This window comes from Bacillus sp. Bvel1 (assembly GCF_014872755.1).
GTDB classification, from domain to species: Bacteria; Bacillota; Bacilli; order Bacillales; family Bacillaceae; genus Bacillus; species Bacillus velezensis.
Map to the genome: position 1 here is coordinate 57,672 of NZ_JAAOBZ010000005.1, position 57,671 is coordinate 115,342.

Below are 57,671 nucleotides of genomic sequence, written 5' to 3' on the forward strand. Positions count from 1 at the left end.
ACGCTTGACGTGACCGCATCAGGAAAGAAAGAAAAACAGCTGACTTCCGTACAGGGCGGTCTTTTGATTCAAGATTTAGACGTCCATGGATTTGATGACGCCGACATCAGCATCCCGACAAAAAGAGAGCCGAGCGAGCAGGAATGGGAAGATTTGAAGCTGGCCTGGAAAGTCGTCAAACACGTGAAATCCAACGCGATCGTCCTTGCAAAAGACCATATGACGGTCGGTGTGGGCGCAGGACAGATGAATCGCGTCGGTTCAGCCAAAATCGCCATTGAGCAGGCCGGAGAAAAAGCAAAAGGCAGCGCGCTCGGATCAGACGCGTTTTTCCCGATGCCGGATACAGTCGAAGAAGCCGCAAAAGCCGGTGTCACGGCGATTATCCAGCCCGGCGGATCGGTCCGCGATGAAGATTCGATTAAAAAAGCGGATGAATACGGGATCGCCATGGTATTCACCGGCATCAGACATTTCAAACATTAAGGGGGGAACGAAGCGTGAATGTATTGATTATCGGAAAAGGCGGCAGAGAGCATACATTGGCTTGGAAAGCGGCGCAAAGCCCGCTTGTTGACACGGTGTACGCCGCGCCCGGAAATGACGGTATGACAGACTGCGCGACGCTGGTCAACATTGGAGAAAGCGATCATGCCGCACTCATTGCGTTTGCGAAAGAACATCATGTCGGCCTGACGATTATCGGCCCCGAAGTTCCTCTGATTGAAGGGATAGCCGACGAGTTTGAAAAAGCCGGACTGCTTGTTTTCGGACCGTCTGAAAAAGCGGCTATTATTGAAGGAAGCAAACAGTTTGCCAAGGATTTAATGAAAAAATACGGCATTCCGACGGCGGAGTATGAGACGTTTACTTCATTTGAAGAGGCGAAAGCATATGTACAGCAAAAAGGCGCGCCGATTGTCATTAAAGCGGACGGGCTTGCCGCCGGAAAAGGTGTCACGGTCGCGATGACGGAAGAAGAAGCGATTGAATGTCTGCACGATTTTCTTGAGGATGAGAAATTCGGGGAGGCGAGCGCATCTGTTGTCATTGAAGAGTTTCTCGCCGGCGAAGAATTTTCTTTAATGGCGTTTGTAAAAGGGGAGACCGTCTATCCGATGGTCATCGCTCAAGATCATAAACGCGCCTTCGATGGAGACAAAGGGCCGAATACGGGCGGAATGGGAGCCTACTCACCGGTGCCGCACATTTCCGATGATATCGTCAGAAGCGCAGTCGAAACGATTGTGAAGCCGGCGGCAAAAGCAATGGTGAAAGAGGGGCGCTCCTTCACGGGCGTGCTGTACGCGGGGCTGATTCTGACGGAAAACGGATCAAAAGTCATTGAATTCAACGCGCGCTTCGGAGATCCGGAAACACAGGCCGTCGTGCCGAGAATGGAATCTGACCTCATTCAGGTGCTCTTAGATCTTCTGCATGAGAAAGATGTTGATCTAAGATGGAAGGATACGGCCGCGGTCAGCGTTGTCCTGGCTTCTGAAGGCTATCCGGAAGGCTATGCGAAAGGGACGCCGATCGGCAGTTTGACGTCCGCTGAAGACGGGATCGCCGTTTTTCATGCCGGAACGAAAAAAGACGGCGGACAATTTGTTACGAACGGCGGCCGGGTCGCCAATGTCACGGCATTTGCTGAGACATTTGAAGCGGCGAGGGATAAAGTGTACAGCGCCGTTTCGGGGCTGACAAAACCCGGACTGTTTTACAGAAGCGATATCGGCGCCCGTGCGCTGAAAGCATCGCAGCGATAAAGAGGAAACCCCCGCGTCTTAAAAGATGCGGGTTTTCTTCTGAATGACGACTAAGATTGTCATGCAGTCTTGAATTCTGTCCCGGCTTTTGTGATGCCGGGATCGCCGGCAGATTCTTCTCATACTCGCGGGACAGGAGAAAAAAATAACAAGCCGAAACGGCTTGTTATTTTTCTTGCTGATGGCTGTCATCCTGATTCATTCCGGCTTGGAACATATATGTCACCGGACAGAAGCGGAGGATGCCGGACGCCGCTTTCATCGCGCCCATCATCATACAGAAGAGATGCATCTTGCACCAAGGTTTTCTCGTGTATTTCGCTGAAGCGGCAGACAAAATGGTGAGGCCGCAAGTGATGCGCATAACGGCGTTTAATAAACTGATATTCGGTTTCATCATTTCAGCTCCCTTAGAAAAAGTTTTTCATTCATCTTCAATAATTTGTAACGTTTTAGCCGTGCGATAATTGTGCGGATGTGATACGATGGGTCTAATATAAGCGAAGGAGAGTATGTGAATGTCCGAACGTACCTTTAACTGGAAAAACAAAGACATCAGATCACAGGCGGATGTTGTAGACTCAAAGCTGCTTCCAACGCTACTTTTACGGGATGCTCTCGTATTAAATCCTTTTTTAAAACAATGGCTGAAAAAGAACGTCTGGATTTACGGAGACCGAATTGTATATGTTGGTCATGAGCTTCCTGATGCAGCAGAGCACATTCATACCATAAATTGTGAAGGAAAATACATTGTGCCAGGTTACATTGAACCGCATACACATCCTTTTCAAATATATAATCCCCAAACGCTCGCCGAATATGTGTCTCAATTCGGAACAACGACGTTTGTTAATGATAACTTGTTTTTTCTTTTGCACAGCGGTAAAAAGAAAGCGCTTACTATATTGGAAGAACTAAAAAAACAGCCGGTGCAATATTTCTGGTGGTCCAGATATGATCTGCAGACTGAAGTGCTGAATGAGGACCAGCTCCTTTCTTTTGATGTCCGCAAGCAATGGATTGAGCATCCGGATGTCATTCAAGGCGGAGAATTGACCGGATGGCCGCGCCTCATGGACGGCGATGACTTGATGCTTCATTGCATGCAGGCGACAAAGAAACTGCGCAAGCGGATAGAAGGGCATTTTCCCGGAGCTTCTGAAAAAACACTGACGAAGATGAAACTGTTCGGGGCTGATTCTGACCACGAGGCGATGAATGGCGACGAGGTGATGAGACGGCTTGAATTGGGTTACTATGTTTCGCTCAGACATTCATCCATCCGCCCTGATCTGAGAACGATTTTGCAGGATCTCCATCAAAAAGGCTTCCGGCATTATGATCATTTCTTTTACACGACGGATGGAGCGACGCCGCATTTTTATAAAGGCGGCATGACGAATGAATTAATCAAAATCGCTTTGGAGGAAGGGGTTCCGGCGATTGACGCCTACAATATGGCCTCCTTTAATATCGCGAAATATTATCAGATGGATGACTTTCTCGGTGTGATCGGTCCGGGCCGGCTTGCTTCATTAAACATTCTCGATGACCCGATGAATCCGGATCCGGTCACGGTGATCTCCAAAGGCATCCTGCTGAGGGAAGACGGCCGAAATATGAATGCGTTTACAGAAACGGATTGGAAAAAGGGCGGTCTTGTCCCTCTTGAGCTTTCATATGATATGACGATGGATGATTTACAGTTTTCAATGCCGATGGGTGTGATAATGCGCAACGCCGTCATTATGGAGCCGTATATGATTGCGATTGATAATTCTGTTGACCAGCTTTCTTTTGATCATGATGAATGCTATCTCACGCTTCTCGATAAGCATGGAAAATGGCGGGTCAATACAATGCTGAAAGGTTTTGCCGATCGGGTGCAGGGCTTTGTCAGTTCCTACACGACAACCGGAGATATTATCGCTGCCGGAAAAAATAAAGAAGATATCCTGCTCGCTTTCTCACGGATGAAAGAAATCGGCGGCGGAATCGTGCTTGCCGAAAACGGGAAGATTCTTCATGAGATTCCCCTCGCTTTAAACGGTTCTGCATCCGCGGAGAATTATGAAGAAGTGCTTGAGAAAGAGCAAAAACTGAGGACGCTGCTGGAGGAGCGGGGCTACCGATTCTGCGATCCGATCTATACGCTGCTCTTTTTGCAGAGCACACACCTGCCTTATATCCGCATTACGCCGAGAGGAATATTCGACGTGATGAAAAAAACTGTACTCTTTCCATCGATAATGCGTTAAAATATAAAAGCAGGGAGCCGACATATGAAAAGATGGAAAACCGTTTGTATGCTTTGTTTTGCGTTTTTGCTGCTTGCCGCCTGCCGGCAGAACAATGCCGATCAGGTGCAGCCGAAAGAAGCGGAAGCTCCTTTAACGGGGCTGAAAACTGAGCAGAAGCTTGCAGAACGCCGTCCGATTGCAGTCGCAGTGAACAATCATCCGAAGGCGAGGCCCCAATCCGGGCTGTCAAAGGCGGATGTTGTCATCGAAGCGCTCGCGGAGGGCCGGATTACGCGGTTTCTCGCGATTTTTCAAAGTGAGATGCCGGAAACGGTCGGGCCTGTGCGGAGCGCGAGGGAATATTTTGTCACGCTCAGCAGCGGGTTTAACAGCATATTTGTCCATCATGGCTGGAGTCCCGGCGCTAAAAAGCAGCTGGAGTCCGGAACTTACGATTATATAAACGGTTTGGATTTTGACGGCAGCCTGTTTTGGAGAGCCGATTTCAGCAAGCCGCCCCACAATTCCTACACGTCGTATGACAATATCAGGAAGGCGGCGGAACAAAAAGGATACAAGCTGAACGGAAAAACAGAACCGCTCCCATTTCAGACATCAGATGCAAAACCCGGAAACGAAACCTACAATATTCGGATAGATTATGGAACACAAAACGTTACAAATCTTGTCGAATACGATTATGATAAAAAAGCTGATGCTTATACAAGAAGCTCTGATGGTGTGAAAGCGACAGACCGGGAGACCGGAAAGCCTTTAGCCATGCACAACATTTTTATTGTTGAAGCCGGCCATCGCATGACAGACAAAGATGGAAGGCGGGCCATCGATATTCAGTCAGGGGGGAAGGGCCTCCTGCTTCAGCACGGCGATGTTATGGAGTCAGACTGGGAATATAAAGACGGCCGTATTCTGCCCGTAAAAGGCGGTGAGATTCTTCCGTTTGTGCCAGGAAAGACATGGATTAATATCGTGCCTGATCTCGATGCAGCTTCCATTAGTAAAGGAGAAGGTGTTTGACGATGCAAATCGATAAATTACGCGGAAAAGAACTGGACCAGTTATTTTTATCTATTTTATCGCTGAAAGATCTGGAGGAATGCTATCGTTTCTTTGACGATCTTTGTACGATTAATGAAATCCAATCGCTGGCGCAGCGTTTGGAAGTGGCGAGAATGCTCCGCGAAGGAAATACGTATCACAAAATTGAAAGCGAAACGGGTGCTTCCACAGCGACGATTTCCCGGGTGAAGCGCTGCTTAAATTACGGGAACGACGCCTATGAAATGGCGCTTGACCGCGTAAACAAAGGAGAATCCTCCTCAGCTACGTAAAAAACCGCTCTGCCGATGACGGCAGGCGGTTTTTTTATGCGTGCTGATTCAAAAGGCCGGGAAGTTCCCTCAGGCTTCCGTCTTCCTCCCGGTATACGATGTGTTCAGCTGAGAAATGAATCGGCGAGCTGATACCCGCCGCCGCGGCAAGATGAAACAGCCCTTCACGCAACGAGAGCACGTAGTTGCAGACGCGATGCTGTTTATCCTCGATACTGAGCGCGCGCTGAAGTTTTGGATCGGTTGTCGCCACTCCGACAGGACAATGATTGGTGTGGCATACTTGAGCGCGGATACAGCCGACTGAAAACATCATTCCCCGGGCAATATTGACAAAATCCGCGCCTAACGCGAGGGCAACGGCAATCTTATCGGGAGTGAGCAGCTTTCCGGATGCGAAAATTTTCAGCCTATCTCTTATACCGTATGTCTTCAAAAGGCCGTCAACAAGGGGGAGGCCGGTCAGAATCGGCAGGCCGACGGAATCCGCCAGCTCATGGAAAGAAGCTCCCGTTCCCCCTTCACTGCCGTCAATCGTAATAAAGTCGGGAAGTTTGCCTGATGAACTCATACAGGAAATAAGGTCTTCAAGGTCTTTGCGGCTGCCCGGGACAATTTTGATGCCGACCGGTTTTTCACCGACAGTTCTTAATTTCTCAATGAAATCAAGCATGTCCGGAACATTTGAGAACTCGTTGAAGCGGTTTGGACTGTCAATGGATTGTCCGGGCTGCACATTTCTGATGGCGGCAATTTCTTCGGTCACCTTTGAACCGTCAATATGACCGCCTCTAGCTTTCGCCCCTTGCGCAAGCTTTAATTCAAAGGCTTTAATCTGGTCGAGGCGGCTTTTTTTCTTAAATTCTTCCCATGAAAATTCTCCATCTTCAGTGCGCACGCCGAACAGCCCGGGGCCGATTTGGCAGATAATATCCGCGCCGCCTTTCAAGTGATACTCAGACAGGCCGCCTTCGCCTGTATTCATCCATGTGCCGCCGGCCTGGTGCAGCCCTTTTGACAGGGCGGTGATTGCCCGGTCGCCAAGTGAGCCGTAGCTCATCGCTGATTGTCCGATTAACCCTTTTACATAAAACGGTTTCTTGCATGTGTCGCGGCCGATCACTTGCACATCGTCCGGATGCAGGTAATAAGGGTCCGCTTTTGCTTTTTCGCGGTGTTCGCTGCGTTTCAGCAGGTTGTCTTTGTCAATCTTGTATACCATCGTGTCGATCTTCGGCGTCTGATCTGTGCGCAGCTCCTCCCTTTGTTTTGGGAAGAGGGCGTTACGGATATAATAGCCCGGCTGATCGAAATCCCGTTCTGAGCCGAAGCCCATCATTCTGCTTTTATACTTTCCCGACATGACCGTCTGTTCATATTCTCTCCGGGAAAACGGCTGTTCTTCGTTATCATTGCTGAATAAATACTGCCGCAGCTCAGGTCCGATTTTTTCAAATATATAGCGCAGTTTTCCCGCTGCGGGATAATTGCGCAGCACTGAATGTTCTTCCTGCTTTTCGTCTCTTATGTAAATCCAGAGAAACAATGCGGCGGGAACTAAAATAATAAAAATCAATATACAAATCAGTACGATAATGGCTTGTTCCATTGAGATCAGACTCCTTGCCTTTTTTCTCTTTGACATTCCACATTTTGTCTGTTTTCAAACATAGCCGTTTCCCGTCCGGCGGAGCGCAATCTTTTTTTGTGAATCAGGTGAATGACGTCTTTTTCCGTTTTTCCGGGCCAAACGAATTTGTTATAATGTTTAAATGGCAAGAAACGAATGGAGGAACGAAAACGCATGTACGATGTTAACGAGTGGAAGCATGTTTTTAAACTCGATCCGAATAAAGATTTACCGGATGAACAGCTGGAACGGCTTTGTGAATCAGGGACTGACGCCATTGTGATCGGAGGAAGCGACAATATCACCGAGGACAATGTGCTGAGACTGATGTCAAAGGTGCGGCGGTTTTTAGTGCCGTGCGTACTTGAGGTGTCGACGATTGATTCCATTGTGCCCGGGTTTGATCTTTATTTCATTCCGAGTGTGCTCAACAGCAAAAAGGCGGACTGGATTGTCGGCATGCATCATCAGGCGATGAAAGAATACGGAGAGCTCATGTCAATGGAGGAAATCGTGACGGAGGGCTACTGCATCGTCAACCCTGATTGTAAGGCGGCCGCTTTGACGGAGGCGGATACACATATAGAAACAGAAGATATTCTCGCCTATGCGCGGGTCGCGGAACATTTGCTTCATCTCCCGATTTTTTATCTGGAATACAGCGGGATGCTGGCGGACATAGAAACGGTGGAGAAAACGAAGGCTGTGCTGGACAAGTCCGTTCTGTTTTACGGAGGCGGCATTAAAGACGCGGAAACGGCGGAACGGTTCGGCCGTCATGCCGATGTCATCGTTGTTGGAAATGCCGTATATGAAGATTTTGATCAGGCGCTCAAAACGGTGGCGGCTGTAAAGACAAAGTAGCCAAGCGGACGAAATTGATTTATGATAGAACATATGTTTGATAGGCGGTGAACGGATATGAATTACATTAGCAATCAATTATTAAGCGGATTAAATCCCGTTCAGCAGGAAGCGGTCAAGACGACGGACGGTCCGCTGCTTCTGATGGCGGGCGCGGGAAGCGGAAAAACACGTGTGCTGACGCACAGAATCGCATACTTAATGGCGGAAAAACACGTGGCGCCATGGAACATTCTGGCGATTACATTTACAAATAAAGCCGCCAGAGAAATGAAGGAGCGGGTGGAGAGCATTCTCGGACCCGGCGCGGATGAAATCTGGATTTCCACCTTCCACAGCATGTGCGTGCGGATTCTGCGCAGGGATATTGACAGAATCGGCATCAACCGAAACTTCTCCATTCTTGATACGGCTGATCAGCTTTCCGTTATTAAAGGGATTTTGAAAGAGCGGAATATCGATCCGAAAAAGTTTGATCCGAGAAGTATTTTAGGCTCCATCAGCAGCGCAAAAAACGAGCTGATCGAACCTGAGGAATTCGCAAAAACGGCCGGCGGCTACTACGATCAGGTCACGAGTGACGTGTATACCGATTATCAGAAAAAACTGCTGAAAAACCAATCGCTCGATTTTGATGATTTAATCATGACGACGATTAAGCTTTTTGAGCGTGTGCCGGAAGTGCTTGAGTTTTATCAGCGCAAATTTCAGTACATTCACGTAGACGAGTATCAGGATACGAACAGGGCGCAATACCTCCTTGTGAAGCAGCTTGCGGCCCGTCTTGAAAATATCTGCGTCGTCGGTGACTCCGACCAGTCCATTTACAGATGGCGCGGGGCGGATATCGCGAATATCCTTTCCTTTGAAAAAGATTACCCGAGCGCAAACGTGATTCTGCTCGAGCAAAACTACCGCTCAACAAAGCGGATTCTGCAGGCGGCTAACGAAGTGATCAAAAACAACTCAAACCGCAAGCCGAAAAACCTGTGGACGGAAAATGACGAAGGCATCAAGCTTTCTTATTACAGCGGCGACAATGAATTCGGCGAAGGCCAATTCGTCGCGGGCAAAATTTATGAGCTGCACAGCTCGGGCCGGCGGAAGCTTTCCGATATCGCAATTTTATACCGGACAAACGCCCAGTCGCGCGTCATTGAGGAAACCCTTTTAAAATCCGGTCTGAACTACAATATCGTCGGCGGAACCAAGTTCTACGACAGGAAAGAAATTAAAGACATTCTTGCATACCTGCGCCTTGTGTCAAACCCGGACGATGACATCAGTTTTACGCGGATCGTCAATGTGCCGAAGCGTGGCGTCGGCGCCACTTCGCTAGAAAAAATCGCGTCATATGCGGCGATGAACGGAATGTCAATGTTCCAGGCGATCAAACAGGTTGATTTCATCGGCGTCAGCGCAAAAGCGGCAAACGCGCTTGACGGCTTTGGCGCGATGATTGAAAATCTGACGAACATGCAGGATTACCTGTCCATTACGGAACTCACGGAAGAAATTCTCGAGAAAACGGAATACAGAGAAATGCTGAAGGCCGAAAAATCAATCGAAGCCCAAAGCCGCCTTGAAAATATCGACGAGTTTCTTTCCGTGACGAAAAACTTCGAACAAAAAAGCGAAGACAAGTCTCTCGTCGCGTTTCTGACCGATCTGGCGCTGATCGCGGATATTGACCAGCTCGACCAGAAGGAAGAAGAAGCAGGCGGAAAGGATGCCGTCACTTTAATGACACTGCACGCCGCTAAGGGGCTTGAATTTCCAGTCGTGTTCTTAATGGGCATGGAAGAAGGCGTGTTCCCGCACAGCCGCTCCCTGATGGAAGAAGCCGAGATGGAAGAAGAACGCAGGCTCGCATATGTAGGCATTACGAGGGCGGAAGAAGAACTGTATTTAACGAATGCCAAAATGCGAACCTTATTCGGCCGCACCAATATGAATCCGGAATCCCGCTTTATCAGGGAAATACCTGGCGATTTATTGGAGAACCTAAATGAGAAGAAAACACCTCGCATGCAGCCGGGAAGAAAAGTGCAGCCGAAACGCGGGCCCGTATCCCGTCCCGTTTCCTATGCGAACAAAACAGGCGGCGACTCGCTCAGCTGGGCGGTCGGCGATAAAGCGGGCCATAAAAAATGGGGCACCGGAACGGTTGTCAGCGTAAAAGGAGAAGGCGAAAGCACCGAGCTTGATATCGCATTCCCGAGCCCAGTCGGCGTGAAGCGTCTGCTTGCCGCTTTTGCGCCGATTGAAAAGCAGTAACCTGAAGAGGAAAGGAAGAACATGATGGACAAAGAAACAGCGAAACACCGGGCAGAAGAATTGCGCCGCACCATCGATCAGTACAGTTATGAATATTACACCTTAGATGAACCGAGCGTGCCGGATTCCGAGTACGACAGACTGATGCAGGAGCTGATTGCCATAGAGGAAGAGCACCCGGAACTCAGAACGCCTGATTCGCCCACACAGCGGGTCGGGGGAGCGGTGCTTGAATCTTTTCAAAAGGTGCAGCACGGCACGCCGATGCTCAGTCTCGGCAACGCATTTAACGATGATGATCTCCGCGATTTTGACCGCCGCGTCCGTCAGGCTGTCGGTGACGGCGTCGCTTACAATGTGGAGCTGAAAATAGACGGTCTTGCTGTTTCTCTCCGTTATGAAGACGGCTATTTCGTCAGAGGCGCGACAAGAGGAGACGGAACGACGGGCGAAGATATCACCGAAAACTTAAAAACGATCCGCAACATTCCGCTGAAAATGAAACGTAATCTTTCCATAGAAGTGCGCGGAGAGGCGTACATGCCGAAACAGTCATTTGAAGCGCTCAATGAGGAAAGGCTGAAACATGAAGAGGAGCCGTTCGCCAATCCCCGGAACGCGGCTGCGGGCTCACTCAGACAGCTCGATCCGAAAATTGCAGCGAAACGAAATCTTGACATCTTCGTCTACAGTATAGCGGAGCTTGACGAGATGGGTGTGGAAACACAGAGTCAGGGCCTGGATTTTCTGGATGAGCTCGGTTTTAAAACAAACCAGGAACGGAAAAAATGCGACACGATAGATGAAGTCATTGAAATGATCGAAGAGCTGCAGGCGAAGCGGGCCGATCTCCCTTATGAAATTGACGGAATCGTCATCAAAGTCGATTCGCTCGACCAGCAGGAAGAACTCGGGTATACGGCAAAAAGCCCGCGCTGGGCGATTGCTTACAAATTCCCGGCTGAAGAGGTCGTGACAAAACTGCTCGATATCGAACTGAATGTTGGAAGAACGGGCGTTATTACGCCGACCGCCGTTCTGGAACCGGTAAAAGTCGCGGGAACGACGGTCTCAAGAGCATCCCTTCATAACGAAGATTTAATTAAAGAGAAGGATATCCGCATTCTCGATAAAGTGGTCGTCAAAAAAGCGGGCGACATCATCCCTGAGGTCGTCAATGTCTTAATTGAACAGCGGACCGGGGAAGAAAAAGAATTCAATATGCCGACCAGCTGCCCTGAGTGCGAAAGCGAACTTGTCCGCATTGAAGGGGAAGTCGCGCTGCGCTGCATCAATCCGGAATGTCCGGCGCAGATCAGAGAAGGCCTGATTCACTTTGTCTCACGCAACGCGATGAATATTGACGGACTCGGAGAACGTGTCATCACACAGCTTTTCCGTGAACATCTCGTCCGTAATGTCGCTGATTTGTATAAGCTGACGAAAGAACAGGTCATCCGGCTTGAGCGGATGGGGGAAAAATCAACTGACAATCTGATCAGCTCCATCCAAAAGTCGAAAGAGAATTCGCTGGAACGCCTGCTGTTCGGTCTCGGTATCCGTTTTATCGGCTCAAAAGCGGCCAAAACACTGGCCATGCATTTTGAAAGCCTGGAAAATCTGAAACAAGCCACGGAAGAAGAGCTGCTTGCGGTAGATGAAATCGGCGAAAAGATGGCCGATGCCGTTATCACCTATTTCCGCAAAGAGGAAATGCTTGAGCTTTTGAATGAACTTGAGGAACTCGGTGTGAACACACTCTACAAAGGCCCGAAAAAAGTAAAAGCGGAGGACAGCGACTCTTATTTTGCCGGTAAAACCATCGTGTTAACCGGAAAGCTTGAAGAGCTGTCCAGAAATGAAGCCAAGGCGCAGATTGAAGCGCTCGGCGGAAAGCTGACGGGATCTGTCAGCAAAAAAACAGACTTGCTGATTGCCGGAGAAGCGGCCGGAAGCAAGCTGACAAAAGCGCAGGAGTTAAACATTGAAGTATGGAATGAAGCACAGCTATTGGGAGAGCTAAAGAAATAAGAGGAGTGTTTTCTATTGAAAAAGATGTTGGCATTGGCGGCGACGGCAACGGCGGCAGTACTCATGCTGTCGGCCTGTTCGCCGAGTTTCGGGGGAAAAAAAGAGGAAGAGATCACGCAGAAAACGGCAAAGTCTTCTGAAAAAGCGATCATACCGAAATATAATATCTCTGATTCCTACTATAAAATGGTGCTCCCGTTTAAGGCCGGAAAAGCGCGCGGCCTGACTGCGGACCGGCTGAACACGAGGCTGGACATCGATGAATTCGAGACGGGGCTGATGCGGCTCGCTCAAGACACGTTCCCGACGGATGACTATTTGTATCAGGAAGGCCAGTATTTAGATGAGGACACGGTACTCAGCTGGCTTGACCGCAAAAAAGAGGGCAGTGATCTGAAAAAGGCGAAAAAGGCAGACGCCAATTTCCAGAATCTCGGCTTAAACCCGGTGCTGCCAAGCTCGGGATCAGCAAAAGAGAAAAACGAAAACAGCCCGATTTACTTAGCGTCCATGCTTGAGCAGGATTACTTAGTAAGAAAAGATAAAAATTCCATCCAGCTTGGCGGTGTCATGATCGGTCTCGCTCTCAACTCTGTATACTATTACCGCGAAAACACAGGTGATCCGCAGCAGGAAGTGGAGCTCAGCGACAAAACGATCCGCAGCCACGGTGAAGAAATCGCACAGGAAGTCGTTAACCGCCTTCGGAAAATGGATAACCTGAAAAATGTGCCGATTACCGTCGCCCTTTATAAACAAGCGCCGAAAACATCAATCGTACCGGGGAATTACATTGCGAAAACAGAAGTCAAGGCCGGCTCATCCACCATTTCAAACTGGGATGATGTCAAAGAAAAGTACGTCTTCTATCCGGCGGATACAGACACGGCAAAGAAATACCCTGATGATTCCGAAGTGTTTAAACGCTTCAAAAACGCCATCGACAGCTACTTCCCGAATTACACCGGAGTTGTCGGAACAGCAATGTACGAAAACGATGAAATGAGAAAAATGAAGATTGAAATCCCGATGCAATTTTACGGGAAAAGCGAAGTCATCGCCTTCACCCAATACTTAACAGGTGAGCTGATGGATTATTATTCAAAAGGCTCAGTTGATGTCGAAATTAACATTACCTCGTCTGACGGGCAGGAAGCGCTGATCGTCCGCAATGCGGGTGACAAAGAACCGACCGTCCATATTTACGATTAACCAAGATGCCCTTGTTCATTTCTGTATGAGCAAGGGTTTTTTAGTGTGAATATCGTTGGAGAGAGGAATGAGGTATGTTAAGATATTTGTATAATTAGGAATTAACAGGAAAACATATTTCATTTCTAAGCGGATGTTACGAATCTGCTGTGAAAAAAGAAGGGCAGGAATGTTGATGAATGACATTTGCTGAGTACACACACCGCCTACAAATGTTATGAAAAGGGTGAATCAGCATGCATAAAGATATTAAAGCGATTTTTGAGGAAGATAAGGTGCTGGCTGAAGCCGGTGAAATATACGGATTTACCAAGTTTCAATTTATTGCGGACGCAGAGAACTACGTATATGAAATTGTGAAAGATAACGAACCGTATATCTTAAAAATTACGCATACGATCAGAAGAACGCCGGAATATATTCTCGGAGAAATGGAATGGCTTCATCATCTGGCAAAGGGAGGGCTTTCAGTAGCAAAGCCGATTCCTTCATTAAATGGCAAAGATGTCGAAGAAGTGCCGGACGGAAAAGGCGGAGCGTTTTTATTAAGAGTCTATGAAAAAGCGCCCGGACGCAAAGTGGAGGAATCAGACTGGAACGGAACTCTGTTTTACCAGCTTGGAAAGTACACGGGGAACATGCACCGGCTGACGAAAAGCTACCGTCTGAGCGATCCGGCATATAAAAGGCAGGAATGGGATGAAGAGGAGCAGCTGAAGCTGAGAAAATACGTGCCCGCAGATCAGCATCTCGTATTTGAGCGGGCGGATGCTCTAATGGAAAAACTGCGCCGTTTGCCGAAGAATCCTGAAAACTACGGCCTTGTGCACGCCGATCTGCATCATGGCAATTTTAATTGGGACAACGGAAAAATCACTGCATTTGATTTTGATGATATCGGCTACAATTGGTTTGTGAATGATATCAGTATTCTGCTGTACAACATGTTGTGGTATCCGGTCATCCCGTATGAAGACAAGGCCGCGTTTACGGGTGAATTCATGACTCACTTTATGAAAGGCTACAGGGAAGAAAATGACCTTGATTCCGCATGGTTTGAACACATCCCGGATTTCCTCCGGCTGCGCCATATGCTGATCTACGGATTATTGCATCAGGCGTTTGACCTCAATTCACTCGGGGACGAGGAACTCGGGATGCTGAAAGCCTTCAGGCGCGATATCGAAAATGAAACACCGATTACGGAGTATCAATTTTCTGCATTCGTATAAATAGAAAAACGCCGGCTGAATCCAGCCCGGCGTTTTTTATAACGTATCACATTTCACTCCGACGACGCCCTGAATTTCTTTAATATCATAATAGACGTCAGTGGTGTAGCGGTTTTTATGAACACTGACTTTCACTTCCATAATCGGAAATTCTTTTTCACCCAGGTCATCAATCCGGACGGAGTGAATGCGGAGCTGTTTGCTTTTCATTTCCTTTAAAATCTCGGTCATTTTGTCTTTATCGGAAAGAGACATTCTCACGCGGATATCCTTTTCCTTCAAGCGGTTGGGACCGATTTTTCTGATCAGCCACGGAAGAAATTCGACACTGATCAGGATAAACAAGAGGCTTGCGAACGCCTCTTTATAAAAGCCGGCGCCTGTAGCCAGACCCAGCCCGGCCGCGCCCCAGATGATAGCCGATGTCGTCAGGCCGGATATGACGTCATTGCTTTTACGCAGGATCACGCCCGCGCCGATAAAACCGACGCCGGAAATGATTTGGGCGGGAAGGCGGAGCGGATCCATCATGATACGGTAATATTTCGGGAAATGATATGCCGCATTAATGCTGACGATCGTCAGCATACAGGAGCTGACGGCGATGACGATACAGGTTTTCAGTCCGAGCGGTTTGTTTTTCAGTTCGCGTTCAAGACCGATGATCATGCCGATCAGCGTGGCAATGCCCAGCTTTAATAAAATGTCTGGTTCGATAGGCCAGCTCAATTTGCACAGCACCTCCGCAATTTTTCTTATAATAAATTGATATGATTTTCTCACAGTATTTATAGCAGGACAAGTGCGGAAGAAAAAAGCCGTCAGGGATAAAATCTGACGGCTTTTTGTCTATTTCTTGTTTTTCAAAAGAGCTTCCATCCGGCTGAACAGCTGATAAGAAGCATCGGCCGGTTTTTTGGTCAGCAGGCTGACGGCAATACCGGCAATCAGACTGAGGAAGAACCCCGGAATGATTTCGTATACGCCGGTTGAAGCGGCAAGCCCTGTCGTAATCCAGATTAAAACGGCCGCGGCCCCGGTAATCATCGCCGCAAGCGCTCCCCATTCATTCATCCGTTTCCAGTACAGACTGAGCAAGAGCGCCGGGCCGATAGCCGAACCGAAGCCTGCCCACGCATACCCGACCAGATCAAGAATGGTGCTGTTCGGATTCATGGATAGCAGGATGGCAATAACGGCTACGATCAATACTGACAGGCGTCCGGTCATGACCAATTCTTTATCGCTCGCTTCCCGTCTGAAAAAGGCGCGGTATAAATCTTCCGTAATGGCGCTTGCCGTTACGAGAAGCTGTGAGGAAATGGAACTCATGATCGCCGCTAAAATCGCGGACAGCAAGAAGCCCGTAATCAGCGGATGGAACAAGATTTTAGAAAAAATAATGAAAATCGTTTCCGGATCTTTTACGGAGACCCCGAAGTGATGAGAATACGCAACCCCGATAATCCCGGTCAGCAATGAGCCGACAACTGAAATAAACATCCAGCTCATCCCGATTCTGCGGGCGGGTTTTAAATCTTTCACTTCTTTAATCGCCATAAATCGTACGATGATATGAGGCTGGCCGTAATAGCCGAGTCCCCATGCCAAATAAGAAATAATGCTAATGACGCTCGCGCCTTTAAAGATATCCAATAGTTTCGGGTTAACGGCGTTGATCGAATCAATCGTCGTTGAAACGCTCCCGAGCTGGGTAAAAGCAACGATCGGCACAAGCACTAATGCCGCAAACATGATCGCTCCCTGTACAAAGTCAGTCAGACTGACAGCGAGGAAACCGCCAAACAGCGTATAAAGCACAACTACACCCGCCGTTAAAAACAAACCGAATTTGTAGTCGGCGCCGAATGCCGATTCAAATAACCTGCCTCCGGATACCATCCCGGACGATGTGTACAGTGTGAAAAAGATCATAATAATCACGGCGGAAACAATTTTCAGCAATGATGACGAGTGGCGGAACCGTTTATCGAAAAAATCGGGAATCGTAATCGCATCATCCGCAACTTCCGTGTAAGCGCGCAGCCTCGGAGCAAGCAGCAGATAATTTGAATACGCGCCGATCGTCAAACCGAGCGCCAGCCATAAGGTCGATAACCCCGTTGCGAACATTGCGCCGGGAACTCCCATCAGCATCCATGCGCTCATATCCGCCGCACCTGCGGACAGCGCCGTTACGAACGGACCGAGTCCTCTTCCGCCCAGCATGTAATCATTAATATTCGTTGTCTTTCTGAATGCGTACCAGCCGATTAACAGCATGGCGGCAAAGTAAATGCCAAGAGATATAATTAATTCAATACTCACGTTTTTGGACCCTCTCTTCTAACATGTAAATGTTGCATCACCTCTGTAGATTAGTAGTGCCGGAATATGTGCCGGCGATCCAGCCTGCCTTTAGTCATCTTTCGATGGGGATCGCATGATTTAGTGCCGGCTATGGTTACTAAACCTAACAAAGTATCCCCGATCAATCAACTCTCGAAACCTGGCCCGCTCAAGGAAAAAATCCCCGCCAACCTAGAACAGCTTAAAGATGAAAACGCTACCAATAAATTATAAAAGTAAAAATTTTCTGACATATAATTCGTTTCTCTTTCTCCCCGATTTAGGATAAAATAGAGAGGGTTTCATCATGCCTCAGAAGGCGGCGTTTTGTTGCTTTAGAGGGCTCGTTTTTGATATGATCAGTATTATATGACGAAACGGAGAATTATGCGGAGGTGGATCTTATGTCACGAATTTCTATAGAAGAAGTAAAGCATGTCGCTCATTTGGCGAGACTCGCCATTACGGATGAAGAAGCTGAAATGTTCACAGAACAGCTTGACAGCATCATCTCGTTTGCCGAGGAGCTTAATGAAGTGGACACGGATAACGTGGAACCGACAACACACGTGCTGAAAATGAAAAACGTAATGAGAGAAGATGAAGCGGGTAAAGGCCTTCCGGTCGAGGATGTCATGAAAAATGCTCCCGATCATAAAGACGGCTATGTCCGTGTGCCATCTATTCTGGATTAAAGGAGGGAGACAGTATGTCATTATTTGATCACAAAATCACAGAACTGAAACAAATGATACATAAAAAAGAAATCAAGATTTCCGATCTTGTTGATGAATCTTACAAACGGATCGCATCCGTGGATGATAAGGTGCAGGCGTTTTTACAGCTTGATGAAGAAAGAGCCCGCGCTTACGCGAAAGAACTTGACGAAGCGGTTGACGGACGGTCTGAACACGGTCTTCTCTTCGGAATGCCGATCGGCGTCAAAGACAACATCGTGACCAAAGGGCTTCGCACAACATGCTCAAGCAAAATCCTCGAAAACTTCGATCCGATTTACGATGCGACGGTTGTGGAACGCCTTCAAGCCGCTGAAGCCGTCACAATCGGAAAGCTGAATATGGACGAGTTCGCGATGGGTTCTTCTACTGAAAACTCCGCGTACAAAGCGACGAAAAACCCTTGGAATCTCGATACGGTTCCCGGCGGATCAAGCGGCGGTTCCGCAGCTGCGGTTGCAGCCGGAGAAGTGCCGTTTTCACTCGGATCTGATACGGGCGGCTCCATCCGTCAGCCGGCTTCTTTCTGCGGCGTCGTCGGATTAAAGCCTACATACGGACGCGTGTCACGTTACGGTTTGGTCGCTTTTGCGTCTTCACTTGACCAGATCGGACCGATCACAAGAAACGTAGAAGATAACGCATTCCTGCTTCAGGCGATTTCAGGCCCGGACAAAATGGACTCTACGAGCGCCAATGTCGAAGTGCCGGACTTTCTTTCTTCATTAACTGGCGATATTAAAGGCTTAAAAATCGCCGTGCCGAAAGAATATCTCGGAGAAGGCGTCGGCAAAGAAGCGAAAGAATCGGTTTTAGCCGCTTTAAAAGTGCTTGAAGACCTCGGAGCGACATGGGAAGAAGTATCTCTGCCGCACAGCAAATACGCGCTTGCGACGTATTATCTGCTGTCTTCTTCCGAAGCGTCTGCAAACCTTGCGCGTTTTGACGGCATCCGCTACGGCTACCGCTCAGACAATGCGGACAACCTGATCGACCTTTATAAACAGACACGCTCAGAAGGCTTCGGCAACGAAGTGAAGCGCCGCATCATGCTCGGCACCTTCGCGCTCAGCTCCGGCTACTATGACGCGTATTACAAAAAAGCGCAAAAAGTGCGCACGCTTATTAAAAAAGATTTTGAAGACGTATTTGAGAAATACGATGTCATCGTCGGACCGACAACGCCGACACCGGCATTCAAAATCGGCGAAAAAACCAGCGATCCGCTCACAATGTACGCCAACGATATTTTAACGATCCCTGTCAACCTCGCGGGTGTGCCGGGAATCAGCGTGCCGTGCGGATTTGCGGACGGACTGCCGCTCGGACTGCAAATCATCGGAAAACACTTCGATGAAGGCACTGTATACCGCGTCGCTCATGCTTTTGAGCAGGCAACAGATCATCATAAAGCGAAACCTGAACTGTAAGGGGTGAAATGAAGTGAACTTTGAAACGGTAATCGGACTTGAAGTCCATGTGGAATTAAAAACAAAATCTAAAATTTTCTCAAGCTCACCGACGCCATTCGGCGCGGAAGCGAATACCCAAACAAGCGTCATCGACCTCGGCTATCCCGGCGTGCTGCCCGTTTTGAACAAAGAAGCGGTCGAATTCGCGATGAAAGCCGCAATGGCTTTGAACTGTGAAATCGCAACGGATACGAAGTTTGACCGGAAAAACTATTTCTACCCGGACAACCCGAAGGCATATCAAATTTCTCAATTTGACAAGCCGATCGGCGAAAACGGCTGGATTGAAATCGAAGTCGGCGGAAAAACGAAAAAAATCGGCATTACCCGTCTTCACCTTGAAGAAGATGCGGGAAAACTGACGCATACGGGCGACGGCTATTCCCTCGTTGACTTCAACCGCCAGGGCACGCCGCTTGTCGAGATTGTATCTGAGCCGGATATCCGCACACCTGAGGAAGCTTACGCATATCTCGAAAAGCTGAAATCAATTATCCAATACACAGGTGTTTCCGACTGTAAAATGGAAGAAGGTTCACTGCGCTGTGACGCCAACATTTCCCTCCGTCCGATCGGCCAGGAGAAATTCGGCACAAAAACGGAGCTGAAAAACCTGAACTCCTTCGCGTTCGTGCAAAAAGGACTTGAGCATGAAGAGAAACGCCAAGAGCAGGTGCTTCTGTCAGGCGGAGTCATTCAGCAGGAGACGCGCCGCTACGATGAAGCGACGAAAAAAACCATTTTGATGCGTGTCAAAGAAGGTTCGGACGACTATCGTTATTTCCCTGAGCCTGACCTTGTCGAGCTCTGCATTGATGACGAATGGAAAGAACGCGTAAGAGCAACCATTCCTGAGCTTCCGGACGAGCGCCGCAAGCGTTATATCGAAGAGCTCGGTCTGCCGGCTTATGACGCAATGGTTCTGACGCTGACGAAAGAAATGGCTGATTTCTTCGAAGAAACGGTCAATAAAGGCGCGGAAGCCAAGCAGGCATCAAACTGGCTGATGGGTGAAGTGTCAGCTTACCTGAATGCCGAACAAAAAGAGCTTGAGGATGTCGCACTGACTCCTGAAGGCCTTGCCGGCATGATTAAGCTGATTGAAAAAGGAACCATCTCGTCCAAAATCGCGAAGAAAGTCTTTAAAGAATTAATTGAAAAAGGCGGCGACGCAGAAAAAATCGTTAAAGAAAAAGGCCTCGTGCAGATTTCTGACGAAAGCGTGCTTCTGAAGCTGGTAACAGATGCGCTTGACAGCAACCCGCAGTCAATTGAAGACTTCAAAAACGGAAAAGACCGCGCGATCGGCTTCCTTGTCGGGCAGATTATGAAAGCCTCAAAAGGACAGGCCAACCCGCCGATGGTCAACAAGATCTTACTTGAAGAAATCAAAAAACGATAAAAAAAGCAGCCGCCTGAAAGGGCGCTGCTGATACGGAGACCGGTAAGCGCCGGTCTCTTTTTTTATAAGCTGAAATAGGTTTCAATGGAAGACCGCAGCGTTTCAATCTGCTCATTTCCGCTGCCTGCCAAGTTGGACAGCATTCCTTTAATAATCGGTTTTCGCGGCTCTTCCTTTGCGTATTCCTCTTCAATGACTTCAAGCGATACGAGGACGTCCTCAGGCAGCCCCTGCTGTGCTTTTATCTTTTGAATATCCGCAAGCAGCCTTTCTCTGTCCGCCGCCGGCTGAGTGAAGATATCCTCAGGCAGCAGCGGATCGGGATTGTCTCTTATCAGTCCCATAATCAGGTCATCGATTCTGGCAATCAGAAAGGCCGCCACGTTTTCCGTCCGGAATGCCGTATGTTCATTAAAAATCAAGAAATGAATATAGGAGCTCACTATTCCTTGCGCCATAACGGACGCATCCGCTATAAACGGTATGACGGCATCTCCGTAAACGGAGAGCAACGCATCCCGATACAGCATGTTAAATTGAATATTGGCCTCATGAAAATACTGTTTGACCTTTTGATTTTCAGGAATGACCTTTTCGCTCAGCAAGAGAATGATAAAATCCTTGTGCTCCATAAATTCCTGGAATTGATAAGCGATTTGTTTTCGGAATACGTCCTTAGGCGGTTTATGCTGATGTTCTGTTTTGATTTTCTTTATTTCTTCCATAGACATGCCGATGTAATACTCACATGCTGAGAGCAAAAGGTCTTCTTTTGATTTAAAATGAAGATAGAAGGCCCCTTTTGAAATTCCGCATTCACCGGCGATTTCCTGAATGGTTGTTGAAGAAAACCCTTTTTTGGCAAATAAATGGATGCCTGTTTTTATGATTTTCTCTTTTTTTTCGTTCATGACGTGCTTCCCCTTAATCCTGAAAAATTTAGAAAAATTTACTGCCTTATTAGTTGACGATGTTGAGTTATACCGTTTAGTATTATATAGAATGACCAGTCAGTCAATAAAAATTAACGGAGGACATGATGAACCACATTATTAACTTTGTACTGAAGAACAAATTCGCAGTTTGGCTGATGACGATTATCGTTACTGTAGCAGGGCTGTATGCCGGTATGAATATGAAGCAGGAATCCATACCGGACGTCAACATGCCTTACCTCTCAGTAAATACGACTTATCCCGGAGCTGCTCCGAGTCAAGTTGCGGATGACGTGACAAAACCGATCGAGCAGGCGGTGCAGAATTTAGAAGGAGTGAGCGTCGTAACGTCCACATCCTCTGAAAACGTCTCATCGGTTATGATTGAATATGATTACAACAAGGATATGGACAAGGCGAAAACCGAAGTCGCTGAAGCGCTGGACAGTGTCAGCCTTCCTGATGACGCGAAAAAACCTGACATTTCCCGTTACAGCCTCAACTCTTTCCCGATTTTGACGCTCAGTGTGACAAGCGGCAAAAGCTCGCTTGAAGATCTGACCAAAAATGTGGAAAACACTCTCGTTCCTAAGCTTGAAGGCATTCAGGGCGTTGCGTCCGTGCAAGTTTCCGGACAGCAGGAAGAGCAGGTGGAATTCTCTTTCAAAGACAAAAAAATGAAAGAGTACGGACTTGATGAAGATACCGTCAAGAAAGTGATCCAAGGCTCTGACGTCAATACGCCGCTTGGATTGTACACATTCGGCAACAAAGAAAAATCAGTTGTCGTTAACGGAAATATTACGTCAATTAAAGATCTGAAAGAGATGAGAATTCCGGTCACATCTTCTTCTGCCGCTCAAGGTCAAGCGGGCGGAACCGGTGCGGCATCTGCGGCGGACGCTCAGGCTATGCAGCAGGCACAGCAAAGCGCGTCAGCAGGGGTGCCGACAGTCAAGCTTTCTGACATTGCCGACATTAAAGATGTGAAAAAAGCTGAATCCATTTCCCGCACGAACGGAAAGGACAGTATCGGAATTAATATCGTAAAAGCCAATGACGCCAACACGGTAGAAGTGGCCGATGCGATTAAAGATGAACTGAATCAATACAAAAAAGACCACAAAGGGTTCAAGTACAGCTCGACTCTTGATATGGCAGAGCCGATTACAGAGTCAGTGGATACGATGTTAAGCAAAGCGATTTTCGGCGCGATTTTTGCGGTCGTGATCATTCTCTTATTCTTAAGAGATATTAAATCAACGATGATTTCTATCGTTTCCATCCCGCTGTCACTGCTGATTGCGCTTCTTGTGCTGAATCAGCTTGATGTCACATTGAACATAATGACGCTCGGTGCGATGACGGTCGCCATCGGACGGGTAGTCGACGACTCGATTGTCGTGATCGAAAACATTTACCGCCGCATGAGGCTGAAAGATGAACCTTTACGCGGGAAGCAATTGGTGCGTGAAGCGACGAAAGAAATGTTTAAACCGATCATGTCATCAACGATCGTAACCATTGCCGTATTCCTGCCGCTTGCCATGGTCGGCGGACAGATCGGCGAACTGTTTATGCCGTTTGCATTAACAATCGTCTTCGCGCTTGCCGCATCACTGTTGATTTCGATCACACTGGTGCCGATGCTAGCGCACAGCTTATTCAGAAAATCGCTCACAGGCGCACCTGTTAAAGCGAAAGAGCATAAGCCGGGCAGATTGGCCAATTTCTATAAAAAAGTGCTGAATTGGTCATTAAGACATAAATGGATTACATCTATCATCGCGGTTCTGATGCTTGTCGGCAGTTTGTTCCTCGTACCTCTGATCGGCGCGAGCTACCTGCCAGCGCAAGCGGACAAAACGATGCAGCTCACATACACGCCTGAACCGGGCGAAACGAAAAGCGAAGCTGAAAAAGCTGCGCAAAAAGCGGAAGACATGCTGCTTAAACGCAAACATGTCGATACCGTTCAGTATTCTTTAGGCTCGCAAAGTCCGCTCGGCGGAAGTTCAAACGGCGCATTGTTCTACGTGAAATACGAGGATGACACGCCTGATTTTGACAAAGAAAAAGACAATGTCTTAAAAGAAATCAAAAAAACATCCAGCCGCGGCGAATGGAAATCACAAAATTTCAGTTCGTCAGGCAACAACAACGAATTAACGTACTATGTGTACGGAGATTCAGAGTCTGATATTAAAGGCACGGTCAAAGACATCGAAGGCATTATGAAAAAGCAGAAGGATCTGAAAGACATCAACTCAGGCCTTTCCAGCACATATGATGAGTACACGTTCGTCGCGGACCAGGAGAAACTCAGCAAGCAGGGTCTGACGGCTTCGCAAATCTCCCAAGCCCTGATGTCCCAAACATCACAGTCTCCTTTGACAACGGTGAAAAAAGACGGCAAAGAGCTTGACGTCAACATCAAAACAGAAAAAGATCAGTATAAGAGTGTAAAAGAATTAGAGGATAAAACCATCACATCGCCTGCAGGTCAAGAAGTAAAAATCGGCGATGTGGCGAAAGTGAAAAACGGCACGACATCCGATACCATTTCCAAACGCGACGGCAAAGTGTATGCTGACGTAACGGCAACCGTCACTTCTGACAACGTCACGAAGGTGTCATCAGCCGTTCAAAAGAAAGTTGACAAACTGGATAAACCGGACAATGTCTCCATTGATACCGGCGGTGTATCAGCGGATATTGCTGATTCCTTTACGAAACTCGGCTTAGCGATGCTTGCCGCAATCGCTATCGTATACCTCGTTCTTGTGATCACGTTCGGCGGAGCATTAGCGCCGTTTGCGATTCTGTTCTCGCTTCCGTTTACAGTCATCGGCGCATTAGCCGGACTGTATGTATCCGGAGAGACGATCAGTCTGAACGCCATGATCGGTATGCTGATGTTGATCGGAATCGTCGTCACAAACGCGATTGTCTTAATTGACCGCGTCATCCATAAAGAAGCGGAAGGCCTATCGACGAGAGAAGCGCTCCTGGAAGCCGGCTCTACGAGATTGCGTCCGATTCTGATGACGGCGATCGCGACAATCGGCGCCCTGCTTCCATTGGCATTGGGCTTCGAAGGCGGCAGCCAGGTCATTTCTAAAGGACTCGGTGTCACCGTTATCGGCGGTTTAATCAGTTCGACTCTGCTGACTCTTCTGATTGTGCCGATCGTATATGAAGCATTAGCGAAATTCCGTAAGAAAAAACCTGGAACGGAAGAAGAGTAAGACAGCGGGCCTTGGCTCCTTAAACGGAGCCGGGGCCTTTTTTCTTCTGGCAATTCCTGTACATATTGTTGCGATTTTCTCAAGTCATAGTATAATTAAAGGTTGTTAGTGTTAATAATGGATCGGATACTCTTAAGTAGGATGATGAGATAATGAAACGTGCACGCATAATATACAATCCGACTTCAGGACGGGAGCTTTTTAAGAAAAATCTTGCCCAGGTCCTGCAAAAATTTGAACAAGCCGGTTATGAAACCTCCACCCATGCCACCACATGCGCGGGGGATGCCACCCACGCCGCAACAGAAGCCGCTTTGCGGGAGTTTGACCTGATTATCGCAGCCGGCGGAGACGGAACGATTAATGAAGTCGTCAACGGCCTCGCGCCGTTAGACAAACGCCCGACACTCGGCATCATTCCGGTCGGCACAACAAATGACTTCGCCAGAGCGCTGGGCATTCCGAGAGAGAATATACTGAATGCCGCTGATACCGTCATTAACGGCGTAGCCCGCCCGATCGACATCGGACAGGTGAACGGTCAGTACTTTATCAACATCGCCGGCGGAGGCCGTCTGACGGAGCTGACGTATGATGTGCCAAGCAAACTGAAAACGATGCTCGGCCAGCTTGCTTATTATTTAAAGGGAATGGAAATGCTGCCTTCACTTCGACCGACAGAAGTCGAGATTGAATATGACGGCAAGCTGTTTCAAGGGGAAATTATGCTGTTTTTAGTGACGCTGACCAACTCGGTCGGCGGATTCGAGAAGCTGGCCCCTGATTCCAGCCTGAATGACGGCATGTTTGATTTAATTATTTTGAAAAAAGCCAATCTCGCGGAATTTATCAGAGTCGCGAGCATGGCGCTCAGAGGCGATCATATTAACGATCAGCACATTATTTACACAAAAGCGAACCGCGTGAAAGTCAATGTATCGGAAAAGATGCAGCTGAACCTGGACGGCGAATACGGCGGCATGCTGCCCGGCGAATTCGTGAATCTGTACCGTCATATTCACGTCATCATGCCGAAGGAGAAAGCGGAACAGCTGGATGACTAATACGCGGACAAAATCCTAAAACAGTATTCGTTTTAGGATTTTGTCATCTTTTCAGCGTGATCGGAAACCTTTGAAGGCTGACATTGAATTTGAAGGTTTGCCAGCACGCTGAAACAAGGCTTTTGGTAAAACGAGAGGTGATTATAGATGAAAATGAAACCCCCGATAGAAAAAAATGAATACTATGACGTGACATTTGAGGATTTGACGCATGAAGGAGCAGGCGTCGCAAAGGTTCAGGGCTTCCCGATCTTCGTGCCGAACGCCCTGCCTGAGGAAAAAGCGCAAATCAAAGTGACACGCGTCAAAAAAGGCTTCGCTTTCGGCCGCTTGATTGAGCTGAAGGAAGAAAGCCCGCACAGAACGGATGCCCCGTGTCCGATCTACAAACAATGCGGCGGCTGCCAGCTTCAGCACATGACCTATGAAGGCCAGCTCTTGTTTAAACAGAAACAAGTCAAAGATGTCTTAGAACGGATCGGCAAGCTGGACCTCTCAAACGTCACCGTGCACCCGACGCTCGGCATGGAAGACCCGTGGAACTACAGAAACAAAGCGCAGGTGCCGGTAGGAGAAAGAGAAGGCGGACTCGTCGCCGGATTCTATCAGCAAAGAAGCCATGACATCATCGACATGAGCGCCTGCCTGATTCAGCAATCCAAAAACGACGAAGCCGTCCAAGCCGTCAAAGACATCTGCGCAGCATACGGTGTCAAAGCCTACAACGAAGAACGCCACAAAGGCTGGCTCCGTCACATCATGGTCAGATACGGCGTCGTCACGGGCGAAATGATGATCGTCTTCATCACAAGAACAGGCGATTTTCCGCACAAAGCGAAGATCATCGAAGACATCACAGCGCAATTCCCGCACGTCAAATCCATCGTGCAGAACATCAATCCAAACAAAACAAACGTGATCTTTGGGGACGAAACAAACGTCATCTGGGGCGAAGAATACATCTACGACCTCATCGGAGACGTCAAATTCGCCATCTCCGCCAGATCGTTCTATCAGGTCAACCCGGAACAGACAAAAGTGCTCTACGACAAAGCGCTTGAGTACGCGGAGCTGCAAGGAGAAGAAACCGTCATCGACGCCTACTGCGGCATCGGAACCATTTCTCTCTTCTTAGCGAAGCAGGCGAAAAAAGTGTACGGCGTCGAAATCGTGCCGGAAGCCATCGGGGATGCGAAACGCAACGCTGAGCTGAATGGCATCACAAACGCGGAATTCGCAGTCGGAGAAGCGGAAACCGTCATTCCGAAATGGTATGAAGAAGGCATCACGGCAGATACGCTAGTCGTCGACCCGCCAAGAAAAGGCTGCGACGAAGCCCTCCTGCGGACGATCATCGACATGAAACCGAAGCGGGTGGTGTACGTGTCCTGTAATCCAGGAACGCTTGCAAGAGACCTGAGGGTGCTTGAGGATGGCGGATATCAGACGCTCGAAGTGCAGCCTGTGGATATGTTCCCGCATACGAATCATGTGGAGTGTGTGGCTGTGCTGGAATTAAGAGAAGGCAACTAACCCTTAGGGATGGTTGCCTTTTTTAATCCGCATTTTTTTTTGCATTCAGGACGAACTCGTGACATGAGAGGAGTGCCAGAAGATGTTTGGTTAACGTCTATAATATAGCTTTCTATACATCTCTTTATTAATATTCACTTTAGAGGGGCAGCTTTTTTAATACACTTTCATATCTTGTTTTTTCTCCTTACTAATCATTACTTTTTCTAAATAACTCTTAAGAAATACATTATCTATCCTATCCGGGATGTAACCCAGACGTTTATTTAATATATTCTCTATGATATACATTTTCTTTGTGTAATATTGGTAATTATCCGTTGCGATTTGAACACTTTCTGATTCATTTCCCTTTTCTGATTCAAGTCGAGATTTATATAGCTGATCATACTTCTGTTTGCGTATTTTTCTTGAGAGCCGCAGTAAATGAAATAATTCAATTGTTGGCAGAGTCATTAGTTCTGGTGTAGACTTATCCAAATCTAATTCAGAAGTATGCTCACGATATTCTATGATTTCACGTTTGCCATCTCTCTGAACATTATGTATGTACATTAAGCAAAAACTACAGTAATACTGATTATCCTTTTGAATTGAAGTTGCACAATAAGGGCATGTTTCCATTATGTTCTCCTTTCTTAATGTTCTAAGATAGTATGTATTTCGGTTGTAAACAGGAATTTTAAATAGTATTGAAATTCTTAACCAATAAAAAACCCTTTTAATGATAAAAAGTTTATTGAATATAGCATGTATAAATTTCCTGCAAAATCAATAGTGATCCCCTTGTATAGAAAATCCACCGATCCCTAAATCCAATAACAAAACCCGAAAATAATAAATTATATCGTTATAATCAAGATAACTATTTATAAAAAGATAATAAAGTTGGATAAAAATGAGAAAATCCTGGCGGGAATGACGATATAAAGTTAGTGAACAACGGTATAGAATCTTATTTTTCGAGGTGAACAGAATGGGAGAAGAACAAGACATTATTACAGTAACCGATCTGCGCAAAAAATATGGATCATTTGAAGCAGTGAAAGGGGTATCCTTTTCTGTCAAACGCGGCGAGCTGTTTGCATTTCTGGGAACGAACGGTGCAGGGAAATCGACCACTATCGATATTCTCTGTACGCTGATTAAAAAGACATCCGGAAAAGTGGTAATAGATGGTTATACGCTTGGTGAGGGGAAAGAGAATAATCATATCCGCAAAAAGATCGGAGTTGTTTTCCAAGAGAGCATTTTGGATGAACGATTGACCGTTTATGAAAATATCATGAACCGCGGACAATATTATCATTTAAGCAAGGCACAAGTGCAAGAGAACTATCAGTTTGTAACAGACTATTTAAAATTGGATGATATTAAGGAGAAAAAATACAGCGATTTGTCAGGAGGACAAAGAAGAAGAGCGGATATTGCCCGTGCCATCATCCATAAACCGACTATATTATTTTTAGATGAGCCTACTACAGGTCTTGATCCGCAAACGAGAGTATTTGTTTGGAATGCGATTAAAAGGCTGCAGGAAGAAACAAACATGACGATCTTTTTAACGACCCATTACATGGAGGAGGCCGCTGTGGCTGATAACGTTGTGGTCATCAAAGAAGGACGCCTGATCGCAGAGGGTACACCGAGTCAGCTGAAAGATCAATATGCGTTTGACAGTCTGCATATGATGTTTAAGCAAGGCGTTGATCCGACGGCATGGTTTGAAAATAAACAACTGGATTTTACGGTTAAAAACTCTATTTATTCCCTTCGTGTAGAGTCCACTCTCCAAGCGTTTGACATTTTGAAAGGTCTTGAAGGAAAAATTGAATCTTTCGAAGTGATTAAAGGGAATATGGATGATGTGTTTATCCATATTATCGAAGAACAAGGAAGCAGTTTGCCAGTAAAGGGGAGCATTGCATAAATGAAGTCTTTATCCAGTTTAATCAGCAGAAATATAAAAATATACTTCCGTGATCGAACGCTTTTGCTTCTCTCTTTGCTGTCAGTATTTATCGTCATTCTGTTATATGCCGTGTTCTTACAGCAGACACAACTGGACGCCATTAAGGCCCTGGTCGGTTCGACAGATGATTCCAAAGCAATGGTGAACGAATGGATGGTGGCAGGATTGCTGTCCATTACAGCTGTGACAACGACTTTAGGCGCTTTCGGAATTATGGTGAAAGATAAAGAAAGCAAGAGAACGTATGACTTTTTAACAGCTCCTTTATCAAGGGCGACCATCCAATTGAGCTATGTCATTCATTCATTTGTCATCGGCTTGATCTTTTCTTTCATCGCCTTTTTAGGCTGTGAAATTTTTCTCGTTTCAACAGGCAGTAAGCTTTTAAGCGGTACAGATATACTTGAAGTATTGGGGATCATTATTCTTTCAGTTGCACTCTCGAGTTCCATAAATTTATTTTTAACGCTGTTTATTCACACACAAAATGCATTTTCGACGTTAAGTACGATTGTCGGAACAGCCATCGGTTTTTTATGCGGAGTATATGTACCGATCGGGGGCGTACCGGTGTTTGTGCAGAAGATTATTATGTATTTCCCTATCAGCCACACCGCCGTTCTGTTCAGAAAAGCGTTTATGACAGACTCAGTTGATAAAGTGTTTAAACATGCTTCTGCGGACCAAATACAGGAATATGAAAAGCATTACGGGATCGTCTACAAGTTAAACGGCCATTTTATCAGTACGGCTGCGAGCTTGTGGGTCATTGTCATTACAGCCATCATATTTACCGTCATATCTATTTTCATATTTAAAAAACAAAATAAATGACTTCTTCAGACGATACATAACGATGTAACAGGCAGCACCCGTTTACTGGATGCTGCCTGTTTTGTTTATCATTATTCTTTTTGTGCTCAATTCTTAATTCCTCAAAAAGTTCTCGGGTTTCTCTTAAAAAAGTGTTGAAGATATCTTTATTTACACTGTATCAGGCTGGTAGATCTTGCGAATAAATCAGTTGACGTTTTTCTGGTGTCTTGAAGTGAAAGAGAACCATGGTAGAGTCATCTAATACTTCTGCATAAAGATTATTTTTTTCCATTCACAAGGTATGATGTAGTTATAAAAAATAGCCCAGCAAGGAAGTGCTGAGCCATTATTGACTTATAGACCGACGTAGTTTATTACAAATTCTTTATCGTCCTCATCTTCAGGCAAAATCCCCAAGTTTTGATATTCCCATACCACTTGCCGTTGTGTTCCGTTTAAGTCTGAGGCGATGACATCGGTGTAATCGTAGTCAATTGAGAATTTACCGGTATTCTCTAGTTTAAGCGTTAAATTGGTCCAACAATCTGGGTTATTTGCTTTAAATTCTTCTCTTAACTCCTCGAATAACTCTTGAAGTTCAATTAATAAACTCACGTAATCAGAAACTAATTTAAATTTTTCCTTCGTTAGTCTTAATATAATCCTCTAAAAAGTCTCTGACCGTTTTCCTTTTTGGCAGTAAACCCAGGTTTTTATACACCCAAATAGCTTTTCTTTGAGATCCATTTAGCTCTGAAGCAATTACATCTTCATAGTTATAATCTATAGAAAACTGGCCTGTCCTATCTAGATTCAAAGTCAAGTTTGTCCAAATTTGCGGATTATTTTCCTTGTACTCTTCGCGTAATTCTTCGAATGATTCTTGAAGTTCGATTAATAAATCATCATAGATATCTTCGCTTACATTAAAATGGTCTGGAATGTTATGTGAATATAAGAATTCACTCTCGCCCGGTATATTAAAATAAAAATATACTTCGGAAGAGTCCTCTAATATCTCGGCGTAAAGATATACTTTTTCCCATTCTGATGGAATCATTTCATTTATCTGATTTGCTATTCTTTGATACAATTCACCCATTTTTGGTGTGTCCATGATCTCAACCTCCAGATTGATTTTTTATTGTTACTTTTTCGAAATCAGCATCTCCAATGCTGTACTTAACGATGAATTTGTCTGGTCTTAGTGAATCACCTTTATATATGGCTTTTATATTAACGTTAACTTTTTGGGGTGGTTCTTCTTTAAGAGCTTTTGCCCATTCTTGCTCCATTTCATACCATCTGCCGCCGCTCCTATTAATCTGAGAATTCATCGGCACGATGTTGTCGAATTGGCCTGAGCCTTTGAATTGGGTGGCGATTAGGTGGCCTCCGTCGTCATCTGTCAGACGGTCTGGTTTGCCTGCTTTTGACTGTGCATATTGGTTGCGTTTTGCTTCTCCCAGCTGCAAGTCTGCTTTGACACTTGTAATTCTACCATAGTTGTCAGTGGTGTACGTGTAGCCTTCTTTTGTTTTATAGATGACATTCGGCTTCAATACTTTCTTTCTGGTCCATTTCGCAAAATGCTCGCCGTATTTGACCGTTACCGGCGGTACATGCGGTGCCGGTGTCCGTCTGCCGCTTGCGGAGGTTCCGTACGGTTTCGGCAGGATGACCTTGGCGAATTTCTGAAGTCCTTCTTTAAGTGTGACCCCGTTGACTGCGTTGTAAGGAACGCCCGCCGGCACTACGTCGTGACGCGGATGATACGGGAGAATATCAGCCAGGGTGAGATCTCCGATTTGATGTAACTTGGTTTTGACACGTTTTTTTGATACTTCTATGCCTGTGTTTACTTTTTGTTTGATGTGATCAACGGTTTGTTTTGAGACCGTTATCGCTTTTTGTGCTGCGGCGGATTTGCGTGCTGCTGTTTTGACTTTGGTTGTCACTTTGGCGGCTGTTCCTGTTTTTGAGACGGCGCCGACGCCTTTTGTGCCGACAACTGATGTCACAACGGTGCCCACTGCATATGACACCCATCTTGCTCTTGAGTAGGTGTCGCCATTCACCATGTCTTTTTGGTACGATTCTTCGATTGCCGCTGAAATGGCTTCATACGTCTTGATCGGGTGAGCCGCCGCTCCTGTAATGGCTTCAACCGTTCCGCCCGGATCTGTGACCATATCCCATAGGCCTGTGACCGCGTCTTTTCCGGAATCATAAAGGCCGACGGCAACGCCTTTGAAACCGTCTGTAAGTTCACGCGTGTTTTCAATTTGAATGAAGTAGCGCTGCTGTTCTTTTGTCAGGTTTTTATAGCCGATCGTTTTGGCCATTGAGTAGAATTCATCAGCATTCGCATAATCGTAGTTTTTCAGTCTTTCTTTCAGTTTTTCAATCTCTCGTTCCTTCGCTTCCTCTTTCTTCATCTTCAAATAAGCATCCGAATGTCTTGCGATATCGCCTTTTTTCTGATGGATGTCGCTTTCACGGTACGCTTTGGCGTTATAGTGAAGCGGCGTGGCGCTTTTTCCTTTGCCCGTGGCGTTTTGAAGCTGCTGGAAGTCGGCTTGGATGAACTGTTCGTTCGCTTCGGTTTCTGCGTATTCTTTCGTTAAATCGTGATCGAGCTTGCCGAGCTTATGTATCGTTTCGCTTCTTTTTTTGTCAGCTGAAGACAGCTTCTGATCCGTGTTTTCGGTTGAAAACAGATCAAGCGAGATGATGTCTTCGATCTCTCCGAGGATGGAGCGCATGTCCTTTTTCTGCTCTTCCATAATCGCCTTTGATTTACTGAGGGCGTGGGTGAGCTCATGCTCCAGAAATGATTCCTCCACATGCGAATTGGAAAGTCCGGCATCTTCGACCTTACCGGGAAGGCTTGTGAGAAATGCGATTTTCATGTCGATCAGATCAAGCCAGCTGTCTGTGACGCCGGCGTGGTCTTTGAAAAAGGCTTTGATGTTGTCAGCGCCCCGGCCTGAGAAATCATTGTCACCAAGAGCAGCCATGCCTTGAAATGCTTTTTTCAGATTAACCATTTGACCGCGCAGTTTTTTGTATTCACCCGCGCGCTGTTTGGCGGCGGCGAGAAGGGTGGTTGCTTCGAAAACTTTCATGACCATATCCTTTCATTCGAGGGTTTATAGAGGGAAAGATTAAGAAACTTATCAGAGACTGTGCAAACATAGGAATAGGGTTTCCCTGAATCTATAAAGCCTCAATATTCTTTTCGATTTTTTGAATGACTTGTCCGAGCCATAGTATTGGGGATAGTCCGTAACTATTGATATCTACACCATCTGCAGACTCTTCTATAAAATCATTTTTTTCTTCATCTGAGTAATTGCTATTTATAAACGTTTTGAGTGCTACTACATCGTTTTCTTGTTCTTTTTTAGGTATCTCTGCTAAGTATTCTTCAAGTGCTGTCTCAGGAGTGTCTATATCTTGATGGAAAGTCCCTCCTAAAAATTGAAATACAGGTTCAGAAATATTTGTTTCGATCATTGTTCTCACCTCTTGGGTAGGCTGTTTGCTTCGAAAACTTTCATGACTATAATCCTTTCTTTTGTTCGATATCAAAATATTACCACGTGAATCGGGGTACACAGTGTAGGAAATAGGTAATAAGAATAAAATGAATCTTTTGGCTTGCGACTTCCTTCCTGTATGAAGGGAGGCTTTTTATGTTTTGTACAATAATCCTCAAATTCGGCTTACTGCGCTCCGGTGATTTTAAGCGTGCCTGTTTTTTCTAATGTCTTACACTCGAAACAACCCAACCGCTGAGGTATAATAGAAGCAGAGTATTTATCATACAGATTCAATTCGTGAAAGAGAGTGGAACAAAATGGGCCGTAAGTGGAACAATATTAAAGAAAAGAAAGCATCAAAGGACGCAAATACGAACCGGATTTACGCGAAGTTCGGCCGTGAGATTTATGTGGCGGCAAAACAAGGCGAGCCAGATCCGGAATCGAACCAGGCGTTAAAAGTGGTGCTTGAGCGCGCGAAGACGTACAGTGTGCCGAAAAATATTATTGAGCGTGCGATTGAAAAGGCGAAAGGCGGCGCGGAGGAGAACTTTGACGAGCTGCGTTACGAAGGTTTCGGGCCGAACGGTTCAATGATCATCGTTGATGCGTTAACGAATAATGTAAACCGCACGGCGCCTGAAGTGCGCGCCGCATTCGGGAAAAACGGCGGAAATATGGGTGTGAGCGGGTCTGTCGCTTACATGTTTGATGCAACCGCCGTTATCGGCGTTGAAGGCAAGACGGCGGATGAAGCGCTGGAATTGCTGATGGAAGCTGATGTGGACGTGCGTGATATTTTAGAAGAGGATGACAGTGTTATCGTGTATGCTGAGCCTGATCAATTCCATGCCGTACAGGAGGCATTCAAAAATGCCGGCGTTGAAGAGTTCACGGTTGCGGAGCTGACGATGCTTGCGCAAAATGAAGTCGAGCTTCCGGAAGATGCGAAAGCTCAATTTGAAAAGCTGATCGATGTGCTGGAAGACCTCGAAGACGTACAGCAGGTTTATCACAATGTAGATTTAGGCGAATAAAGACAAAAAGGCCGGGGCGGCATAAGTTCCGGCCTTTTTATTTTGCTTATGCGGCCGGCCTGTATCGTATTTCTCCGTAAGCAATTATTGATTATTTCGCCAAAACTGGGCGGATGCCCATACGTTTCCTTCCGCATGTCATAAACTGGACTGTAACCTATGTGAAGGAGCGATAAATCATGAATGAAAGAAGACCGATTTACGGCGGAGGCTATGGCGGCTACGGAGGCTACCCGGGGTACGGTTTTGGCGGCTACGGCGGCTACGGTGGCTACGGCGGCTTCGGAGGATATCCGGGATACGGTTTCGGCGGAGGCTACGGCTACCCGGGGTACGGTTTTGGCGGTTACGGCGGTTACGGCGGTTTTGGCGGCTACGGCGGCTTCGGAGGATATCCGGGGTACGGTTTTGGCGGCTATGGCGGAGGCTACGGCGGCTACCCGTTCCATCACCATCATCATCGGGACAGCCAATATATCTGACCATTCGGGAAAAGCACTCTTGGAACAGCAAGAGTGCTCTTCTCATGTTCTTGCAGCTGTGGTACGATTGGAGCAAAATCATCAAGTACATATGACATTTCTGTAAATCATGAGCAAGTTGTTTATAAACTGAAAAGCATGATCTGTAAAAATCTCTTTATCGGGAGGTTTTACATGTGAGAAGTGAAGACGAAATGATGAAATTGATTCTTGATATTGCGATGAAGGACGAGAGAATCCGTCTTGTCACTTTAGAGGGATCAAGAACCAATAAAAATGTACCGCGAGACAAATTTCAAGACTATGATATTTCTTATTTTGTGACCGATATGGACTCTTTTATATCTGATGAAAGCTGGCTGGATCAGTTTGGCGAAAGAATGATGATGCAAAAACCTGAAGATATGGAACTTTTCCCTCCGGAACTCGGAGACTGGTTCTCCTATCTCATGCTTTTTAAAGATCATCATAAAATCGACTTAACTTTGATCCCTCTGAGTCAAACAGAGGATTATTTTACACAGAGTGATGGTTTGGCGGAAATATTATTAGACAAGGATGACCGAATCAACAGTAAGATGATTGCGAGTGATGAACAATATCATATAAAGAAACCGACCCCCGGAGAGTTTGATGATTGCTGCAATGAATTTTGGATGGTTTCAACCTATGTGATTAAAGGATTAATGCGCAAAGAAATACTGTTTGCGCTGGACCATATGAATGACATTTTAAGGCATATGTTTTGCGTATGATTGCGTGGAATATCGGGATAGAGCATCAGTTTTCATTAAGTGTAGGGAAGAATTATAAGTATATTCAACATTACATGAATGCGAAAGATTGGGAAATTCTGCTGAATACTTATGTCGGCAATACTTATGAAAGCGTGTGGAAGGCATTGTTTGACTGCCAAGGTCTCTTCAGAGCATATTCAAAGTCAGTGGCTGTTTTATTGAGATATGAATATCCTGAATATGATCAGCAAATTACGGAATATACATTGAAACATTATCAGTGCTTTCAATCAGATTTTTCATTATGATTTTTTCACTTCAAATTCCAGATGAGCTGCATGGAGTCCGTTTTTAACGGGCTTTTTTATTTTCTTACAGGGCATAAATGCCGATACGGATTCATACCTATTAAGGTCATGTGTTTAGGAAAGGAGGATCGTAATGAAAGAAAATCAGCCGTTTACACCGGTCAAATCCTATAAACCCTTCCACAGCCGGTTTGATCCCTGCCCGCCGATCGGGAGAAAATACTACAGAACGCCGCCGCATCTTTATATGCGGTTTCAGCCTTATCACTTGGAGCAGTTTTCTCCGATGGAGGCATTAAGAAAAGGGACCCTTTGGAAGGATCTTTACGATTTCTATGATAATCCTTATCGGGGGGGAATCGAATATGGCGAAAAAGATTGATGATGAATACTATCGGCTGCTGGAGCAAATTCAGGCGGCGGACTTTGTCTTGGTGGAGCTGACGCTTTATCTGGATACGCATCCCCATGACCGTCTCGCGCTTCAGCAGTTTCATGAGTATTCCCGGTACTCAAGGCAGCTGAGAAAACGGTTTGAGCCTGAGTACGGACCGCTTCTGCAGTTCGGCGTGAGTCAGGCCGGCGCTCAATGGGACTGGGGCCGCGGTCCTTGGCCATGGCAAGTATAAGGAGGGATCTGTAAATGTGGGTATATGAAAAAAAGCTGCAGTATCCGGTTAAAGTGAGTACGTGCAACCCGATGCTGGCTAAGTTTCTCATTGAACAATACGGCGGGGCGGACGGCGAATTGGCCGCAGCGCTCCGGTACTTAAACCAGCGCTACACGATTCCTGACAAGGTGATCGGCCTGCTGACGGATATCGGCACGGAGGAGTTTGCGCATTTAGAAATGATTGCGACGATGATTTATAAGCTGACAAAAGATGCGACACCGGAGCAGCTGCGTGATGCAGGGCTCAGTGATCATTACGTCAACCATGACAGCGCGCTGTTTTATCACAATGCGGCCGGCGTTCCGTTCACAGCGTCTTACATACAGGCGAAGGGAGATCCGATTGCTGATTTATATGAGGATATTGCGGCTGAAGAAAAGGCGAGAGCGACGTATCAATGGATTATTGATATTTCCGATGATCCTGACCTGAATGATTCACTCCGTTTTCTGCGTGAGCGTGAAATCGTTCACTCTATGCGTTTCAGGGAAGCGGTTGAGATTTTAAAAGAAGAACGTGATAAGAAGAAAATTTTTTAAACGGCCCTCAAACATGACGGCTGTTTTTTTCCTTTCTGCGTTTGGTCTATAATAAAGGTGTCGAATATTCTGATTACAGGAGGATTTTATGACACCATTTACGATTACGGAGGAGAAGGCGGGGGCATTCCGGGTCACCTCCGCCCGGAAGGATGATGAAGAAGAGGTCATGGATCTGCTCGTGCAGGCGGCAGAATGGCTTCGCGATAAAGGATCGAACCAGTGGAGCGGCCTTCTGCAAGGGGAAGATACCCACAATATGCGGGAGGCGATCGCCAAAGGGTATGTTTTTTTATTCAGGCAGAATGAAGAGCTGGCCGGCGTCGTCATGCTGCTTCCCGAAGCAAGCGGGTGGGACAGACGTCTATGGGGCGATGAAGGGCATGAGGAGTCCGTATATCTCCACCGGCTGGCGATTAACAGGCGGTTTGCAGGGGCGGGGCTCGGCCGGACGATCATGACTTGGGCGGAGACGGGGGTGTCTTGTCCGGGAAAAACGAAAATCCGGCTCGACTGCGTGTCCGGAAACAAGGCGCTTCAGTCGTTTTACAGCGGAATGGGTTACGAATCAAAAGGACTCGCGCCGGGTTATCATTTGTTTGAAAAAAAGGTGAGCAAATAAAAAGCTCCTCATGACGGAGGTGCAAAAGACATGGGGTTTTTTTATCTGATCTGTCTGGCCGCATTTTGTCTTAACTTTGCCGTATCGGCTGTGCTCCGTAAGAAATGGCCGAAAAAGATGTGGCCTGAGTGGCTTTTGGCGGTGCTGGGCCTGACTGCTTTCGGTACGGTTGTTTACAGCATTTTCGGTGTCGGCGGCTGGGAAGGCATGGGCTTGGGGCTTGCCGCGATGTTTGCGGGTTCCGGAGCGGCCGCCGGTTATGCCGCTGAGGTATGCTTACGGGTCGTCAGATCGAATCAAAAACAGTAAGCAGAAGTGAAAAAAACGCAGCCTCGGCTGCGTTTTTTTGTGTATTGCCGGCCGCTGTATAGAAAACAGGCGAATGTCCATAATGGTAATGACTTTTAAGAAGAAGGTGCAAATATGGGACATTTACTTACAGTGGCTTGGGAGTTAGTATGCGGCTTGGGTATTTTATTTGTGATTTTAAAATTGCTTGGAAAAACTCAATTCTCGCAAATTACGCCGTTTGATTTTATTTCCGCGCTCATCCTCGGCGAACTGGTCGGAAATGCGGTGTATGATAAAGGCGTCAGGATTATTGAAATCATTTTTGCTTCTCTGTTATGGGGGGTTTTAATTTATCTCATCGAACTGATTACGCAGAAAGTAAAAAGCTCCAGAAAGCTGTTGGAAGGCGAGCCGAGTATTATCATACATAAAGGAAAACTGAAATATGATGTGCTGAAAAAGAATAAGCTGGACATTAATCAATTGCAAAGCCTTCTCAGACAGGCGAATTGCTTTTCTATACAGGAAGCGGAGTACGCAATTTTAGAAACAAACGGGATGGTCAGCGTCCTGCCGAAATTTCAATATGACACGACGAAGAACGGCGACATGCAAATAAAGCCGAAGCAGGTCTCTTTGCCGGTCACGCTGATTATTGACGGCGAAGTGCTGTATGAAAATCTGAAAGAAGCCGGGCTGGAAGAAAAGCAGCTGAATCAGGAGCTGAAAAAGCTGAACATAAAAAAAACGGAGGACGTGCTGTATGCGGAATGGAAGCCCGATAAACCGCTGTTTGTCCTGCCGTATGAGGAGAAAAAATAAAAAGAGCATTGCCCTGGGGCAAATGCTCTTTATTATTTTTCGTGTACGCCTGTTTTAACGGCTCTGACATGATACATACCGACATCCGTCCCAAGCATATAATCAGGTTTCGGCTTGCCTTGGTTTGCTTTGTGGGCCGCGATGTGGTCTTCGCTTTTTTCCCATTGTTTCCAATGGTCTTCTGACTCCCAGCGGATTAACACGACGACTTCTTCATCACCGCGGCGGACTTTTTTTTCCAGGACCGTTACGTCTATCAAACCTTCCTGCTTTTCAATCACGCCTTCTGAACTGAAGCGTTCGATTACTTTGTCGGCATGTCCTTCTTTTACGGTCATTTTTCTGATTTGCACAAACATCTGGCAGCTCTCCAATCCTTTTTACGCTTTATCCAACATTTTAAATGAAAATGATTCTCAAATTCAATTAAGATGCCTGACGGATTACGATTTCAGGAGAAAGACATGACCATCCTCATCTTTAAATTGCACGAAGCTGCCCCATTCCATTTGTTTCGGTTCATCTAAAAAGGTGATGCCGTTCTTTTTCATCTGTTCGTATGCGGCAAAGACATCATCACACTCAAATACGATAGAAGCCTTCATATGCTCGGCCCTTTTCATCATCGATTTCGGATAAATAACCAAATGAGTGGCGGCCCCTTTGGGCGCTACCTCAAGCCAGAAGGCGCCCGGTCCCATCGGATGCTCGGCGACGGTTTCAAACCCCGCTTTTTCCGTCCAGAATGTTTTCGCTTTTTGCTGATCATCAGTGTATACGGCGACTGTCGCGATTTTTTTGATCATCATACTGACCTCCTGTTTCATTTCTTTTATAGTGTATCCTCCTGCCGAAAAAAGCAATCAAAAGCTTTAATGTGCAGGTTTTTTTAATTTCTCTAGTGCGATCGGCGATTCCGATTTATAATTTAGACAAAAGTACATATTCTTGAAAGAGGAGACGGCAGTGAACAAAGACCAATTACTTCATGATTATATTATTACACATTCGGCAGAGCTGACGGAAAAATGGCTCAAGCTGAGACGGAAGCTGAGAGGGCGTTTTTATTCTGCGGATCAATTAAGTGAGGAAATGAAACGGCTGCTGATCGAGCAGCATACCTTTACAAACACGGTCATCGCAAGCGCTTTTTTGGAAGATCCGGCCGTTTTTCAGCATAACAAAGAAAAATGGGCCGCTCAGGTAGCGAAAAGCAGAGTGGAGCAAGACGCGGAGGTTCATGAGGTCGTTGAGGCGATCGGCAATTCAAGAACCGTCTTTTGGGAGGCGGTCACCCGTTTTATGGATGAGCATCAGGACATTGTAACAAATGAGGATGCCCGCCGCTGGAATTACCTTGTCAACGGCTCGTTTGATCAGCTGATGACGGATTTTACTGAACAGTTTCAGAAATTAATGATCGCGAGGCTGTCATCTCAGCAGGAGCTTATTTCCGAATTGAGCTGTCCGGTTATTTTGATCGCGGATACGATCGGCACTCTGCCGCTCATCGGCGCGATTGATACGAGACGGGCGCGTGTGATTTTGGAGTCGGTGCCGGAAAACTGTGTCGCCAAACGGATCACAAACCTTGTAATTGATCTGTCCGGTGTGCCCATTGTCGATACGATGGTGGCGCAGCAATTATATATGCTGTCGAAAACGTTATTTCTCCTCGGCATCAGAACCGTGTTTTCCGGCATTCGGCCTGATGTGGCACAGACTTCTATCCAATTGGGACTTGATTTTTCAGAGTATCAAACTTACGGCTCTCTGGAGCAGGCGCTCGCCAGCATGGGTGTCACATGTGTTATCGAGGAAGCAAAAGCATAGAAAAAAGGTGCTCCGTCCAGAGGCGGGGCGCTTTTTTTGTCAGCGGAAAACAATTTAAACATGTCGGAACGTGAAAATTGCGTTCTTAAAAACAGCAATATGACGCCTTGGGGGCGGGCGTCGGCGACACGGTTTATGTCAAAGCGAAGGAAGTGAAAGTTTTCGCAAAGAAAACATATCCGAAAATTGTGTAAATGCTGTTGATTTCTGAATGAAAACATAATAGTATAATTATATATTTCTTATCAGAATAGTATGAATTAAAACACTCATTGTCAAAAGACGAACGGCCAGACATAAAGGGGGAGCATGATGACGTCCAAAGGAAACGTAGATCCGCATGTGATCGAAAAGATTATCAGTGCGCTGGAAACGCTCGATTTCGGGACTGTTCAGATTACGGTTCATAATTCCCAAGTGACACAAATTGATAAGGTGGAGAAATATCGATTTTCCCTGAAGAGCAAAGAAGTAAAACCATCTTAAAAAACAGCCAATGACAGGAGGCGGTACATATGAAGCATTCAACTGTTCCTTTACGGGAGAGCCGGTATCTGCACCTGCCCGAAGTGCGCTTTCTGCATTGGTGCACGAAGCAATACGGCATAAATAAAGGCGTGCTCAATACAATTGACGGCTGGTTTTATGATGCGGGCGTCATTCCGATTCCCGTCAGGCGTCTTTATGTGCTGGCATTCCTTGATTTCGTGAAAACGCCGGGGCAGAAGGGGAATATCCGATTCGGGCACGGCGGATTGACGAAAAAACTGCATGATTTCATGGATATGCAGGAGTGCGCAGCGAAACGTCAGGCCTGACATCCTTAAAATCTTCTTAAAATCATGCAAATTTCTCCCATTTTATTTATAATAGACCTATCACGATCATTTTTTGGGAGGACTTTTGACATGCAAACTGCTGCTTATGAGAGCAAACAATCTATTATGCAGCGCATTATCACGGTATTTGTGTTTACACTGTTAGTTGCGACAATCGGCCTGTATACGGGCCAGTTCATTCCGCCGGCATTGATGCTGCCGCTGTCGGTCTTGGAGGTCGTCATGATCATCGCCGCATTTTGGCTGCGCCGAAAAAAAGCCGTCGGATATGTGTTTGTCTTTTCATTCGCTTTTATTTCCGGAATGACGCTGTTTCCGATCATCAGCCATTATGCGTCCGCAGCCGGAGCCTATGTCGTATTGGAGGCATTCGGTTCTTCGTTTGTCATTTTTGCGGTGCTCGGTACGATCGGCGCTAAAACGAAAAAGGACTTGTCGTTTTTATGGTCCTTCTTGCTTGTCGCTCTTATCGCGCTTCTCGCAGTGGGGATCTTTAATATTTTCAGCCCGCTGAATTCCGCCGCCATGATGGCGTATTCCGTCATCGGAACAATTGTGTTTTCAATGTACATCTTATACGATCTGAACCAGATCAAGCACCGGGACATCACGGCTGACCTGATTCCTTTGATGGCATTGACGCTTTATATCGACTTTATCAACTTGTTTATCAACCTGCTTCGGTTTTTCGGGATTTTAAACAGTGATGATTAATCGCGCGAAAAAGGCGCCCTGCTAAGAGGGGCGCCTTTTGTTAATTCTAAGAGTTTTGAATTTTTAATCTCATAAGCCATGAGATCCCCTTTGTCATACGTTTGCCAGCTAGAAGTGAACGGAGGGTTTGTCATAATAACAAACCTGTTTCAAAAAATTTGAAAGGGGAAGGATATTATGCCTTGTAGTACAGATTATGCAACATATGTATTGAGAGTTTGTACCGATGCGGATTCTTATTCTGCAAAAGCTACTTCTATTGATTGTGTAGCATCATATGGGGGCGGGACAATCGCAACATTTGATTATTCCATGACAATTGATGTTTGGAACGGTTCAAAATGGGTGGCTAATGAAACAAAGAAAGGTTCTTTCAGTCACTCAACACCTAAAAAAGTATTTAAACTCTCAAATCAAAAATCGTTAAAAAAAGGATCAAATAGTGTGAGAGTGAGGTTGAAGACTAAAAATCGATATACAAATGTAACTTCCAGCATTAAAACACCTGCATTTATAGTGAAGAGAAAGTAATTTTAAAATTATTTCTTCTGAAACAGCCTGAACAAACAAATGTGCAGGCTGTTTTTTTATAACCCTCATCTTTTTACTTCAATTTCTATCTCATAGAAATTTGCCTTTGTTTTTACAATACTACTTTATGTTCTGTCTCCGGAAAACAGCAGAAGCTTATCAAATAAAACTTCAAGCATTTTTGTCAATTCCGCTTTTTCTCCAGCGGTGAAGCTTTCCATGACTCCTGAAATGTTGGAGAAGTGGCCGGGAAGAAACAGCATCAGCTTTTCTTTTCCTTCCCTTGTAAGTTCGATGCTGATTTTTCGTCTGTCGCCGGTATGCCGGCTGCGGTTTACAAAGCCGTCCCGTGCGAGTCCGTCGATCAATCCGGTGATGGTTGCTTTGGTGACATTGGATTTTTTCGCCAGCTCCGTCGGACTCAGGCTATGGCCGGGTTCGTCAAACAGAAACATTAAAATTTTAAATTTCCCTTCGGACAATCCGTGACTTGAGAAATAATGCTCCATGACCTGATTCATTTTTTTAGACATATCAAATAACGTCAAAAATGTTTTCAATGATTCAGCATCCATATCGGCGTAAATCTCAGCGCGTCCGGCAATCTGCGAGTAATCCGGCAAATGTCTCAACTCCATTTTGTAAGCCTCCGTACCATTTTAGTGATTCAAAGTATAAGCTTGCCGGATTCAAAAGGCAACCTATAAAGATTGACAGTTTTTCAGCCAATATAGTAAGGTGGCTAATAGTTAACAAATGATAAATAAATTGAGAAGGCGGTATCGTGATGAACCATGAAGTGAAAAAGATCATCATAGCGGGCGGAGGGATCGGCGGCCTGTCCGCAGCGATTTCTCTCGGCAGAGCGGGTTTTGAAGTGACCCTTTGCGAGGCGGCGTCCGGCATGCGAAAAAGCGGAGCGGGCATTCTCCAGCCTCAAAATGCGCTGCGGGTGCTGCAGGAAATCGGTGTGTATGATGAATGCTGTCAACACGGCTTTCAAACGGAATGGCTGAAGCAGCATGATGAAAACGGAACGCTGCAGTTTAAAGTGAGTGAGGCGTTTTTAGATGATTCATTGCCGGGGCGGAATAATATATTGCGTCAAACGTTAAACGATATCCTCAGGAAGCATGCTGAGGCGGCGGGGGTCACGATTCTGCCCGGTAAAAAAGTCGTGTCTTACGAAGAAACGGCAGATGAAATAACGGTGCATTGTGCAGACGGAACCGCGACGACGGCTGACATCCTCGCCGGCTTTGACGGCATCCGCTCCGCTGTCCGCGATCACATGCTGCAAAGGGAAGTGAAAACAGAGTATCTCGGCATGGGAGCGCACAGATTTTACATTACTTTTCCCGAGCCGGTTTTTCATGATTCGGCACTGATGTATAAAAAGGGGCAGACGCAGGTCGGGGTCGTGCCGCTCTCTGAAAAAACAGGATACGTATTTATCATCCGGCCGTATGACGCTGACTTCAGGGATGACGAGGACACGCGTTTTGAACGGGTGAGAGACTTGCTGCACGGATTTCCGGGAGTGAAGTTTGTGACAGAGAATATGTCAAAGGAATATCCCGTTTTGTTTCATAAGATTGAGCAGATGGCGGTCAAAGAACCGTGGCACAGAGGCCGCGTCGTTCTGGGCGGGGATGCCGTCCATGCAGGAGCGCCGACATTGGCGCAGGGAGCGGCGATGGCGATTGAAGACGCGATTGTGCTTAGTGAAGAACTGCAAAAACACGAAAACCATGAAACTGCATGTCAAGCATACTTCGAAAGACGGGCGGAGCGGGCATTACAGGTGCAGAATCTCTCATCTGAAATCGTCCGCCGCGAGATAAAGGGAACGCCCGGCGTCCAAGACATCATCGGTGAATGCTATCGATTGCTCAAAGAGCCTTATTAAATAAAGAAAGTCCAGAACATGGCGTCTGGACTTTTGTCAGTCTTGTTCAGATTTATTCCGTATCCGCTCAATCACCTCATGCAGCCCCTCAGGCTTGTGAAACTCCACCGGCGAACTGCCTTTTTCAAACGAGATCGTCTCCGCCTCAATGAGCGCGACATAGCGCCCGTTCACTTTTGCGAGATGGATGGATTCGCCGAAATCAGCCAGTAATCCTTTAATCTCTGTTTCTCCGACTTTCATTTTCAGCTCGGCTTCCGGCGTGTGTTCAATGATCTGCGCGGATGCCTCGATGACTTGATGGGTGTCGAGGCGCTCCTGAATTTCCCGCTTTTCACTCGCTTCCCAAATTTCAATGTCGTGCTCAAACTGCTGAAGCTCTTCGCTGTTTTCTTCAAAAGTTTCATACACGTGCTCCTGCACCATGTTCATGACTTGGTTTTTCATGATTTCCGGCATCGATTCGCCATATTCGACAAATTTGAGAAAATCTTCGAAATAACGGGCGTGCGAGGCCTGGTGGATTTTCAGCTCATGCTCTTCCGTCATGCCTTCTTCCGGCATATACGGATATTGAATGCTTTTCATGTTTTTTGTCGTGATGGCCATTTCGACCTTTTTAATGAGAGACGAGGCGTCTGAGATGCGGGCGACCTTCGGCTCGAAATCGCATTTCATCATAAAGACGAATTTGTCCTCAAAATATTTGCGCGGAACGGCCGAAGCCACGATAAAAACACCGCCGCGCACGGCGCTCGTGTCAAGATAAGTACGGACGAACTGTTCGCTTGCCTCGATAAATGCTTCCTTCGTATCCGCAAGTCTGGCGCGGTTGAAAAGGTTGTAATTCGGATTTGAATCAAGCTCATGGCCCGGCTCCGTGATAAAATGGCCGATTTTTGTGGGGACCTGCTCGGATTGCGGATGCCGTTCAGCTTTCCGTTTGACGATTTTCTTCAATTCCCCGTCAAGAAAATCCTTCAGCTCGCTTTCTTCAAATTCGTCTGTGTCAAGGGTCTGGAAATGTTTGAACTGTTTGTTTGCCTGTTCGTCTTTTCCTTCCACTTGAATGACATAAAACGATAAAAACTTGATTTCAAAATCCATATGTGAACTCACCTTATTTCTGTATTTAACAAGCCTCTCCAGTATAGAAAAAACCGTTATCAATCGTCAATCCGGGGATTGATCCGTAACGGCGGATAATTGGCCGGTGAAAAGGGCACTGTAGTTGGAAGGAACGCATCAATGTGTAAGAAAGGGTGTTATTCATGAAGGAAACAGGTCCGATTCCGCAGCCGAAGACATTCGGTCCTCTCGGCAATCTTCCTTTGCTTGATAAAGACAAGCCTACAATGTCGCTGATCAAACTGGCAAACGAGCAGGGGCCTATTTTTCAGCTGCATACCCCGGCGGGCGCCATTATCGTCGTGTCCGGACATGAACTGGTGAAAGAGGTATGTGATGAAGAGCGGTTCGATAAAAGCATTGAAGGTGCTTTGGAGAAAGTCCGGGCGTTTGCCGGTGACGGGCTGTTTACAAGCTGGACGCATGAGCCTAACTGGCGAAAGGCGCATAATATTCTGATGCCGACCTTCAGCCAGCGCGCGATGAAAGATTATCATTCGATGATGACTGATATCGCGGTGCAGCTGATTCAAAAATGGGCTAGGCTGAACCCGGATGAGGCCGTTGATGTGCCTGCTGATATGACCCGCCTGACGCTCGATACGATCGGGCTTTGCGGCTTTAACTATCGGTTTAACAGCTATTACAGGGAAACGCCTCATCCGTTTATCAACAGCATGGTGCGCGCCCTTGATGAAGCGATGCACCAAATGCAGCGCCTTGATGTTCAGGATAAGCTCATGATCAGGACGAAGCGCCAATTTCATCATGACATTCAGGCGATGTTTTCGTTAGTAGACAGTATTATCGCAGAGCGCCGGTCAGGCGGACGGGATGAAAAGGATCTGCTGGCCAGAATGCTGAATGTGGAAGACCCGGAAACGGGCGAAAAACTTGATGATGAAAATATCCGGTTTCAAATCATCACGTTTTTAATTGCCGGCCACGAAACGACCAGCGGCCTGCTTTCCTTTGCCATCTATTTTCTGCTGAAACATCCCCGTGTTTTGGAAAAAGCCTATGAAGAAGCCGATCGGGTTTTGACCGATCCCGTTCCTTCTTATAAACAAGTACTGGAGCTTAGTTATATCCGAATGATTTTGCAGGAGTCATTGCGCTTATGGCCGACCGCGCCTGCGTTCAGCCTTTATGCGAAAGAGGATACGGTGATCGGCGGGAAATATCCGATCACGCCGAAAGACAGAATTTCCGTCTTAATTCCCCAGCTTCACCGTGATAAAGACGCGTGGGGAGACAATGCGGAGGAATTTTATCCGGAGCGGTTTGAACATCCTGATCAAGTGCCTCACCATGCGTATAAGCCTTTCGGAAACGGGCAGAGGGCGTGTATCGGTATGCAGTTCGCCCTGCATGAAGCAACTCTTGTTCTGGGGATGATTCTGCAGCATTTTACCTTTATCGATCACACCGATTATGAGCTCGATATTAAACAGACACTGACGATTAAGCCCGGCGACTTTCATATCCGGGTGCGGCCGAGAAACAAAGGAGCCGTTGCGGCAGCTCTCCCGGCGGCTGAAAAAGCGGCGGAAGACGTCGAAAAAGAAAAACGGGAAACAAAAGGCGCATCCATTATCGGGCTTGATAACCGACCGCTTCTGATTTTGTACGGCTCAGATACGGGAACCGCAGAAGGCGTGGCGCGGGAGCTTGCCGATACTGCCGGGATGCACGGCGTCCGGACTGAAACGGCGCCTTTAAATGACCGGATCGGAAAACTGCCGAAAGAAGGAGCTCTCTTGATCATTACGTCCTCTTATAACGGAAAGCCTCCGAGCAACGCGGGACAATTCGTTCAATGGCTTGAAGAAGTCAAACCCGGGGAGCTGGAAGGTGTCCGATATGCCGTCTTCGGCTGCGGTGATCATAACTGGGCGGCGACATATCAGGCTGTGCCGAGACTGATTGATGAGAAGCTTGCCGAAAAAGGGGCGGAACGCTTTTCTGCCCGAGGCGAAGGGGACGTCAGCGGCGATTTTGAAGGAAAGCTTGATGAATGGAAAAAAAGCATGTGGACGGACGCCATGAAGGCATTCGGTCTCAAGCTGAATGAAAATGCCGAAAAAGAGCGAAGTGCGCTGGGCCTTCAATTTGTCAGCGGGCTTGGCGGGTCTCCGTTGGCACAGACGTATGAAGCGGTTTACGCATCCGTTGCGGAAAACAGGGAACTTCAGGCGCCGGAAAGCGGCCGGAGCACAAGGCATATCGAAATCACTCTGCCGAAAGAGGCTGCCTATCATGAAGGGGATCATCTCGGCGTGCTGCCGGTAAACAGCAAAGAGCAGGTCAGCCGTGTTCTCCGCCGGTTCAATCTGAACGGGAATGATCAAGTGCTGCTGACGGCCAGCGGACAGAGCGCGGCTCATCTCCCGCTCGATCGGCCGGTCAGGCTGCATGATCTTCTGAGCAGCTGTGTCGAATTGCAGGAAGCGGCATCAAGGGCTCAAATCCGGGAAATGGCCGCTTATACGGTCTGTCCGCCGCACAAACGGGAATTGGAAGATTTTCTTGAGGAGGGCGTCTATCAGGAGCAAATCTTAACATCGCGCGTCTCAATGCTCGATCTCCTTGAAAAATATGAAGCGTGTGAACTTCCGTTTGAGCGATTTCTGGAGCTTTTGCGCCCGCTGAAGCCGCGGTATTATTCGATTTCAAGTTCGCCTCGGAAACATCCCGGGCAGGCTTCAATTACCGTCGGTGTCGTTCGAGGCCCCGCCCGGAGCGGTTTGGGTGAGTATCGCGGAGTCGCTTCGAATTATTTAGCGGACCGCCGCCCTGAGGATGGTATCGTGATGTTTGTCCGCACTCCGGAAACACGATTCCGGCTGCCGGAAGATCCGGAAAAACCGATTATTATGGTCGGTCCCGGCACAGGAGTCGCCCCGTTCCGCGGATTTCTGCAGGCTCGGGCAGCGTTAAAAAAAGAAGGAAAAGAGCTGGGGGAGGCTCATCTGTATTTCGGATGCAGAAACGATCATGATTTTATTTACCGTGACGAGCTTGAAGCTTATGAAAAAGACGGAATCGTGACGCTTCATACGGCTTTCTCCCGCAAAGAAGGCGTACCGAAAACATATGTGCAGCACTTAATGGCGAAAGACGCCGGCGCTTTAATTTCCATCCTCGGCCGGGGAGGGCACCTCTACGTATGCGGCGACGGCAGCAAAATGGCGCCCGATGTAGAGGCAACGCTGCAAAAAGCGTATCAGTCGGTCCGCGAAACAGACGAACGGCAAGCGCAAGAATGGCTTTTGGACCTCCAGACAAAAGGCATTTACGCAAAAGATGTTTGGGCGGGGATTTGAGCGATGTGATGAAAAGGACTGGATGACTCCGGTCCTTTTTTTACATCACTCAAAAAAACCTTCAAGTTTTTCAGTCCCTTTGCATACAATAACTTCAGCCCGCCTTGGGCGGCTGTCTTTGATATTCATTTTTCGTTTTTAGAAGTTTGTGTTATTCTTATATTTGGTATCTCCTATTTTCAGACCGGGTCTGATAAGGTACCTTTTAATGCCAGAAAAAAATGTGAAACGAAGAACGGATATCCTGCGTCTAATGGCTGGCGGGATAAGATGTTCAATAGGCATGACACGAATGATAAATATATCGTTTTTTAAAATGGTGTGTTTATGGGGCTGTGTGATGCTTTCGTTTTGCTCGGAAAGCAGGAATTGAAGCAAAAAGTAAGAATACAGATTTAAAGTGTTTAGGAAAGTAGAGGTTGCCATGAAGAAATTATTTTCTTACAGACTTAGTTTTTTTGTACTGGCTATTATTTTGTTTTGGGCCAAAACGTATTTAGCCTATCATGCTGAATTCAACCTTGGGGTGAAGGGTCCGACGCAGCAGTTTCTGCTTGTGATCAATCCGTTCTCAAGCGCCATTTTCTTTTTAGGACTGGCATTGTTTGCGAAAGGCCGCAAATCAGCGATTATCATGGTGATTATTGATTTCATCATGACGTTTATTTTGTATGCCAATATCCTATTCTATCGATTCTTCGATGATTTCTTGACATTCCCGAACTTAAAGCAATCCGGTAATGTCGGAAATATGGGAGACGGCATCTTCAGCATTATGTCCGGCCATGATATTTTATACTTTGTTGATATTATTATTTTAATCGCGCTTCTGGTGTGGAGACGTGAGCTGAAGGAATTCAAGCTGAAAAAACGGTATACGTCATTAATTATCGTGACGGGTATTGTGTTGTTCTTCGTGAACCTGGCGATTGCCGAAGAGGACCGCCCGGAGCTGCTGACAAGAACGTTTGACCGCAATTACATTGTAAAATACTTAGGCCTTTATAATTACACGATTTATGACGGCGTACAGACGGCGCAGACGGAATCACAGCGTGCATATGCCAGCAGTGATGACCTGACGAGCGTTGAAAACTACACATCGTCGCATTATGCGAAGCCGAACGCCGAGTATTTCGGCAAGGCCAAAGGCAAAAATATCATTAAGATTCACCTGGAGAGCTTCCAATCATTTTTGATCAATTACAAACTTGACGGAAAAGAAGTTACGCCGTTCCTGAATAAACTCGCCCGCGGCGGAGAGGACATGACGTACTTTGATAACTTTTTCCACCAAACGGGCCAAGGTAAAACATCTGACGCCGAGCTGATGATGGATAACAGTCTGTTCGGACTGCCTGAAGGGTCAGCCTTCGTGACAAAAGGGGAAAACACGTATCAATCGCTTCCTGCCATCCTTGACCAAAGTGAGGGCTATACAAGCGCCGTTTTACACGGTGACTACAAATCATTCTGGAACCGTGACCAGATTTACAAACATATCGGCTACGATAAATTCTTTGACGCCAGCACATACGATATGTCTGATGACAACCTTGTCAATATGGGACTGAAGGATAAACCGTTCTTCAAAGAATCTATACCGAAGCTTCAGTCGCTGAAACAGCCGTTCTACGCGCATTTGCTCACGCTGACGAACCATTATCCGTTTACGCTTGATGAAAAAGACGCAACGATCGAAAAAGCGAAAACGGGCGACGCGACTGTGGATGACTATTTCCAGACGGCGCGTTATCTTGACGAAGCGCTTGAACAGTTCTTTAAAGATCTGAAGTCATCCGGTTTATATGACAACTCGGTGATTATGCTTTACGGAGACCATTACGGAATCTCTGAAAACCATAACCGCGCGATGAAAGAAATTCTCGGCAAAGAAATTACGCCTTATCAAAACGCGCAGAATCAGCGTGTGCCGCTTATGCTTCGCATCCCCGGCAAAAAAGGCGGGGTGAACCATACGTACGGCGGTGAAATGGACGTTGTGCCGACGATCCTTCACTTGGAAGGCATCGATTCTAAGAAATATATTAATTTCGGCACCGATCTCTTCTCGAAAGACCATGATGATACGGTGACGTTCCGCAACGGAGATTACGTCACGCCGAAATATACTTCCATCTCCAATGTCGTATACGATACGAAGACAGGGAAAGAACTGAAAGGCAATCAGGAAACGAAAAACCTGAAAGCCAGAGTCACAGAGCAGCTGAAGCTGTCTGACAGCGTGATGTACAAAGACTTGCTCAGATTCCACAAATTGAGCGACTTTACGCCGGTTGATCCGTCTAAATATCATTACGGCAAAGAAAAGCTGAATCAGGATAATAAATAATAGAAAGAGCCTTACGGAATTTCCGTGAGGCTCTTTTTTTTGTGTATCTTCACCAATCTGAAAAAAGAGAGAGCTTTTGGTCACAAAGGGCGCCAATCTCTCATATCTTACAGTAGATTTTGAAACCGGTGGTAGAGAATCGGACAAATTATCGGGTTGGTTTCTCTTATACGGGCGGTTTCGAATCCAATATTCACAGAGAAGAGGGGTAGAGATGAAAGCAGTCATTCTCTGCGGCGGAAAAGGAACGAGAATGAGCGAAATCACCAATGAACGTCCCAAACCGCTCGCCATGATAGGCGGCAAACCGATTCTATGGCATATTATGAAACTCTATCAATACTATGGCGTGAACGAATTTATCCTGCTTCTTGGTTTCAAAGGAGAGATGATTAAGGAATATTTCTTAGATTATGACTGGAAGAATCACAGCATGACGCTGGACAGCTCTACCGGAGAAGTGCGGATATTGGGAACATCCGAGCCGTGGAAAATCACTTTTTTAGACACGGGGGAACACACGCAGACAGCGGGGCGGCTTTTACAGGCGAAGGACATCATCGGTGATGAAACCTTTCTTATGACGTACGGGGACGGACTGGCGAACATCAACCTGTTTCATCTGATCAGCTATCATCAATCAAAAGGGGCTGCGGCAACCGTCACCGGTATAGAAAAGACCTCGCAATTCGGAACGCTGACGGTTGAAGACGGTATGGCGAAAAGCTTTTCTGAAAAAACCTCAAGTGACGGCATCATCAACGGCGGATTTTTCGTGCTCAGCCCGAAGGTATTTGATTATCTGCCGAAAGACAGGGACGTCATGTTTGAAGAAGAACCGCTGAAGGAGCTGGCAAAGGACGGCGAATTGGCGGTATACCGGCATTACGGTTTCTGGACGGCGATCGATACGTATAAAAATCTGCTGGAAATTAACAAGATGTGGGACCGGGGACAACATGTATGGAAGGTATGGTGATCAAGTTTGAGTTTCTGGAAAAATAAAAATGTGTTTGTGACGGGATGTACAGGTCTTTTAGGAAGCTGCTTGGTGAAGGAACTGATCGATCAGGGGGCTAATGTGACGGGACTTGTCCGTGACACTGTGCCCAAGTCGAACCTGTATCAGGGAGAACAAGTGAAGCAAATGAATATCGTGCAGGGCGCGCTTGAAGATCTGGATGTGATTGAGCGGGCGCTGGGCGAGTATGAAATTGACACGGTCTTTCATTTAGCCGCTCAGGCGATCGTCGGCGTCGCAAACCGCAATCCGATTTCCACATTTGAAGCCAATATTCTCGGCACATGGAACATCCTTGAAGCGTGCCGCAGGCATCCGCTCATCAAGCGGGTGATCGTCGCGTCCAGTGATAAAGCGTACGGCGACCAGCCGACACTGCCGTACGATGAAAACATGCCTCTTCAGGGCAAACATCCGTATGACGTATCAAAAAGCTGTGCCGATTTATTAAGCCACACATATTTTAATACGTACGGACTTCCGGTCTGTATTACGCGCTGCGGCAACTTGTACGGCGGCGGAGATTTGAACTTCAACCGGATTATTCCGCAGACGATTCAGCTCGTGCTGAACGGTGAAGCGCCGGAAATCCGCAGCGACGGCACATTTATCCGTGATTATTTTTACATCGAGGATGCGGTCGAGGCATACCTTTTGCTGGCGGAAAAGATGGAGGAGCTCAATCTTGCGGGAGAAGCGTTCAACTTCAGCAATGAGATTCAGCTGACGGTGCTGGAACTTGTAGAAAAAATTCTTAAGGCGATGGACAGTGACCTCAAGCCGAAAGTGCTTAACCAGGGAAGCCACGAAATCAAGCACCAATATTTATCAGCGGAAAAGGCGAGGAAGCTTCTGAATTGGACGCCCGCGCATACCATTGATGAAGGATTAGAAAAAACGATCGAATGGTATAAAGCCTTTTTTCAAAAGTAACAGAAACAGAGGTGAGAGAAAGACGTGACAAGCGCATATTGCACAGTTTTATCAAAAGGAAGGCTGTATCAGGCTATCGCTTTGTTCGGCTCATTGAAATCGGTTCAGGCGGACGCCCCCATTTTTACTTTGTGTATGGATCAAGACACCTATGACGTTCTTCAGGCAATGCGTCCGGATAATGTCACCTTGATTCAGGTGTCCGCACTGGAAAATGAGGAGCTCCTTGAACTGAAGCGGACGAGGGATCAGAGCGAATACTGCTGGACGGTGAAGCCGGTATTTCTCGAATTCGTGCTGGACGGACATCCGGAATTAGAGCGTGTCACGTACATTGATGCCGATTTGTTTTTCTTCACTGATCCGCGCGCGATTTTTGACAATCAGCCGGATTGTTCGGTGCTTCTGTCACGGGGCGATATCGTTATTCCCTCATTTGAAAAACAGGAAATCGACATGCTGCAGCGTCTTTTAGGCCGGTATAATTCCGGTTTTCTCAGCTTCAAAACCGACAGTGCCGGCACAGATTGTCTCAGATGGTGGAAAGAACGCTGCCTTGAAGAATGCAAAAATGCGCCGGGCGAAGGAAAATTCGGAGATCAAGGCTACTTGGATTACATGTCCGGTCTGTTCCCGAACGTGTGTGACATCACCACGCCCGGCGTGAATATCGGCCATTGGAATTACGGCCGCCACACGTTTTCATGGAAGGATGGGCGTCTTGTGCTCGAAGACGGAAATCCGCTGATTTTCTATCATTTCAGCGGATACCGGATCGTCACAGCCGGCGACATTCGGCAGATTCATGAGACGGACCGGACCGACCTGCCTTTTGTCCATCAGCTTTATCAGGACATTCTGAAGCGAGTGATCGGGACGGTCAGCGCCGTCTGCCCGGAGTTCAGCGGCTTTGCATCTGAGGATGATAACAAATAAATGATCATATACAGGAAGTGAACGAAAAGTGAAGGCAAGCGTCATTGTTCCCGCATATAATTCCAAGGAGAGGCTTTATAACAGCCTGCTGTCCCTGAATGAACAGGAATGCACAGAGCCGTTCGAAGTGATTGTGGCTGACAACGGTTCGGAAGACGGAACCTTATCCATGCTTGAATCATTCAGCGCGAATTTTCCGCTGATTTTTGTGAGAATTAAAGAAAACAGAGGGATCGCTTACGGCCGGAATCAGGCGGTCCGCAATGCCAGAGGCGATATTTTGATTTTCCATGACAGCGACATGCTTGCCGAAAAGGATTTGGTGGCGAAGCATATCAAGGCTCATGAGAACCAGGACGATCTTGTCGTATGCGGTATGTTCTGGAAGCGGATTTACAGCTTTGATTATGACCGTTTTGAAAAAGAGCATAAGGAAAAACTCGCCGAACTGTATGAAGAGCTGCCGGGCGATAAAGAGCCGCTCCTTGATGAAAGTGACATCAGAGACGGAAGCTTTCTTGACCGATGCTTTGATTTAGATACCGACTTTATCCGGGTGCTGAAAAGCATTTTGGAAAAATACGGAGATGATTTGAACGGCTACCGTCTGCCATGGCGTTTTTTCATTACGAACAATTCATCAGTTAAGAGGCAGCACGTGGCAGATCTCGGCCTGTTTGATGAAGGCATTGTCAGATACGGCTTTGAAGATTATGATCTCGGCATCAGGCTTCATCAGTCGGGAATGAGATTTCAGCTGCGGCGCGATATCATGAGCGTCCATCAGGAGCATCCGAGCAACTGCGCTTCCGTTGATGACATCAGGGCGAATATCGCGTACATGTGCGACAAGTACAATGACATTCATTCGCTTGACTTGCACCTCGCGTTTAACGGCCCGTTTGACGCGGAGTTAACCAACAGCATAATGGCAGACATCGCGGTGCTGCTTGATTATGAGAAATATGAAAGCCTGCTGCACATTTTTCTCGAGCTGCTGCACGCGGTTAAAGACCGCAACCTTGACCCGGACTGGAAGACGAAAAGCCCGCGTATCACGGCGAACAGCTTCCAGCTGCCGGAGGTCGGAAAGCTTTTGGCAAAAGCGGAAAAAAAGCTGGGCGTCACGCACTTTGCAAGGGCGTTCAAAGCGCTGACTGCTGATTTACTGCATGTGGATCTTAAATAAATTGGATGTGATATGGTGAGTAAATATCATTTTTCAACCATTGTTTCCAGAACGCATATCTTTAAACTGATGCCGATGATTCATTCTCTCCATGAGCATTGCCGGGATTTTCATCTGTATGTGCTGTGTGTCGATCAGAAAGCGTACGAACTGCTTCAGCAGGTGCCGTGGGAACATGTCACGGCGGTTCAGCTCCATGAAATGGAGGACCCGGAGCTGCTTGAAGCAAAGGGCGGCCGGACATTTCATGAATATTGCTGGACGCTGAAGCCGGCTTTTCTGTTCCATGTGATGACGGAGTATGATGAAGCCGAATATTTTGCCCATTTGGACACCGATCTCTTTTTCTTCGCAGATGCGGGCGAGCTGTTTGCGGAAAAGCCGGATGCTTCCCTTTTTCTGACGGATCACCGCAATTCAGAACGGTTTGCGTCTTATTACAAGCTGACGGGGCAGTACAACACCGGGTTTGTCGGCGCGCGGAATACCGGGGAAGCGTATCGGGCGGTCTGGCAGTGGAGACAGGATTGCATCTCCTATTGTACGGTGGAGATGAATGAAGAAAAAAAGACATACGGTGACCAAAGGTATGTTGAAAAGTGGCCCGCGCAGTTTGAACACGTGCATGTCACGGAGTCGATCGGCGCGAATGCGGCGCTGTGGAATATTGAGCAATATGACGTCAGCCTGCGCGACGGGGCTGTATATGTCAATGACACCCCGCTGATTTTTTATCATTTTTCAGGCTTTACGCTCGTCACGGAGAACGAATTCAATCTCTGCTGGTACTATCACATTGATGATGAGGCGACAGTCAGTATGATTTACGTCCCGTACATCAAAAACGTAAAAAAATGGATTGATGAAATTCAAAAAGCGTTTCCTGATTTCAGAGACGGGTTTATTCCGAAATATGCGGTTCCTGACACTCATTTTTATACGGTTGAAACATAAAATCCCTGCCTTTTCGGCAGGACAAAGGCGAGCAGACCTAAAACGGGCAGAAAGGCGACGGCTGTCATGGTCGGCGTCAATCCCGCTGAATCAATAAGAGCTCCGAGCGCAACCGCTCCGATCGCGCCCATTCCGAAGGCGAGCCCGACCGTAAGCCCTGACATCGTTCCGATTTTGCCGGGAACAAGCTCCTGCGCGTAGACAACCGTCACGGAGAAGCTGGACATCAGAACAACGCCGATCAGCGCCAGTACGCCATAGGCGATGACAGGTCCCGCAAACGGAAGGAAAATCGTCAAGGGAGCCGATGCCGTCATGGAAACGATGATGACGTTCCGCTTTCCGAAACGGTCTGCAAGCGGCCCGCCGAGAAACGTTCCGACAGCTCCGAAAAATAAAAAGACGAAGATGTAGCTCTGTGCCTGCTGAATGCTGACATGATAGGCATTCATCGCATAGAACGTATAGAAGTTGCCGATCGCGCTCACATACCAGGAGCGCGCGAAAATTAAGAAGATAATCATGATAAGTGCAAGAATAATCGGTTTTGTAATCACGGTCTGCACAGCGGCGGCCGGTGATTTTTTACTTGCGGCGCGCAAATGAATAAGGCGGCCTTTATACCATTTGGCGATATAAATGAGAAACAGCACAGCGATTGCGGCGACTAGCGTAAACCAGACAGAGCCGAATTGACCGAGCGGAACGAGAATCAGCGCGGTAATCAAGGGCGCCATCGCCTGGCCGGTATTCCCTCCGACTTGGTAAATCGATTGCGCCAATCCGCGCTTTTCGCCGGCGGCCATGTAA

53 protein-coding genes and 3 pseudogenes (2 of these 56 cut by a window edge) are annotated in these 57,671 nt (G+C 46.9%); 40 read left to right on the forward strand and 16 right to left on the reverse strand.

The window, feature by feature from the left end; genetic code table 11:
• Positions 1–486, forward strand: the final stretch of a protein-coding gene (purH, locus tag HAP68_RS03120; RefSeq protein WP_003155751.1) for a bifunctional phosphoribosylaminoimidazolecarboxamide formyltransferase/IMP cyclohydrolase. 1,053 nt of this gene lie to the left of the window's left edge; only the last 486 of its 1,539 coding nucleotides appear in the window; its start codon lies beyond the left edge, outside the window; it ends in the stop codon at positions 484–486.
• A gap of 14 nt (positions 487–500) precedes the next feature.
• Entirely contained in the window at positions 501–1,769 is a 1,269-nt protein-coding gene (gene purD / locus HAP68_RS03125; RefSeq protein WP_014304548.1) for a phosphoribosylamine--glycine ligase, read from the forward strand.
• 166 nt (positions 1,770–1,935) lie between these two features.
• Here purD and HAP68_RS03130 read toward each other — a convergent pair whose 3' ends face one another.
• A complete protein-coding gene (locus tag HAP68_RS03130; protein WP_003155749.1) occupies positions 1,936–2,166 on the reverse strand; it encodes a YgaP family membrane protein in 231 nt (76 codons plus the stop codon).
• 121 nt (positions 2,167–2,287) lie between these two features.
• Here HAP68_RS03130 and HAP68_RS03135 point away from each other — a divergent pair, with 121 nt between their 5' ends.
• From HAP68_RS03135 to HAP68_RS03145, 3 genes are read left to right on the forward strand one after another with little or no spacing between them, the layout of a single operon-like run.
• Complete coding sequence (locus tag HAP68_RS03135; RefSeq protein ID WP_003155748.1) at positions 2,288–4,030, forward strand: adenine deaminase; 1,743 nt, start codon at positions 2,288–2,290, stop codon at positions 4,028–4,030.
• A 24-nt stretch (positions 4,031–4,054) separates the two neighbouring features.
• Positions 4,055–5,050, forward strand: a complete 996-nt coding sequence (locus tag HAP68_RS03140) for a DUF3048 domain-containing protein (protein ID WP_014304551.1) — start codon at positions 4,055–4,057, stop codon at positions 5,048–5,050.
• Between the two features lie 2 nt (positions 5,051–5,052).
• Positions 5,053–5,364 (forward strand): YerC/YecD family TrpR-related protein, encoded by a 312-nt coding sequence (locus HAP68_RS03145; protein ID WP_003155745.1) that lies wholly within the window; start codon positions 5,053–5,055, stop codon positions 5,362–5,364.
• Positions 5,365–5,398: 34 nt separating this feature from the next.
• Here HAP68_RS03145 and HAP68_RS03150 read toward each other — a convergent pair whose 3' ends face one another.
• Positions 5,399–6,973 carry an FMN-binding glutamate synthase family protein gene (locus HAP68_RS03150; RefSeq protein WP_014304552.1) on the reverse strand — a complete coding sequence of 525 codons (1,575 nt, stop codon included), beginning with the start codon at positions 6,971–6,973 and terminating at the stop codon, positions 5,399–5,401.
• Positions 6,974–7,168: 195 nt separating this feature from the next.
• Between HAP68_RS03150 and pcrB the strand changes: the two genes are divergently transcribed.
• The 5 genes from pcrB (at position 7,169) to HAP68_RS03175 (ending at position 14,610) form a co-directional block, all read left to right on the forward strand.
• Complete coding sequence (gene pcrB, locus HAP68_RS03155) at positions 7,169–7,858, forward strand: heptaprenylglyceryl phosphate synthase (RefSeq protein WP_003155740.1); 690 nt, start codon at positions 7,169–7,171, stop codon at positions 7,856–7,858.
• 57 nt (positions 7,859–7,915) lie between these two features.
• A complete protein-coding gene (pcrA, locus tag HAP68_RS03160; RefSeq protein ID WP_015388585.1) occupies positions 7,916–10,135 on the forward strand; it encodes a DNA helicase PcrA in 2,220 nt (739 codons plus the stop codon).
• Positions 10,136–10,159: 24 nt separating this feature from the next.
• Entirely contained in the window at positions 10,160–12,166 is a 2,007-nt protein-coding gene (gene ligA, locus HAP68_RS03165) for an NAD-dependent DNA ligase LigA (RefSeq protein WP_003155738.1), read from the forward strand.
• Positions 12,167–12,181: 15 nt separating this feature from the next.
• Positions 12,182–13,378 carry a CamS family sex pheromone protein gene (locus tag HAP68_RS03170; RefSeq protein WP_003155737.1) on the forward strand — a complete coding sequence of 399 codons (1,197 nt, stop codon included), beginning with the start codon at positions 12,182–12,184 and terminating at the stop codon, positions 13,376–13,378.
• A gap of 236 nt (positions 13,379–13,614) precedes the next feature.
• Positions 13,615–14,610 (forward strand): phosphotransferase enzyme family protein, encoded by a 996-nt coding sequence (locus HAP68_RS03175; protein ID WP_015388584.1) that lies wholly within the window; start codon positions 13,615–13,617, stop codon positions 14,608–14,610.
• A gap of 36 nt (positions 14,611–14,646) precedes the next feature.
• Here HAP68_RS03175 and HAP68_RS03180 read toward each other — a convergent pair whose 3' ends face one another.
• Positions 14,647–15,339, reverse strand: a complete 693-nt coding sequence (locus HAP68_RS03180) for an MgtC/SapB family protein (protein ID WP_003155735.1) — start codon at positions 15,337–15,339, stop codon at positions 14,647–14,649.
• A gap of 120 nt (positions 15,340–15,459) precedes the next feature.
• Positions 15,460–16,938 carry a sodium/proline symporter PutP gene (gene putP / locus HAP68_RS03185; RefSeq protein WP_003155733.1) on the reverse strand — a complete coding sequence of 493 codons (1,479 nt, stop codon included), beginning with the start codon at positions 16,936–16,938 and terminating at the stop codon, positions 15,460–15,462.
• A gap of 425 nt (positions 16,939–17,363) precedes the next feature.
• Between putP and gatC the strand changes: the two genes are divergently transcribed.
• From gatC to gatB, 3 genes are read left to right on the forward strand one after another with little or no spacing between them, the layout of a single operon-like run.
• On the forward strand, positions 17,364–17,654 hold the full coding sequence (gene gatC / locus HAP68_RS03190) for an Asp-tRNA(Asn)/Glu-tRNA(Gln) amidotransferase subunit GatC (RefSeq protein WP_003155732.1): 291 nt from the start codon (positions 17,364–17,366) through the stop codon (positions 17,652–17,654).
• Between the two features lie 14 nt (positions 17,655–17,668).
• Positions 17,669–19,126 carry an Asp-tRNA(Asn)/Glu-tRNA(Gln) amidotransferase subunit GatA gene (gene gatA / locus HAP68_RS03195; RefSeq protein ID WP_007609878.1) on the forward strand — a complete coding sequence of 486 codons (1,458 nt, stop codon included), beginning with the start codon at positions 17,669–17,671 and terminating at the stop codon, positions 19,124–19,126.
• Between the two features lie 13 nt (positions 19,127–19,139).
• On the forward strand, positions 19,140–20,570 hold the full coding sequence (gatB, locus tag HAP68_RS03200) for an Asp-tRNA(Asn)/Glu-tRNA(Gln) amidotransferase subunit GatB (protein WP_015388583.1): 1,431 nt from the start codon (positions 19,140–19,142) through the stop codon (positions 20,568–20,570).
• Positions 20,571–20,632: 62 nt separating this feature from the next.
• Here the strand turns inward: gatB and HAP68_RS03205 are convergent, their stop codons facing one another.
• Positions 20,633–21,481, reverse strand: coding sequence for a TetR/AcrR family transcriptional regulator (locus tag HAP68_RS03205; RefSeq protein WP_014304558.1), 849 nt, complete (start codon positions 21,479–21,481; stop codon positions 20,633–20,635).
• Between the two features lie 128 nt (positions 21,482–21,609).
• Between HAP68_RS03205 and HAP68_RS03210 the strand changes: the two genes are divergently transcribed.
• From HAP68_RS03210 to rlmD, 3 genes are all read left to right on the forward strand, one after another.
• Positions 21,610–24,753 carry an efflux RND transporter permease subunit gene (locus HAP68_RS03210; RefSeq protein WP_024084977.1) on the forward strand — a complete coding sequence of 1,048 codons (3,144 nt, stop codon included), beginning with the start codon at positions 21,610–21,612 and terminating at the stop codon, positions 24,751–24,753.
• Positions 24,754–24,905: 152 nt separating this feature from the next.
• Positions 24,906–25,817, forward strand: coding sequence for a diacylglycerol kinase (locus HAP68_RS03215; protein WP_007609891.1), 912 nt, complete (start codon positions 24,906–24,908; stop codon positions 25,815–25,817).
• 147 nt (positions 25,818–25,964) lie between these two features.
• On the forward strand, positions 25,965–27,350 hold the full coding sequence (gene rlmD / locus HAP68_RS03220; RefSeq protein ID WP_024084978.1) for a 23S rRNA (uracil(1939)-C(5))-methyltransferase RlmD: 1,386 nt from the start codon (positions 25,965–25,967) through the stop codon (positions 27,348–27,350).
• 156 nt (positions 27,351–27,506) lie between these two features.
• On the opposite strand, the gene HAP68_RS03225 is transcribed toward rlmD, so the two are convergent.
• Positions 27,507–27,974 (reverse strand): hypothetical protein, encoded by a 468-nt coding sequence (locus HAP68_RS03225; RefSeq protein WP_015388579.1) that lies wholly within the window; start codon positions 27,972–27,974, stop codon positions 27,507–27,509.
• A 352-nt stretch (positions 27,975–28,326) separates the two neighbouring features.
• On the opposite strand from HAP68_RS03225, the gene HAP68_RS03230 reads away from it, so the two are divergent.
• Positions 28,327–29,280, forward strand: coding sequence for an ABC transporter ATP-binding protein (locus HAP68_RS03230; RefSeq protein ID WP_003155721.1), 954 nt, complete (start codon positions 28,327–28,329; stop codon positions 29,278–29,280).
• Positions 29,281–30,156 carry an ABC transporter permease gene (locus HAP68_RS03235; protein ID WP_003155719.1) on the forward strand — a complete coding sequence of 292 codons (876 nt, stop codon included), beginning with the start codon at positions 29,281–29,283 and terminating at the stop codon, positions 30,154–30,156.
• On the opposite strand, the pseudogene HAP68_RS03240 reads toward HAP68_RS03235, so the two are convergent.
• From HAP68_RS03240 to HAP68_RS03260, 5 genes and pseudogenes are all read right to left on the reverse strand, one after another.
• Positions 30,137–30,459 (reverse strand): annotated as a pseudogene (locus HAP68_RS03240) (TIGR01741 family protein). The gene HAP68_RS03235 and the pseudogene HAP68_RS03240 sit on opposite strands and share 20 nt — an antisense overlap.
• Positions 30,460–30,492: 33 nt before the next feature.
• Positions 30,493–30,756 (reverse strand): annotated as a pseudogene (locus HAP68_RS03245) (TIGR01741 family protein); the annotation flags it as partial.
• A 13-nt stretch (positions 30,757–30,769) separates the two neighbouring features.
• Entirely contained in the window at positions 30,770–31,255 is a 486-nt protein-coding gene (gene yezG, locus HAP68_RS03250) for an LXG family T7SS effector immunity protein YezG (protein WP_014304561.1), read from the reverse strand.
• Positions 31,256–31,259: 4 nt separating this feature from the next.
• The gene (locus tag HAP68_RS03255; RefSeq protein WP_024084980.1) at positions 31,260–33,266 is read right to left on the reverse strand and encodes a T7SS effector LXG polymorphic toxin; all 2,007 of its coding nucleotides are present in this window, start codon (positions 33,264–33,266) and stop codon (positions 31,260–31,262) included.
• A 91-nt stretch (positions 33,267–33,357) separates the two neighbouring features.
• Positions 33,358–33,657 (reverse strand): contact-dependent growth inhibition system immunity protein, encoded by a 300-nt coding sequence (locus HAP68_RS03260; RefSeq protein ID WP_024084981.1) that lies wholly within the window; start codon positions 33,655–33,657, stop codon positions 33,358–33,360.
• Positions 33,658–34,000: 343 nt separating this feature from the next.
• On the opposite strand from HAP68_RS03260, the gene HAP68_RS03265 reads away from it, so the two are divergent.
• The 9 genes and pseudogenes from HAP68_RS03265 (at position 34,001) to HAP68_RS03305 (ending at position 39,195) form a co-directional block, all read left to right on the forward strand.
• Positions 34,001–34,720 carry a YebC/PmpR family DNA-binding transcriptional regulator gene (locus HAP68_RS03265; RefSeq protein ID WP_184123328.1) on the forward strand — a complete coding sequence of 240 codons (720 nt, stop codon included), beginning with the start codon at positions 34,001–34,003 and terminating at the stop codon, positions 34,718–34,720.
• 179 nt (positions 34,721–34,899) lie between these two features.
• On the forward strand, positions 34,900–35,202 hold the full coding sequence (locus HAP68_RS03270; RefSeq protein WP_024084982.1) for a hypothetical protein: 303 nt from the start codon (positions 34,900–34,902) through the stop codon (positions 35,200–35,202).
• Positions 35,203–35,378: 176 nt separating this feature from the next.
• Positions 35,379–36,247: pseudogene (gene ant(6) / locus HAP68_RS03275) on the forward strand (aminoglycoside 6-adenylyltransferase).
• A gap of 133 nt (positions 36,248–36,380) precedes the next feature.
• Positions 36,381–36,629: a spore coat-associated protein CotJA gene (gene cotJA, locus HAP68_RS03280; protein WP_003155704.1), complete on the forward strand. Its 249-nt coding sequence runs from the start codon at positions 36,381–36,383 to the stop codon at positions 36,627–36,629.
• Entirely contained in the window at positions 36,613–36,876 is a 264-nt protein-coding gene (cotJB, locus tag HAP68_RS03285) for a spore coat protein CotJB (protein WP_003155702.1), read from the forward strand. The genes cotJA and cotJB overlap by 17 nt, the downstream gene beginning before the upstream one ends.
• 14 nt (positions 36,877–36,890) lie before the next feature.
• The gene (gene cotJC, locus HAP68_RS03290) at positions 36,891–37,460 is read left to right on the forward strand and encodes a spore coat protein CotJC (protein ID WP_003155700.1); all 570 of its coding nucleotides are present in this window, start codon (positions 36,891–36,893) and stop codon (positions 37,458–37,460) included.
• Positions 37,461–37,548: 88 nt separating this feature from the next.
• The gene (locus tag HAP68_RS03295; protein ID WP_024084983.1) at positions 37,549–38,082 is read left to right on the forward strand and encodes a GNAT family N-acetyltransferase; all 534 of its coding nucleotides are present in this window, start codon (positions 37,549–37,551) and stop codon (positions 38,080–38,082) included.
• A 30-nt stretch (positions 38,083–38,112) separates the two neighbouring features.
• Complete coding sequence (locus tag HAP68_RS03300; RefSeq protein ID WP_003155698.1) at positions 38,113–38,391, forward strand: YesK-like family protein; 279 nt, start codon at positions 38,113–38,115, stop codon at positions 38,389–38,391.
• 114 nt (positions 38,392–38,505) lie between these two features.
• On the forward strand, positions 38,506–39,195 hold the full coding sequence (locus tag HAP68_RS03305) for a YetF domain-containing protein (RefSeq protein ID WP_024084984.1): 690 nt from the start codon (positions 38,506–38,508) through the stop codon (positions 39,193–39,195).
• A 32-nt stretch (positions 39,196–39,227) separates the two neighbouring features.
• On the opposite strand, the gene hmoA is transcribed toward HAP68_RS03305, so the two are convergent.
• Complete coding sequence (gene hmoA, locus HAP68_RS03310; RefSeq protein WP_003155696.1) at positions 39,228–39,554, reverse strand: heme-degrading oxygenase HmoA; 327 nt, start codon at positions 39,552–39,554, stop codon at positions 39,228–39,230.
• An 84-nt stretch (positions 39,555–39,638) separates the two neighbouring features.
• Complete coding sequence (locus HAP68_RS03315; RefSeq protein ID WP_024084985.1) at positions 39,639–40,001, reverse strand: VOC family protein; 363 nt, start codon at positions 39,999–40,001, stop codon at positions 39,639–39,641.
• 160 nt (positions 40,002–40,161) lie between these two features.
• Here HAP68_RS03315 and HAP68_RS03320 point away from each other — a divergent pair, with 160 nt between their 5' ends.
• The 5 genes from HAP68_RS03320 (at position 40,162) to HAP68_RS03340 (ending at position 43,112) form a co-directional block, all read left to right on the forward strand.
• Positions 40,162–41,028, forward strand: coding sequence for an STAS domain-containing protein (locus HAP68_RS03320; RefSeq protein ID WP_014304568.1), 867 nt, complete (start codon positions 40,162–40,164; stop codon positions 41,026–41,028).
• 312 nt (positions 41,029–41,340) lie between these two features.
• Positions 41,341–41,514, forward strand: coding sequence for a YezD family protein (locus HAP68_RS03325; protein ID WP_014304569.1), 174 nt, complete (start codon positions 41,341–41,343; stop codon positions 41,512–41,514).
• 29 nt (positions 41,515–41,543) lie between these two features.
• Positions 41,544–41,846 (forward strand): FMN riboswitch-binding regulator RibR, encoded by a 303-nt coding sequence (ribR, locus tag HAP68_RS03330; RefSeq protein WP_014304570.1) that lies wholly within the window; start codon positions 41,544–41,546, stop codon positions 41,844–41,846.
• A 90-nt stretch (positions 41,847–41,936) separates the two neighbouring features.
• Positions 41,937–42,581 (forward strand): Bax inhibitor-1/YccA family protein, encoded by a 645-nt coding sequence (locus tag HAP68_RS03335; RefSeq protein WP_014304571.1) that lies wholly within the window; start codon positions 41,937–41,939, stop codon positions 42,579–42,581.
• A gap of 177 nt (positions 42,582–42,758) precedes the next feature.
• On the forward strand, positions 42,759–43,112 hold the full coding sequence (locus HAP68_RS03340; RefSeq protein ID WP_015416996.1) for a hypothetical protein: 354 nt from the start codon (positions 42,759–42,761) through the stop codon (positions 43,110–43,112).
• A 125-nt stretch (positions 43,113–43,237) separates the two neighbouring features.
• Here the strand turns inward: HAP68_RS03340 and HAP68_RS03345 are convergent, their stop codons facing one another.
• Complete coding sequence (locus HAP68_RS03345) at positions 43,238–43,750, reverse strand: MarR family winged helix-turn-helix transcriptional regulator (RefSeq protein ID WP_003155687.1); 513 nt, start codon at positions 43,748–43,750, stop codon at positions 43,238–43,240.
• Between the two features lie 149 nt (positions 43,751–43,899).
• Between HAP68_RS03345 and HAP68_RS03350 the strand changes: the two genes are divergently transcribed.
• The gene (locus HAP68_RS03350) at positions 43,900–45,021 is read left to right on the forward strand and encodes an FAD-dependent oxidoreductase (RefSeq protein ID WP_041482354.1); all 1,122 of its coding nucleotides are present in this window, start codon (positions 43,900–43,902) and stop codon (positions 45,019–45,021) included.
• Positions 45,022–45,057: 36 nt separating this feature from the next.
• Here HAP68_RS03350 and HAP68_RS03355 read toward each other — a convergent pair whose 3' ends face one another.
• Positions 45,058–46,128, reverse strand: coding sequence for a DUF3900 domain-containing protein (locus HAP68_RS03355; protein ID WP_003155683.1), 1,071 nt, complete (start codon positions 46,126–46,128; stop codon positions 45,058–45,060).
• A gap of 164 nt (positions 46,129–46,292) precedes the next feature.
• On the opposite strand from HAP68_RS03355, the gene HAP68_RS03360 reads away from it, so the two are divergent.
• From HAP68_RS03360 to HAP68_RS03390, 7 genes are all read left to right on the forward strand, one after another.
• The gene (locus HAP68_RS03360; protein ID WP_024084987.1) at positions 46,293–49,475 is read left to right on the forward strand and encodes a bifunctional cytochrome P450/NADPH--P450 reductase; all 3,183 of its coding nucleotides are present in this window, start codon (positions 46,293–46,295) and stop codon (positions 49,473–49,475) included.
• Between the two features lie 424 nt (positions 49,476–49,899).
• Positions 49,900–51,828 carry a lipoteichoic acid synthase gene (gene ltaS, locus HAP68_RS03365; RefSeq protein ID WP_003155677.1) on the forward strand — a complete coding sequence of 643 codons (1,929 nt, stop codon included), beginning with the start codon at positions 49,900–49,902 and terminating at the stop codon, positions 51,826–51,828.
• A 214-nt stretch (positions 51,829–52,042) separates the two neighbouring features.
• Positions 52,043–52,807 (forward strand): glucose-1-phosphate cytidylyltransferase, encoded by a 765-nt coding sequence (locus HAP68_RS03370; RefSeq protein WP_003155676.1) that lies wholly within the window; start codon positions 52,043–52,045, stop codon positions 52,805–52,807.
• A gap of 6 nt (positions 52,808–52,813) precedes the next feature.
• Positions 52,814–53,782, forward strand: coding sequence for a GDP-mannose 4,6-dehydratase (locus HAP68_RS03375; RefSeq protein ID WP_012117042.1), 969 nt, complete (start codon positions 52,814–52,816; stop codon positions 53,780–53,782).
• Between the two features lie 24 nt (positions 53,783–53,806).
• Positions 53,807–54,718, forward strand: coding sequence for a putative nucleotide-diphospho-sugar transferase (locus HAP68_RS03380; RefSeq protein WP_024084988.1), 912 nt, complete (start codon positions 53,807–53,809; stop codon positions 54,716–54,718).
• A gap of 28 nt (positions 54,719–54,746) precedes the next feature.
• Positions 54,747–55,907, forward strand: a complete 1,161-nt coding sequence (locus HAP68_RS03385; protein WP_024084989.1) for a glycosyltransferase family 2 protein — start codon at positions 54,747–54,749, stop codon at positions 55,905–55,907.
• 15 nt (positions 55,908–55,922) lie between these two features.
• On the forward strand, positions 55,923–56,861 hold the full coding sequence (locus HAP68_RS03390; RefSeq protein ID WP_015388565.1) for a hypothetical protein: 939 nt from the start codon (positions 55,923–55,925) through the stop codon (positions 56,859–56,861).
• Here HAP68_RS03390 and HAP68_RS03395 read toward each other — a convergent pair.
• Positions 56,843–57,671, reverse strand: the 3' portion of a protein-coding gene (locus HAP68_RS03395) for an MFS transporter (protein WP_083058848.1). Its footprint extends 401 nt past the window's final position; the window shows 829 of its 1,230 coding nt (coding positions 402–1,230); its start codon lies beyond the right edge, outside the window; its stop codon occupies positions 56,843–56,845. The genes HAP68_RS03390 and HAP68_RS03395 overlap by 19 nt on opposite strands.

What these genes read in the sequence shown, in the direction of transcription:
- HAP68_RS03215 (WP_007609891.1), top strand. Translation starts at nt 24,906, where the DNA reads ATGAAACGTGCACGCATAATATACAATCCGACTTCAGGACGGGAGCTT.
- pcrA (WP_015388585.1), top strand. Translation starts at nt 7,916, where the DNA reads ATGAATTACATTAGCAATCAATTATTAAGCGGATTAAATCCCGTTCAG.
- HAP68_RS03235 (WP_003155719.1), top strand. Translation starts at nt 29,281, where the DNA reads ATGAAGTCTTTATCCAGTTTAATCAGCAGAAATATAAAAATATACTTC.
- HAP68_RS03350 (WP_041482354.1), top strand. Translation starts at nt 43,900, where the DNA reads ATGAACCATGAAGTGAAAAAGATCATCATAGCGGGCGGAGGGATCGGC.
- hmoA (WP_003155696.1), bottom strand. Translation starts at nt 39,554, where the DNA reads ATGTTTGTGCAAATCAGAAAAATGACCGTAAAAGAAGGACATGCCGAC.
- HAP68_RS03315 (WP_024084985.1), bottom strand. Translation starts at nt 40,001, where the DNA reads ATGATCAAAAAAATCGCGACAGTCGCCGTATACACTGATGATCAGCAA.
- HAP68_RS03325 (WP_014304569.1), top strand. Translation starts at nt 41,341, where the DNA reads ATGACGTCCAAAGGAAACGTAGATCCGCATGTGATCGAAAAGATTATC.
- yezG (WP_014304561.1), bottom strand. Translation starts at nt 31,255, where the DNA reads ATGGACACACCAAAAATGGGTGAATTGTATCAAAGAATAGCAAATCAG.
- HAP68_RS03135 (WP_003155748.1), top strand. Translation starts at nt 2,288, where the DNA reads ATGTCCGAACGTACCTTTAACTGGAAAAACAAAGACATCAGATCACAG.
- cotJA (WP_003155704.1), top strand. Translation starts at nt 36,381, where the DNA reads ATGAAAGAAAATCAGCCGTTTACACCGGTCAAATCCTATAAACCCTTC.
- cotJC (WP_003155700.1), top strand. Translation starts at nt 36,891, where the DNA reads ATGTGGGTATATGAAAAAAAGCTGCAGTATCCGGTTAAAGTGAGTACG.
- HAP68_RS03255 (WP_024084980.1), bottom strand. Translation starts at nt 33,266, where the DNA reads ATGAAAGTTTTCGAAGCAACCACCCTTCTCGCCGCCGCCAAACAGCGC.
- HAP68_RS03360 (WP_024084987.1), top strand. Translation starts at nt 46,293, where the DNA reads ATGAAGGAAACAGGTCCGATTCCGCAGCCGAAGACATTCGGTCCTCTC.
- HAP68_RS03265 (WP_184123328.1), top strand. Translation starts at nt 34,001, where the DNA reads ATGGGCCGTAAGTGGAACAATATTAAAGAAAAGAAAGCATCAAAGGAC.
- gatC (WP_003155732.1), top strand. Translation starts at nt 17,364, where the DNA reads ATGTCACGAATTTCTATAGAAGAAGTAAAGCATGTCGCTCATTTGGCG.
- HAP68_RS03270 (WP_024084982.1), top strand. Translation starts at nt 34,900, where the DNA reads ATGAATGAAAGAAGACCGATTTACGGCGGAGGCTATGGCGGCTACGGA.
- ltaS (WP_003155677.1), top strand. Translation starts at nt 49,900, where the DNA reads ATGAAGAAATTATTTTCTTACAGACTTAGTTTTTTTGTACTGGCTATT.
- HAP68_RS03145 (WP_003155745.1), top strand. Translation starts at nt 5,053, where the DNA reads ATGCAAATCGATAAATTACGCGGAAAAGAACTGGACCAGTTATTTTTA.
- pcrB (WP_003155740.1), top strand. Translation starts at nt 7,169, where the DNA reads ATGTACGATGTTAACGAGTGGAAGCATGTTTTTAAACTCGATCCGAAT.
- ligA (WP_003155738.1), top strand. Translation starts at nt 10,160, where the DNA reads ATGGACAAAGAAACAGCGAAACACCGGGCAGAAGAATTGCGCCGCACC.
- HAP68_RS03295 (WP_024084983.1), top strand. Translation starts at nt 37,549, where the DNA reads ATGACACCATTTACGATTACGGAGGAGAAGGCGGGGGCATTCCGGGTC.
- gatA (WP_007609878.1), top strand. Translation starts at nt 17,669, where the DNA reads ATGTCATTATTTGATCACAAAATCACAGAACTGAAACAAATGATACAT.
- HAP68_RS03340 (WP_015416996.1), top strand. Translation starts at nt 42,759, where the DNA reads ATGCCTTGTAGTACAGATTATGCAACATATGTATTGAGAGTTTGTACC.
- cotJB (WP_003155702.1), top strand. Translation starts at nt 36,613, where the DNA reads ATGGCGAAAAAGATTGATGATGAATACTATCGGCTGCTGGAGCAAATT.
- HAP68_RS03140 (WP_014304551.1), top strand. Translation starts at nt 4,055, where the DNA reads ATGAAAAGATGGAAAACCGTTTGTATGCTTTGTTTTGCGTTTTTGCTG.
- HAP68_RS03305 (WP_024084984.1), top strand. Translation starts at nt 38,506, where the DNA reads ATGGGACATTTACTTACAGTGGCTTGGGAGTTAGTATGCGGCTTGGGT.
- HAP68_RS03345 (WP_003155687.1), bottom strand. Translation starts at nt 43,750, where the DNA reads ATGGAGTTGAGACATTTGCCGGATTACTCGCAGATTGCCGGACGCGCT.
- HAP68_RS03335 (WP_014304571.1), top strand. Translation starts at nt 41,937, where the DNA reads ATGCAAACTGCTGCTTATGAGAGCAAACAATCTATTATGCAGCGCATT.
- ribR (WP_014304570.1), top strand. Translation starts at nt 41,544, where the DNA reads ATGAAGCATTCAACTGTTCCTTTACGGGAGAGCCGGTATCTGCACCTG.
- HAP68_RS03225 (WP_015388579.1), bottom strand. Translation starts at nt 27,974, where the DNA reads ATGGAAACATGCCCTTATTGTGCAACTTCAATTCAAAAGGATAATCAG.
- HAP68_RS03205 (WP_014304558.1), bottom strand. Translation starts at nt 21,481, where the DNA reads ATGAACGAAAAAAAAGAGAAAATCATAAAAACAGGCATCCATTTATTT.
- HAP68_RS03210 (WP_024084977.1), top strand. Translation starts at nt 21,610, where the DNA reads ATGAACCACATTATTAACTTTGTACTGAAGAACAAATTCGCAGTTTGG.
- HAP68_RS03260 (WP_024084981.1), bottom strand. Translation starts at nt 33,657, where the DNA reads ATGATCGAAACAAATATTTCTGAACCTGTATTTCAATTTTTAGGAGGG.
- HAP68_RS03370 (WP_003155676.1), top strand. Translation starts at nt 52,043, where the DNA reads ATGAAAGCAGTCATTCTCTGCGGCGGAAAAGGAACGAGAATGAGCGAA.
- HAP68_RS03355 (WP_003155683.1), bottom strand. Translation starts at nt 46,128, where the DNA reads ATGGATTTTGAAATCAAGTTTTTATCGTTTTATGTCATTCAAGTGGAA.
- HAP68_RS03175 (WP_015388584.1), top strand. Translation starts at nt 13,615, where the DNA reads ATGCATAAAGATATTAAAGCGATTTTTGAGGAAGATAAGGTGCTGGCT.
- HAP68_RS03150 (WP_014304552.1), bottom strand. Translation starts at nt 6,973, where the DNA reads ATGGAACAAGCCATTATCGTACTGATTTGTATATTGATTTTTATTATT.
- rlmD (WP_024084978.1), top strand. Translation starts at nt 25,965, where the DNA reads ATGAAAATGAAACCCCCGATAGAAAAAAATGAATACTATGACGTGACA.
- HAP68_RS03230 (WP_003155721.1), top strand. Translation starts at nt 28,327, where the DNA reads ATGGGAGAAGAACAAGACATTATTACAGTAACCGATCTGCGCAAAAAA.
- HAP68_RS03130 (WP_003155749.1), bottom strand. Translation starts at nt 2,166, where the DNA reads ATGAAACCGAATATCAGTTTATTAAACGCCGTTATGCGCATCACTTGC.
- HAP68_RS03300 (WP_003155698.1), top strand. Translation starts at nt 38,113, where the DNA reads ATGGGGTTTTTTTATCTGATCTGTCTGGCCGCATTTTGTCTTAACTTT.